Below are 57,671 nucleotides of genomic sequence, written 5' to 3'. Positions count from 1 at the left end.
ATTACCAATAATACTTTTGTCCTTTCCGCGGTCATGCCAGAAGCCGCGATGAATGACCCGCAGTTATTCTCTGCCAGTCTGGAAGAGTTTTATGAGCGCAGTCATCAGCTCATGACACTGCTAATTGCTTAAGCGATGAAAATTTTTGAAACCTGCGCGCATCCGTCGCGCATTCATGGTTGCCTCATTGAAGCCCCGCTGCAAGGGGTGTTTATCGGTGAGATATGTCTGATTGAGCGTGATTTACGCCAGCGCGAAGTCATTGCCAAAGCGCAAGTTGTCGGTTTTCGAGGCAATTTGACCCTATTAAGTTTGATTGGGCGGGCGCAAGGAATGACACGCGACGTGGTGATCCGCCCGACTGGTCAACCCTTTGTTTTTGAGATGGGTGATCACTTAGCAGGAAAGATTTTTAACGCCGTTGGAGAGGAAGTCGGTGTTCTGAGCGGTGAAGCGACGACAGTGAAACCCCCACACACGACTTTGCGTCGAGTTGATAGCCCGCCAGTTGGCGTTGAGCAGCGTCGTCCGGTTAATGAGCCTTTGGTGACAGGGGTTAGGGCGATCGACGGTTTGCTCACTTGCGGACGGGGGCAACGTATGGGGATTTTTGCGTCTGCAGGCAGTGGTAAAACGTCCTTAATGAGTATGATCATGAACCATGCGGTGGCGGACATTTGTGTTATCGCATTAATCGGTGAACGTGGTCGTGAAGTCACGGAGTTTATCCATGAGCTGCAAGCATCACCGCGCAGTGCACGAACCATTTTAGTGTATGCCACATCAGATAGCCCAGCAGTAGAGCGTTGTAATGCCGCTTTATTGGCGACAGCGATTGCAGAGTATTTTCGCGACCAAGGGCAAGATGTGCTGTTGTTTGTCGATTCAATGACTCGATATGCACGTGCCTTGCGTGATGTGGCACTGGCCGCTGGAGAACTTCCGGCACGACGTGGCTACCCGGCTTCAGTTTTCGAACAACTTCCACTCTTATTGGAACGCCCCGGTGCATTACAGCATGGCTCGATTACGGCGTTTTATACTGTTCTGTTGGAAAGTGAAGAAGAATCTGACCCGATAGGGGATGAGATTCGTTCGATTATTGATGGTCATATTTACCTCAACTCAAAACTGGCCGGACGGGGCCACTATCCCGCCATTGATGTTCTGCACAGTATCAGTCGCGTTTTCTCCAAAGTCAGTACTCCCCACCATCGTCAGGCGGCGGCCAAAACACGTGAAATGCTTGGGCGGCTGGATCAGATACAGCTTTATCTTGATCTCGGTGAGTACCAACGTGGGGAGAATGCAGACAACGATCATGCGTTGGATAAGCGGGACGCAATCGAAGGGTTCTTGCAACAGTCAATGGAGGATGCGGGCAATTTTGAAAGCACGCTAAGTCATATCCATGAGTTGGCAGGCTAATGGTCAAGAATTTGCTGAGTTTGACGGAGCGAAGGCTGGAGCGAGTGAAGCAAGAGCGGCAAACATTGCTGCGTGCGATACAGACTCTGAAGCAAGAACAGCAAGATATCCATATGCGTGTTCACGCTCTGGAAGCCCAGAGCACTCTTTATGAACAGTCCGCAGAGCTTACTCGTGACGCTTTTTTTGAGCGGCAACGTCATAAGGCGGCCTTATTGGCAGAGGTCGCCCGCCTGTTATACCAGCAGGAGAACTTAAAGTCGGAACAGAAAAAACTGGGGCTACAACAACCGTTGATACAACAACGGTTAAGAGAAGCGAATAACCGGTGTGAGAAATTCCAAAGTTATCTAAAGCGGGAACGTACCAGACTGCGGTTAAATTTAGCCCTTCAACAGCAATACGAAATTGAGGAATTATCCACATATGGTGGCGATAAAACAGGCACCTAATAGCACTGCATTTGATCTCAAGTGTGATGACGCCGCCCGAGTGTCCCCGTCAAAAGTTCGGCGTGGTGATAATGAACCGAAAGTGAGCTTTATACGGGGGGAAGCGGAAAAACAAGCAGCAGAGTTACTAGACAAAATTAAGCAGCGCAAAAAAAAGATGGAAGAGCAGCCCGCTCCGGCGATGCTTATTCCGGTAACGATCATGAACAATATGCCACTCAGCACACAACTGAAGTTGCAGACCGCGTTGTTGCCTGACGCAGAGCATTTTCAGGCCGGAGAATCTTTGTCATCCCTGCAAAGCGAAGTCGCAGTCCAGCCCCAAACGGGGGAGAAAACGCCGGCTAAACCCACTATGTCTGATGAGTTTGGCCGCGAAAAAGCACCGATACGTACTGTGGCTGCTAAAACAGACACCCAGCCATATGCTATCCAACAAGATAGTGATGTTATGCAACAAGATAGTGATGCTATGCCACGGGCTGACTTATCTTCAGAAAATCGAGATAAGCCGACAGCGACGAAAGTATTCGCCGCCTCGTTATCTGCTGAAGGGCAAAAACAGAATGAGCATAACACCTCAGTCAATGCTCGCCAGCCTGATGCAGCGCCCAAAGAGGTCATCATGACTTCATCGGCATTGGGGCGTGAATTGAGCTCTTCTGCTCCACTTGCGCAGAAAAAAGGGAGTGCTCAAGGTGATGAACAGCCACTTGAACTGTTCACCCAACAGCCGGCGGTACAGTCTTCTTCGTTCGCGGAACCAGTCGAAATTAAAGCGGCTAGTAGGACACTACCCGAGGCGTTTGTGACTGAAGGTGAGTCGAAAGCAGGGAACCGTACGCTGAGTTACACCTTCACTCAGTGGAAAAATAGCCCGGTAGTGACGTTCGAATTATCGGTGGCAGGCGAACTGACGGCCATGACGACTAGTGCCGAAGTTCAGCAAGCACTACAGGAAAACCGCCATCTACTGACGTCGGATAACCCACTGCGTTTTCGCGATGATGAGCAAAATAAAGAGCGGCGTGAGCAGCAACAAGCTGAGCAAGAGGACGAGGCATAACCATGCTTAATATTCGTCGACTCAGCACGCTTCATATTCAGGTGATGCGCTGGCAACAGCGCTATCAACCAGAAAAAAGTGCGATTACCCCCCGAACTGGGGAACTTTATTTTCGCGCTCAGCTAGGTAGCACCACTGAAAAAATCTCTGCGCTAATTCCTGTTGAGCAGTGGTGTTGTCATCGTTGGCCTGAGCTGAACACCTGCGCTTGGCAGGCATTGGATTCCCAGAGTCTTGTCAGTGTTTTCATGAACAAAAATGAAGGTTGTACTTTTTTCGCGAATGAATATCGCGTGGACAGTGTTGAGATTGTTGAAGGCGGCGTGATTAATCGGCCTTGGCTGACAGTGATGGAGCCTTTGCTAGGAACCGTATTGCTAGCGTCACCTATTCGCCAACTTGAGGCTGCACCTGCCCGAGTGAACATAGGGTCAAACGTGACTCAACAGCTTGATTGGGTACTGGGATACAGCTACATCAGCGCTGGCTTATTACAAACGCTAGCGCTGCGTGATGTGCTCTGTATTCAGCAACTGCAATTGCAATTAACCATAGCGGGCCGCGCGATAGCCCGTTTTCAGAAACAGCAAGAGGGAGTATTCGTGGTGGAAGAAAATATTGACTATGCCTCGGGGGAGGAAGATACCTTGCCAAGGTTGGATGACGTGCTGCCGGAGAACTCACCGCGCCCCTTCAATATGGGTGATGTCACCGTGAAATTAACCTTTGTGTTAGGCCAAAGTGAAATCCCATTAGCAGAATTGGCCCTTATTCAGCCAGGTTCAGTGTATGAGCTAGGCGCAGATAAAGATCGTGAAGTGAAAGTTTATGCCAATAAGCAACTGATCGCAGAAGGGGAGCTTATTTATATCGGCGACGATAATGAATTGGGTCTGGAGGTCACAAAGTTGGCGTGCCAAGGCCATGTAGGGTCATAAGTCTATGCCAACCATTCCCAGCGATATTCCCTTATTGGCGATTGTTGCACTCTCTACATTGCTGCCTTTTATTATCGCGGCGGGGACTTGCTACTTAAAGATCTCAGTCGTGTTAATCATGGTCCGTAATGCCATGGGTGTGCAACAAGTCCCTTCCACCATGGCACTCAATGGCATAGCACTGTTGCTTTCACTGTTTGTGATGATGCCCGTGATTCAGGATGTGCATCAATATATGCGCACCGAACAGGTTGATTTCAGCAATGTTGAGTCGATGGATAACTTTGTTGAAGGTGGGCTGGGTAGCTATAAAGCGTATCTGAAAAAATACTCAGACCCCGATCTGCTTAAGTTTTTCGAGTCAGTGCAGCAGGGGCGCAGTGAAGACCCATCGGTAGAAGAAGACATTGAACCGACTTTATTCTCATTGTTACCGGCGTACGCATTGAGTGAAATTAAGTCAGCATTCGAAATTGGCTTTTATATCTACCTACCGTTTGTGGTGATTGATCTGATTATCTCCAGCATTTTGCTCGCCCTTGGGATGATGATGATGAGTCCAGTCACGATTTCTGTTCCGGTAAAGCTAATTTTGTTCGTGGCAATCGACGGTTGGTCACTTATCTCTAAGGGGCTGATTATGCAATACATGGAACTGGCGCAGCATTAGTAAGGTAATAAACAGATGGACGAAATTATATATGCCAGTAACAAAGCCATGCTGCTCATCGTGCTGCTGTCGGCAATTCCGGTCTTTGTCGCGACGGTTGTCGGCTTATTAGTGGGCTTGATTCAAACTGTGACTCAGCTTCAAGAGCAAACGCTGCCCTTTGGCATCAAATTGTTAGCGGTGTTCGGATCGTTATTTATGATCTCGGGTTGGCTGTCCGATAAGGTGATGAATTATGCCACTGAGGTACTGGCGATCGCACTGGCACCTGCGGGGACCGGCTAATGAGTGCGGAGGCGCTGGGGTTTTACGTATCGTTCTATTCTGCTTTTCAGCTAGGGCTGTTGAAGTTGTTACTCGCTTGGGTACGGATTGCACCGGTGTTTTTTTTCTTGCCGTTTCTAAGTGCTAAGTTACTGAACAGCGGCATTATTAAGAATTGTGTTGCTGTCTTTCTGGCTCTAGGGCTGTGGCCTTTCTTCTCAGCACATGAAATCGATTGGGAAGAGACATTTTTAAGTGAACTCATCCTATATGAGCTGACGGTCGGTTTGATCCTGGCATTCATTCTTAGCTTGCCATTTTTTATCGCTAACATTATCGGTGAGCTTATCGATAACCAGCGGGGGGCGACGATTAGCGACACTATCGATCCAGCAAATGGTGTGGAGTCTTCCGAGATGTCGGTGCTGGTCAGCTATATCATCGTGATGATCTTTCTGGCGCAGGGCGGAATGTTGTTACTGGCGCAAACCTTTGCAGAAAGCTACCGACTAATGCCCTTTGCCGCAGGTTTTACGCATTTCGATAGCTTGCCGTTAGGGCGCTGGCTCAATCAATTAGTGGTACAGGGTATTATCCTTGCGGCCCCTATTTTGGTGACATTATTTATTACAGAGGTTGCGCTAGGGCTATATTCCCGTTTTTGTCCGCAGCTCAATGCATTTTCTTTATCATTAACCATTAAATCCGTCATTGCATTCATGGTGTTCCTATTGTATTTCCAGAATGAAGTCCCCTCTATTCTGGTGAATATGATCTCCCTGAGCCCACTGTACGATATTTTTGGTGTAGCGCAGCGATAATCGCGGAGGCATAACATGGCAGAAAAAACAGAAAAGCCTACCGATAAGAAAATTCGCGACTCGGCAAAAAAAGGACAAAGTTTTAAAAGTAAGGATATGGTTGCCGCTGTAGTATTAGTTGCTGGAGCGATGGCTATTTCCGGTTTCTCCAGCTTATATGGATTAGGGAGCTTACTGCAAAAGATTTTACTCTCCCCTTCTGAAATTGGTATCGAAGCATTATTGGATAAGCTATATAGCCTATTCTTATTGGCCGTGGTGCCTGTGCTACTGGCCTGTTTTTTACCCGGCGCGATTATTTCGCTATTACAAAGTCGTTTTCGTTTGGCGACAGAAGCGGTAAAAATTGATTTTTCTCGCTTAAATCCGATTTCTGGCATCAAAAAAATATTCTCCATGCGCTCATTAAAAGAGTTCGTGAAAGCTTTTTTCTATTTATTAGTATTTGGTACATCAGCGTTACTGTTTTTTGTTTTTTGGCGAAAAGAAATATTCATGCTTTACCGCACCACAATTAATGGAATGATTCATCAGTGGGCTCATCTGTGTATTGTTTTTATTGTTGTTTTTCTAGCTGTAGCATTATTGGTTTTGATTATCGATACACTTACCGAGTTTTTCCTCTTTATTAAAGAATTGAAAATGGAAAAACAAGAAGTGAAGAAGGAATACAAAGATAACGAGGGAGACCCTCATATTAAGAGTGCCCGTAGAGGTTTGCATCAGGAATTATTATCGGAAGAAGTGAAGTCGACTGTCCGTGACTCGACCTTTGTGATGGCAAACCCGACACATATCGCCATGGCAATCTATTTTAATGATGATGTCGCCCCGTTGCCATTCATCATGATGAAAACCAAAGGAATACAAGCAAAAGCGATAATAGCCTATGCCGAGCAACAAGGGGTGCCTGTCGTGAGGGATATTCCTTTAGCGCGACAGTTGTGGCGGAACTATCGTAAAGACAGTTTTATCGATGAACAAGGGCTAGATGATGTGATGAAAATTATTCATTGGCTGATACGTGTTGAGCTGGAAAACATGGGCATTGATATTGATGCCGTACTTGAGCAATTAGAGGCAAAAAATAACCCCGAGGATAATAAAGAGGAGGGAGACATCGACCGCCATACCGTCTAAATCGCTTTTTATAAGAACACCCACTTAAAATTTCCTATGATGCATACATTGGTACTGCATCATATTTCTTAAAATATAAACCAGGAGAGTATATGAACCAGAATAATGCTGCAGAGCAAAACCAAAATGAAGATATGGATGTTATTCTTGATGAAGTCTGTCAGGCATTAATGGATGGTGCCAGTTATAAAGATATTCACGGTATTCCACAAAGTACAATGGATGGACTTTATGCCTACGCTTATGAGTTTTATCAGCAAGGTAAATTAGACGAAGCCGAAACATTTTTCCGTTTTCTCAGTATATATGATTTTTATAATACTGATTATGTTATGGGGTTAGCGGCAGTTTACCAACTGACAAAACGTTATTCCAAAGCAGCAGAACTTTATTCTCTTGCTTTTGTTCTTGCTAAAGATGATTACCGTCCATTATTTCATGCAGGTCAATGTAACTTAATGATGAAAAAAAGTAGCGCGGCACTGCATTGTTTTGAAAGTACTTATAACGGGACATTGGATTCTGAATTACAGCAAAAATCTTCCGTTTATATCACCGCATTAAAGCGAAATCTGACTGAAAAAAAGCAGGTAGAAGAATCAACTTGATTTAACAAGGTAAATCATATGGTTAATGCAACACAAACGAGTAATGAACGTATTAATAATATTCGAACTTTTACCCAGGGTGTGAATATTAACCAAGTACGTAATGAGACGACTAAAAATCTGCTAGCACTCGAGGATGCTTGCCGAGAATTGGCCTCAAACGAGCAAGAACGTCGTCACCGCCAAGAAGGTAGCCCGTTACTCGCAGCACCAAAAATAAGTTTGTCGCAGGCCTACTTAATGGCGAATACACCCGAAAAACCTAAAGAAGGTGCGACCAATCGAACAGAAGGGAAAAACCAACAATCCTTTGAAACTAAAGGGTTTAATGCCTCTGCATCGTTGTTCGAATCTATTGCGACATTACGTCAGCTCTTGCACAGCAATAATTTGAGTGAACTACGGGGCCGTTTACAGCTAATTAACGCTGAATCCTCTGCACTGCGCGAGCAGGGGGATAAATTGTTATCAGCATTGGAACAGGGTCTTAACGACCTGCAAGCTGCCACGGATAAGGTTGAAATTTGTCATCAGGCCTGGCAGCAGGGCAAAGACACCGTACTCAGTCTTACGCAGCAGCAACAATTATTAGAAACACAACTCAGTAGCAGCAAATTGATATTGAGCAAAAGCAATGTATTGACGCCGGAAAGTGGCCAAAAGCTGGCGACTGACAGCCTCAATACACAGGCGACGAATACACAGGCGACGCAAAGTCAAAATAAGCTCATTCATGAGGGTAGTAATAAGCCAGTACCCGAGAATAGCCAAAAGTTGACGACAGAGCAGACGACGCAGCTTCAGGCAAAAATCACGATGCTAGAAAGCAAACTGACTGTTTTGGCAGCCAAGCTGACTGACGCTAATCTCAACGTCACAGTACTCGAAAGTAACCATAACTTGGCGTTAACCCAGGCGACGAGTATTGCGCAGCAAGCAAACAACAGCCGCATTGAAATTAATAATTTTATTGAGAGTGCCCCACGCCCGCCACAAGTAGAAGGTGAACGTTGGGAGAGCTCATTGGCCCTGCTGACCCTGTTAACTGCGCAACTAAAAAAGGCAATGAACGACGACAGCATTAGAAATATGCGTCAACAGCAAGAAGTGATGGAAACCATCAACGAAGCCTCACGTAGAGATTCTGAAAAAAAAGCAAAAGAAGCGGAGGAAGCTCAGCAAAAAGCGGATGAGGCGAATAAGGCTGCATCGTGCGCCAGTAAAGTTTTCGGTTACATCATGCTAGCCGTGTCCGTGATAGCAACGGTGGCCAGTTTAGGAACGGCGGGGCCACTGATGATCGCTGTCGCCGCCATTGGTCTTGCCATGACAATAGCCGATATTGTGCTGGAGGAGACAGGGAATAGCAGCTTGATGGGGATGCTAGCGGCGGAAATCTCGACGGTTGTCACCAATATGTTGATTGCATTCGGTGTTCCCGAAGATCAGGCCAAAGAGATTGGCAGTATTGTGGGCATGGTATTAGCCGCAGTGGCTTTTCTCGCCCTCTCGCTGGTCTCAATGTCTTCATTTGCCAAGAATGCCGGTCAGGTGGCTATCAATGCGAGTAAGCAAGTACTCACTAATGTGGTGAAAAGCGCAGTGAAAGCCTTGCCACGCCAGCTCACCAGTACGCTGAGTAAAGTGGGCGGTAAAGCAAGTAATTTGAGCCAACCTTTGGCGAAGTTTGCAGACAAAGCAGATGACGTGGCAAAAGTCGTCGATAAGGCGGAAGACGCCGGAAAAATCACTAATGTCGTCGCCCGCAAAGTTGAGCTTGGCCTCAATGGTACCAATATGGCACTGGGTGTAACCAACGCTGCCGTTAGTGGTGGATTGAATTTACATGCCAGCTCTCTTATTCGCGATATGAAAGAGCTGTTGGCAGAAATGCTGCGAAATAACACCGCCATTCAGGCTATTGATGAGCTGCTTAAAGCATTAATTAAGTCCATGGGTCAAGGATACGACCAAATTAATGAGATTTTTGAAGGCATGCTTACCGCGTTGAATGAATCTGGCCATACGAAAGCCAACATGATGAAAAGCAGTTTTGCTTAATTAATTCCAAGAGAGATTATTGATGACTACTATCCAACAAGCCCCCCACATCGCAAATGTCAGAATGAGCCCAAACCTTGCCCCGGTACCCACGTCAACGGGAAAAGAACAGGTCTCCGCTAACAAGCTGAATTTGCAGGATGTTAATTCAATGACGAGTGGCTTTAGCGCTGCGGGCGGGAAGCCACAGTTGACTGCGCCTTTGGTAGGTATTGACCATGGCCAAATGTTGACCCAACTCGGCGAATTGGACAATCCAGATAATGCTGCTCGTTTAGATGATTTACGCATTGCCATGTCAATCACCCCTGAGGGGCTAAAGCAGGCACTTACCCAAGTTTTACAACGCGAAATGGCGGCAACGGATGAGAGCGCTGGCAATCGCGTGTTGATTGATGCACTGATGACTGATGATGTTGAACAGCGTAATTTGACGGCCGCCGCGCAGACCATGTTATCGGGTTCGTTGTTAAAAGAGATGCAGGCTGCGCAATTGGATGAAAAGGGTCTAGACAACATTGCGGAGTCAAAAGATTCGGTGAAGGAGAGCCGTTTTATCGGCATTCAAACCAATGACATGATGCGATTTATGCTCAGTATGCTGCGTCAAGTCATGGCGGAGATCAATATCTCTGAGCGCCGAATTAACAGCATGTTCGCCACGCTCAGCGCCAATATGACGGAGAAGGCGGCGGAGTCAACTATCCGAGAAGGAAAGGAGATTTTTAAGGGCGCAATCATGGGATTTGCCACGTCAATCGCCATTGTTGGAGCCGGTGCTGCATTTCAGGGCCGAGGCTTAAGTAAGCAGAATCAGGCAGTGAATAAGCACTTGAAGCCAGCAAATCTTGACCGCGCTCAGGTGCAGACAATGACACGTAATCTACACAAGATTGATGCTCCAGCTCCGGCGAAAATCAATACCGGCGCGAAACCAGCCCCAACACCAGCACCAGCAGCTCCGGCAAAAGCCAATGATGCCAGCAATGTTGTGATGATCGACGGGATGCGAGTCAATACCGGTGCGAAACCAGCAGCAGTACCGTCACCAACAGCAGCTCCAGCAAAAGCCAATGATGCCAGCAATGTCGTGATGATCGACGGGATGCGAGTCAATATTGGTGCAAAACCGACTCCAATAGTGACAACAACGCCATCTCCAGTCGTAAAAACTACGTCAGCGCCAGATATGAAGGCAACATCAGCGCCAGATACGAAGCCAACGTCAGCCCCAGACACGGAGACAAAGTTATCTCAAGCTTCGACGCCAACGCCTGCTGAACAGGCTGTTAGCAAGCAGGCGAATCTGAAGACCATTCAAGACGTCAGTATCCGCGCTGAGCTCAATGGGCAGGCTTACGACCAGAAGACCAATAAATATCGCACTCAAAGCAGCGTTGCTGAGCAGATGACGCGTATGTCTGATAATGCTGGTCAGTTAGCAAATAACTCAAATCTGTCGGCAGTCAAAGAGACCGAAGCGGACAAGATGATCCAAAACAGCACTGCTGAGGTTGCGCGTGGTATTGCCAGCGACAAAGAGAAACAGATTGAGCGCAGCCAAGAGGCAGTGAAAGAAATGCGCCAACATATTAGCGCCATGCGTGATTCTACTGTACGTACCAACCAAAGTCTGGTGAAGGGGTAATCTTAATGGCAGAAGCAATAGTCACATCACGGCCCCAGCCTCTCCTCGTGGGGGGGCATGCGAGAAGTACGCCAATGACGCAGAGTGAGGGAAATCAATTGGCCGCGATGGCCTTGCAAGGAATGGATACGCTTATCTTGTCTCAAGATAAAAACGATCCCTATAGATCCGCAGCACTATTACTGGTCCAAAATCAGTCTCTGTTACCTTTATCAAATTCATATACAAATAGTATGAATTCTTCGCTGTCGACGAATGCGGATGATGTTCAAGGCCAATCACGTCAATTACATCGTGATTTACAGCGAAGTAGTGATAGCTATAACAAAATGGCTAAAGGTTTTCCGCCACCAGCGGCTATCAACGGTGTTGATGGAAATTTCCAGTTCACCAGAGCAAAGAGGTCAACGAATAACGGCGTAGCCGTGACAGCAATTGGTTCTGAGGGAACACCACCTCATATTGCGGCGTTGGAAGGTCTGATAAACACAATACATGGTGGTTATCAGAAAACTTATTCTGATATCAACCAAAAAACAGCTGAGTATATGAAAGATGTCAATACTGCGGTTGGGAAAATAAGTGATTTCATAAGTGCAGGAAATGATGGTCGCATCGTGCTCAATACTGGGGCTTTTTTAAAGCAAATGGATAATGCACTTTCAAAATATACAGGCCAGAAATCGGGAGAAGAAGCTCCGATTAAAAATTGGGCAGCCAGTAATTCGGAAGGTGAGTCCCTGCATACTTTTAGTGGTGATAAACACGCACTAGATTTTTGGAAGAAAAAGCTAGAGCCTGGTTTTATTGTTAAGCATGGGGGAAATAACCAAATAAGTATTCTTCCTAACTTAGAACCTGTCAGAAATATCTATAAAAGCTTAATAGCGAATAACGGTAGTAACAATAACATCTGGACAAATGCGAGTATGTTGTCACAAAGTTTTCAGAGTTTACAAACGGCTATCGATAGCCAAAAGAACTCGGTAAATAGTAACGTTTCGCAACTACTGGAAAGATTCCGTCAAGATAATAGCACCTTTGAAACGATGATCCAGTTACTAACCAAAATGACAGAAGACTTACACCGTTATAATGCCGGTTATATGCAGTAATTCAATGGCGGCAGGCGTTTTCTTGCCGCTCCATTAATTGGAGATTATTTTATGCCTTTTACTCAGATGTATTCAGGGCGAATAATACAACCTCAGGGTATAAGTATTAGCTCTTCTTTACCTGCTTCTAATCGGCCGATTGTATATTCCTCGCTTGCATTACCCATATTTATCGGTATTGGACACTTATCGCAAATTTCCTATGTTATTAATAGTGTCAGCAATATTTCGGAAGGTGGCTATTATCCGTTTTCTTACTTTACATCAATGTATTACAGTTTATGAAACTGAAAATTGACTGTCATCCAAATTTTTATTTCTTATTCACATAGCAGTTATGCCGTGTGAATTGATTTTTTTTCAAACTCGTAAGCGGTGTTGCATTGCGAGATTTATAAACCATTTTAAAACAGGATATTACGATGCCTACACCGACTGTTAATACAAGGACCCCTGTAGTACTACTAAAGGATACTGGTAAACAGCTTTCACACAATAGTGGAAATTCTTCTTTAGCTGATATTATTAGTGGTATTTCTTCTACAACTGAACAGGGTCCCTACACGAAGAGCTCTTTGCCGGACGGTAATACTTGTATTTCCTTCTCTACTAACTCTGCTCAAGGAAAAGCATTGAGTGATGTTGATGACACGAAACATATTAATAACTTCCACAAACTGATCAGTAAAGAATTGCCCAAGGCTAATGATTTACAACATTTCACTAAGGTGATGAGCCAAGGTAGTGACTGTTCTGTTATCACCTCTAATATGCTTCATTGCACAAAATCTGCTCTCGCACTCTTTAATCTCTTGCCTGAAGATAAAATGGGGAAAGTGAAAGGCGAAGCCGTGAAGTTCTATCAATCAATGCTTCAGTTGTCGAACGACGGCTCAAAAGAAAAGACCGCCAATAGTGCATTAGAGAAGTTTAATGCCGTTCTGTTTAAGCAATTGGGGTTAACCGAAAAAGGAATAGGTCAGCAAGATAATCTTGATAAAGTTTGCAATCAATATCTGCAAGAATCTGTTTATCCAGATATCATCGAGAAGCTATCAAATGTCTTACCTAAAGCGGAACTTCAGAGTCTAAGAGAAAACCCTGAAGAGGTTATACAGTCTCTTTATCCTGAACTGAATAAAACTATCGATGAACAAATTAATGAACTGAAGAAAGGTTTTATTAATCATAAAGAGGTGAATGATAAAGCTGCTCAAATGCATTCTTTGATGACGGCGTTAGAACATAAGACAGAAATTATCGCCCGATTACTTGGAAATAATGCAGGTCCAGATTCACTGCCGCAAGCTGAACAACATTCGCAAACTTTGCCGCCAGCCGAACCACCAGTTGATTATAATATGGGCTTGCCCGCATCGTCGCCCCATACTAAAGCATCTTTTCAACGCTCGCCCATGTCTGCACCTCTTATTGATTATAATATGGCATCACCGACTCTTCCGTCTGCCGGTAATTTTTCACCGGTATTCTCACCGGTGAACAATGTTGCTCCTACGATTACTGTTGCCCCTATCATTAATGTCAATCTTGGTGAATTGGCTCCATTGATCACCAAAATCAGTAACTTGGCAGATGCAGTAGCCGGAATGACTTTACCGAAAGACCCGGTATCGCAGGGCCGTACTCCGCCAACTCGCCGTGCAGATATTCCTGATGTCATCGTACCAGCAGCAAAGGGTCAACCTGAAAAGATTGCACCTGAAGAAATTAAGATAGAAAAACAATCGCAACCGGCTATCACTGTATCTAAAACCCACATATCATTGATTAAAAAAGAGAAATTTGTCGTTAATGATGAGATAGATGGTATTGAAAGCTTGGTGAAAACTCAGATCAATGATGCTTCACCGAAAGCGCCCGTGAAGAAAACCACATATCAACTTAACTCACAGGGGGGCTACTTTGGTACTCAAAGGAACGCTCTTCCGTCATACAGAGATGTGCCGGTCGTGGCGCTGACCAATGGTGCAACATTGGGTTCCAGCCAATCATCGAGCTACAGAAATAGTGACACGAGTTACCTTGCTCAAAAAAATGCATCGCTTACAGAATCTCAACGCGCTGATATCAAGAAGGCAAAGGAGACTGAGAGCACCCAAGCACCTAAATCCGTTAATGTGTTTGGTTCTGAATTTATGGGAATGAATGAAGCGCAGCGCTCTTCTGAACTTATTGATCTATTCCGGAAACATAACGATAAGGCTACGGATAAAACTCAACCAAAATCACCCCGACCAGTTAGCCCATCCCAGCGAAGCGTATCCTATGAACAACTTGCCCAGCAGGGAAAATATAAGGAAGTGCTAGGGTCTAATCTGAATGGGCAAGACAACGACAAACTAGTGTCAGTAGACCAACAAGACAAGGCATCAGGAGGTCGTGTATGACCATTGAACATTCACACTTTTGCTGGCTTTTGGATGAACTCACTCAGATCCGTAGCTATGCAGGGCAGGCACAATGTATTGATAGGCAATCGCGGCTGATTATCGATCTGCATCTGGATTCTTTAGAGATGCTGGAGTTGGTGTCATCCGTGGAGAAATACAGTCAACAGCCACTTGAGGACCGTATTTGGATGGAGTGGTATCGGGTTCAAGACGTGCTGGACTATCTTGTCGAGGCCAGCACAGTGCCAGAGATTGTATCTTAGTACCACGATAACGAAAGAAACGGTCACAGGTGGTTGTTTCTTTCTTTATTCGCTGAATCTTTCTGGTTACGAGCACTAATTATCTATCGGTGCGGCTCTATTAGTCGCCACCGCCAACGAAACACCTGCGGCTCTCAATCGCGTTAATATGCTGAAGAGCAACGCACTTTTGGTTGTACTGACCATGCGTGGGCTGGGGACCAAACCGGTCACACTGAGTACGATACCATCAGGGCTTAACTGGCTAAATTTCACCGATGGAGCGGGCGTGGCGAGTATCGACTCATGTTCCTCGTAAGCTTCTATCAGCAGTGCTTGCGCCAATTCAACATCTAAATCGAGGGGGAAGGTTAGCGCGATAGTCACCACCCCTTGAGCATTGGCCATGGTGGCATTGCGTACATTCTGAGAAATCAATTGGGAGTTCGGGACGATAACAGTCGAACGATCACTGAGCTGGATTTCAGTTGCACGGACATTAATACGGCGAATATCACCTTCCACTCCGCTGATACTGATCAAATCCCCGACTTTTACGGGCCGTTCGGTCAGCAAGATAATGCCGGAAATAAAGTTTTTCACGATCTCCTGTAAACCAAAACCGATACCCACCGACAGGGCGCTGACAATCCAGGCTAATTTATTCCATTGGATACCGAGTACAGATAACGTCAGTAAAATCACCAGCACGTAACCAATATTACTGAACAGGGTGACCGCCGAGGTTTTTATGCCGTTATCCATTTGGGTTTTGGGCAGGAATTCATTATTTAACCAACGGCATGCCGCTTTTAATACATATATCCCAACAATCAGGCAAATGACGGCATTCAATAAGTTGGTTGGGACAATATTGAGTTTTTCCAGTCCTTCGCCGCTGAGCAGCTCCATGGCCTTTTGCAGTAACGAAATCGGGGTCGTTGAGCCGAAGGTGCCATTAAGCAGAGCGATAATCGCGAGCAGTATCAGAACCACTTTGCTGGTGGCGGATAATAACGTTGCCGCTTGTGCTAAATGACGATCGTCAATATTCAGCGATTGTTTGATGGCTTTACCGGCACTGCTGGTGGGGGAAAAGAGACTTTCTGCTGTATCGACGAAGAGATGAATCAGTAAATAGAGACATGCCAGAACCAGGCAGCTCCATACCAGTTTGTAGCTTAAGAATTTTGCGAGCGCGATATAGCCGACCAACAGTGACAATAATATGGCAACGGCTGTAATGCCGATGGCGAAATGAATCAATCCCGCGAGCGTGGAATAGGCTTCAGGCTTTTCACCACTGATGATGAGTTTACGCCGCACCCGATTGGCGCGTAATGGAATAATGGCGGCGGTGAGTGCCATTAACAGCGCCGAGATGCCATTACCAAAAATGGCCGCTGAGACGCTGATATTGATCATATTGTTCATTTGATCAATCGCGCCAAAAATCAGGATACAACTGGCTAATAACGGTGGGAATTGTTTCAGCGAGATGGCGACTTCATCGGCAATCGCGGGTAAACGCCATGAAGGGCGCTGATTGGATAAAAATGCACGCCCTAAACCGGCGACTAGCGCAGAGAAGAACATGAGTTGAACAAACGCGAGCGAAAAATCCATCACTAGCTGTGATGTGTCCGGCGAGCGGGTAAAAGCTTGAGTGATGCATTGTGCCATCGTCACGGTAATGAGCACGGTCGATAACGTGGTAGCCGATGCCATAAAGCTACGACGTAATGGGCCTTGTGGAAGGCAGTTGGTGCAGAACCAAGCGGTCAGGATATCGAGGAACTTAAAGCCAAATGCGCCGATCAGCAGTGTCAGCAGCAGGTACATTGACGTACCCAAACGCCATTCAGGGTCCCAAGCGGTATTCCAAGCGTCGCCGAGTTCTTGCATAAAATTTTTTAATCGGCTGTCATCATCGGCATTCGGGTTGACGATCGGTGCCCAGAAATGTGCTCCCAGAATGCTCCCGGAATTTAAGGCGATTTGTGATTTCAGGGCGGTGCGCCGTAAGGCGGTGATCTGCGTGACCAAATTATCGGCATTGGTTCTAATGGACTGAGCTTGATCATTCTGACCATCGAGCTGAACTTTACGCGTGTTCAGCACCCGCCGTTGCTGCGCCACGACAGACGTTTCGGGTAAGGCTCCGGCGGCAGGTGGCGGGCCTAACACATCCAATTGCGCTTGCAATTGCTCGCGCTTGGGTTTCAAGTCGGCGAGTAATATATCGGCATCGCGAACCAAGGCTAAGGCGGTCTCATTGAGCACACTTAACTGGTTATCGGACGCACTGACAGAAATGTTCTGCTTCAGCTTATCGAGCTGTTTTTGCAGGCTAATCAGTTGCACAGATACCGCCGGCTTTGCCGGTTCTTCGCTGCTGTCAGACGTGGCGTCTGATGCGGTGGCGGCAAAAACAGTACCTGTTGCAGAGGTAAAAATAAGTGCTAGTAATAGGCATAGCAGCGAAAAATAGCGACGTGAAGCAACGAACCCAATCTTTTTCATAAAACCGGTTAGCCCGAAAGTGAGTGCCATAATTAACCCAATAACTGAGTGTAGGCGCATTACGTCATGTCGAAGCATCGTTGTCACCTATCTGGCGGCTATTGTGGCACATAGATTCAAATCCTGAATCATCTTACTCCTATAATTATCACTCGCATTTAATCGATTATTTCTGCAATTAGAAACTCCACAATTGTGGCTCTCGGTTTTTATCAAAAAGCGTTTTGCACTGGCTATCGTGGCCATGATTTTTGATAGAACAGGGCTGGATTCGGCATAGTATGTGCTGAATTCAGCCCGTTCAGCCGTATTCAAATGACCTTACATCAACGCCAAAATGGGCGGCTGTAGTCTCGCTTGATATCTTCCCGTGTTAAGCCAATATCCTTTAACTGAGCGGCATTCAAACGCGCCATGGTATTGGCCGTTTTGCGCAGCTCATTCCAGCGACAAGTATATCTGTATGCTTTAAGCCATAAGCGAATGAAAATATTGCGGCGGCTTTGTTTTGCTCGCATCGCTGACGAGCAGCATTCATCTATTTGATCTTCAATTATATTATTCATTATTGACTCCCCGTCAGTAGGTGAGTCACTAGCATGAAACTTTGGCGGAAAACATGACAGATGCAAAATAAGAGTATTATTTTAATACAGATGCGGGCTATATAATCTGAATGGTGTAAATTTAAGCTATCTGTACTGGTCCTTAATCAATTATCAGGTGAATTCCATGACGCGTTACCAACAACTGGCTGACATTCTGAGTCAGCGGATTAAAGAAGGGCTATATGCGGCAGGGGAGCGGCTCCCTTCGGTCAGAGTGCTAAGTGACGAACATGGAGTCAGTATCAGTACAGTGCAGCAGGCTTATCGGCAACTCGAAGAGTGCATGCTCATTGAAGCGCGTGCCAAGTCAGGCTACTTCGTGCGTTGCAGTTCGAATCTCCCTTCATTACCTGCGACATGCAGTCACGCACAGCGACCGGTAGAAATCTCTCAATGGGAAAATGTACTGGCATTTTTAACGCGTGGCGACCAAGAGAATGTCATTCATTTGGGTATTGGCTCGCCTGACCTTTCCGGACCGGGGTTAAAAATACTCACTCGCCTGTTGAGCCGAGTGAGCCTTCATCAGCGCGAAGAAATTCTGGAGTACGACAATATTTACGGTTCGCTGGTATTACGTGAGCAAATTGCTCGGCTGATGCTCGATAGCGGTAACCACCAATCGGCGGAAAACATTATCATCACCTCGGGGTGCCATGGTGCACTGTCGGTAGCATTAGGGGCCGTTTGTCAGCCAGGAGACATTGTTGCGGTTGATTCCCCCAGTTTTCATGGCGCGATGCAGACCCTAAAAGGGATGGGCATGAAGGTGATAGAGATCCCCACTGATCCAGTTATCGGTATTAGTCTGGAAGCCTTAGAAATGGCGCTAGATCAATGGCCGATTAAGGCAATTCAGCTCACACCAACCTGCAATAACCCGCTGGGCTACACCATGCCAGTTGAGCGTAAAAAAGCATTGCTGACGTTAGCGCAGCGCTATGATATCGCCATTATTGAAGATGATGTGTATGGCGCATTGGCTTATCAATATCCGCGCCCACCGACTATCGCCTCATTCGATGATGACGGGCGGGTATTGTTGTGTAGCTCCTTTTCGAAGACGGTGGCACCCGGTTTACGCATTGGCTGGATTTCACCGGGTCGCTATTTAGATAAAGCGCTTCACATGAAATATATCTCTGCTGGGCGGGTGGCCTCACTGCCGCAATTGGCGATGGCGGAATTCATCAAGCAGGGGCATTACATGCAGCACCTGCGCCGCATGCGCCGCCAATATCAACGTAACCGTGACATTATGACCGGTTGGGTGATGAAGTATTTTCCGCCCAACACCTGTCTGAGCAGGCCGGAGGGGAGCTTTATGTTGTGGGTTGAGTTACCACATGGTTTCGATAGTTTGCGCCTTAATCGATGTTTGTTGCCGCTGGGTGTGCAAGTCTCGGCAGGGTCGATCAGTTCTGCTTCAGGAAAATATCGTAACTGCCTTCGATTGAGTTACAGCAAGCCGATGACGGCAGAGATTGAGCGGGCAGTACAGAAAGTCGGCAAGACGATTTATGCATTAATGGCGGAAGATGAACCTAAAGTGGCTGAAATACAAAATCAGTCATAGTTCGATTCAGGCCGATGAAAACCTGATGACTCGATCGGAAACGGTGAGGACAGACGGAAGAGTAAAGCGTCCGCGCCAAGGATGGCGCGGCTCGAGCCATCAGGGATGATTTTACGGCGTCTTTACGATCTGTCTGTTCTCACCGCAACCAGCACTGTGTGGACGTTGCTAAAACCCACCAGAGGTGGGTTTTAAGTTGAAGCGAAAAGCAATCTATTGGATGCAGCCCAGTCTATTGGCGCAGATATATTTGCGGTAGGGCAGTCTCCGGATGTCGTGAAATCCCCAGATCTGCCTGATACCACTGAGTCAATGTTTCTGCGTTGAGCACTTCTTCCGGTGTACCACAGGCGACCAACTCACCCTTCGCCAACAGTAAAATGCGGTCTGCGTACAACGCCGCTAGGTTCAAATCATGGAGCACGCAACAAACGGCTAGCGGCTCTTGATTGGTCAACTGGCGTAGCAAGCGCAGCGTATGCTGCTGATGATATAAATCCAGTGCGGAGGTGGGTTCATCCAGAAACAACCAGCGCGGTGAAGGTTCTGGTTGCCACAGTTGGGCTAACACACGAGCTAACTGAACACGTTGTTGCTCGCCACCCGATAATGCTCGGTAGTCACGTTGAGCCAGCGCCAGACAATCCGTTTGCGCCATGACCTCTTGCAGCGCTTGATCATTCTGCGCCTTGCCATAAGGGGCGCGGCCCATCTGAATGACTTCACTGACACTGAAGGGGAACGCTAAATCACTGTATTGACGCATCACCGCTCGGGTTCGAGCCAATGCTTGTGGCTGCCAGTTGCTTAGATTTTTGCCCAGTAGCTGGCAATCGCCATCAGAGGGGGCAAGGTAGCCGGTTAGCAACCGCAATAGGGTGGATTTCCCTGCGCCATTGGGTCCGATAATGGCTACCATTTCACCGCTGGCGATTTGCAGCGAAACATCATGAATCAGCCGCTGCCCTTGAACATGATAGGAGAGATGATTTGCCGTCAATAACGGCGCAGGTGTTATCGACATATCAGCCCCAAACGCATTAGCTTTAGTCTCATTCACCCCAGCGACATTAGCCCCTGCTGCATCCAGCGTTGCCCCAACGATATCAACCACTGCGTTGCTCCCGCTGACGTAAAATCAGCCATAGAAAATAGGGGCCACCTAGCAGGCTGGTGATCAGCCCGACGGGCATTTCAGCCGGTGCGACTAGGGTTCGAGCCAATGTATCCGCCGTCAGTAACAAACAAGCCCCACCCAACGCGGAGCCGGGCAATAACCAACGATGATCAGCGCCGATACGCATACGGATAAGATGTGGCACCACTAAACCAATAAAGCCGATAACGCCACTGACAGCGACTGCGGCCCCAATCAGAATGGCACTGAGCAGCAACAGCCGTAGTTTGGCTTGCCGTACATTCACCCCAAGATAGTGAGCTTCTTCATCCCCTAGCTGCAATAGATTCAACTGACGCGCCTGCATTAATCCTAGTACACAGGCAGGCAGGATCAGCGAGGTTGCTACCATCAATGTTGACCACTGTGCTTGACCTAAACTGCCCATGCTCCAGAGGGAGAATTGGCGTAACTGCTGATCATCGCTGATGTAAGTCAGCACCCCGACGGCAGCACCACACAAGGCATTAATAGCAATACCCGCCAACAGCAGGCGGGATAAATTGCCATGCCCCCAACGGCTGAGGGTAAAGATGACGATAGAAATGGCCAGACTGCCGATAAAGGCTCCCACCATGTGGCTGTAAAGCGCCAGTAGGGGTGGCAAGCTGAAAGGCATGATGATGATGATACCGACACATAGCGCGGCACCGCTGCTGATCCCTAATAAACCGGGGTCGGCTAGCGGGTTACGAAATAGCCCCTGCATGATCGCGCCAGAGACCGCCAGCGCGCAGCCAACCACAACGGCGAGTAGCACGCGCGGTAAGCGAATATTCAACCAGATATGCCACATGGCATCATCGAGTGAGGCATGCCACAAGGTGCGAAATGAGAGCGTTAAGGCTCCCATATTCGCCGAACCGAGCGCTAGAATAATCAAAATCATCAGCAAGATGCTTAGCATCAAACGCGGATGGACACGGCAATTCATTGTGCTTGTTCCATGCCTTTGCGCAGTTGCGCCAATACTTGCGGCGTTTCCAGACCAAAGCCCAGTAGTGCCATATCATCAACAACTAACAAACGTTTGTTTTTACCGGCTGGCGTCAGTGCCATACCGGGTAATTTCCAGATACCTTCACTGCCCCCCAATGCTCTTACGCCATCGCTGGTGATCAGCAATAGATCTGGAGCACTGGCGATAACGCCTTCCTGAGACAATGGACGATAGCGGCTAAAACCTTGCATGGCATTGCTGCCACCGGCGGCGCGGATCATGGCATCCGCTGCAGTATTCTGGCCTGCTGCCATCGGTGTTAGGCCACCGTGACTCATGACAAACAGTACTTTAACGGGCAGTGGCGTGCTGTTAACAGCCGCCAAACGTTGCTGATAGTCCGTAATCAGTTTCTGCCCTTGCTCCGGCTGATTAAGCGCGGTGGCGACTGCGTTAATCTTCGCCGTGACACTTTCTGGCGTGGTTTGGCCCGGAATAGTGACCACATTCACACCGCTATCTGCAACCTGTTTCAGCACCAGAGAGGGCTGAGCCAGTTCGCTAACTAGCAGCATGGTTGGTTTCATTGCCAGAATCCCTTCGGCATTGAGCATGCGCATGTAACCCACATCAGGCAGCTTCTGCACTGCCTGAGGTTGTAGACTGGTACTGTCACGGGCCACAATCTCGTCACCGGCACCCAGTGCATAGGCGATTTCTGTTACATCACCACCAATGGTGACAATACGTTCTGCGGCCGATGGGTTTGCTGCTAAGGTTTTTAGCGGCAACAGACAGGCGCTCAGCGACAGAATGAAAGGGAGTGACAGTAACCTTAGTCTCATGCGGCGATATCCTTATTGATCAGGCGAGAAATTTGCTCACGCCATTGATTTTGTTCCGGTTGCCCTTCTGTACGCTGACCGTAAAGTTGAGCGAGTTGTGTACCGTCTTCGGCAAACAGCTCTAAGCTGGTGACAAAACCGTCTTTGGTGGGTTTGCGGGTGATCCAGCTTTCAGCAATGGCCGTTTCAATCAAGTGCAGCGTAAAGCGCTTGTTGAACACGTTAATCCACTCTTGATGTGGAGTGACTTTCTCGATCAAGCCGGTGAAGATTTGCACGCAACCACGGTTGCCGACGAAGATCATGATTTCGTTTTGATCTTGCAAGGCAATATTGAGTAGTTGTGTCAGTGAGCTGTTATCAACGCGATAGGCTAAATCGTCACCCACGGCGCGGAAGGCTTGCTGACGGGTCAGGTTATTGCGCTTGAGCAACTGGAAGAACTGATGCACATCAGTCATGGCGCGCCATTCGGCATCCACGGTGGCATCATCGGCAGTCGGTTCGGTCACTTCAGGTGCGCTTGCTGGCTCTAGTTGCAATGCTGGGTTTTCAGCGCTGACGAACTTCGCCAATAAGGCATCCCACGCTGACATATCAGTTTGGTCAGTGACATACACTTTATGTAATGCATCGCCCTGATGGTCAAAGAACTGGATGCTGTGGCGGACACCGTGACGTGTTTCTTCCGTCAGGGTGAAAGCAGTAGCCCATTGGTTGAGGAACAGGCGTAGATCCAAATCACGTGGATTGAGGATTAAACCAGCGTGGCCGTTCAGATGTTGATTCTCATAACGGCCTAATTGTTCGTGTACGGCATAGGTATTGCGGGTAATGGCTTTCACTTCACCGACAGTTTCCAGTGCGGCCAGCAAAGTGCGGGCATCTGCCTGTAAACGCTTTGCATCATGCCCAACGCGGCTATGGGTCAGTTCGGCTTCGGAAATACCCATTAATGTGGCTAAATCACGAGCATACTTGCCCGGATGATCAGATTTGGCTTGTAAGTATTGTTCATATATTGACTGGCTCATTGTAACTTCCTCTTTCTATTGATTTTTTATATGCAGGTGACAGCGTTAAATAATAACCCGACGTTATGACGTTTGGGTGCGTCGGGTTATTTTTCAGACTATTTTTTATCTCAATGAGTTACCACTGATAGCTCACGAAAAGTTTTGCATTGCGGCCATCTTGTGGCACGCCTTGTGGTGCGTAGTACTCTTTATCGAAGGCATTACCTAATACCACGGTAGTGGTCACACCTTTCAACTGCTCTTGGCCTTTATAGCTGACATAGAAGTCATTGATGCCATAACCCGCTTGGCTTTTACCGGTAGAGGTTAACGGCTTAGAACGTTGAGCAAAGGTACCAATCCAGCCCACCGCGAATCCACTGTTGGCAACAGGGACATCCAAGACACTGGTCACGGTGTCAGGGTTGATGGAGTCCAGCCATTTGTCGGTGCTTTGGTTTTTACCGCGAGTACGGTTATAGGCCAGATCCCAGTTAAAGAGTGCCGTTTTGTAGCTCATTGTGGCATCCCAACCCCAGATTTTTGCCCGATCGATATTCACAGAGGTGGTGGTCATGGCAGTCATGTTCACCTTCGTATCGATGTAATCTTTTGCGTTGGTATCGAAGTAGCTGGCTTTGAATTGCAGATCATCCTCAGCCATCAACAAGTCGTTAAAGCGCAGACCAAAACCGTATTCCTGTGTTTCGTTGGTTTCCGGTTTCAGATTAGGATTGGGTACCCAGAAGTTGGTGAGTGTCATTCCCGGGCGTATTGGGATCGAGAAATGTTTTGAGTCGTTATACATCTCACCCATGGTCGGTGCACGGAATGCCTGAGCATAGGAGCCGAACAGCATCAGCCAGTCGGTTGGCGTGATGCTGACTGCACCGCGTGATGACCATTTATCGGCATCAACATCGGCGTAGCCTTTGCTGCTGCCGCTATAGTTGTCATAGCGAGTCCCCGCCAAGATAGATACTGGTAAGTCACGCAGGGTGATTTCATCTTGCAACCAGCCGGAGCCAAAACGGATGTCCGCTTGTGGGAAGCTTTCGGTTGCGCCACCTGGGGTTTGCTCTTGTTTGTAAGCTTCGGTGCCGTAAGTCAGCAGGTGTGACGCAAAACTATCGGTGAACAGACGAGTGCGGTTTTCCAGCTTCGCACCTTCAGTGGTCTGTTTACGGCCTTCTTCCGCTGAGCCTTGTGGACGAGCATTGATTTCGACTTCGGAATAGTAAACGCGCGCGGTCGCATTCAGCCAATCTTGGTCAAGGGGCTTAATGTTATAGCTAAGCTGGGCATCACGCTGAATCGTTGAACGATTTGTCAGGACGTTACCGCTGGATACTGCACTGGTTTGCGGGTTTTTGGGTTCGATTGCGTTGTTGTTGTAATAGCGTAGATTGGCGCTCAATGACTGAGCTTGGTCAATACGCCAAGTGCCTTTCGCCAGCACATTACTGATAGTTTCATCATTCGGTGCATTAAAGCCGTCACTTTGACGGATGTTGCCAATATCACGCGTCCCGAAAGAGAGAACCCCGTCTACGTCATCAGTGCGGCCAAAGGCGCTCGCACCCAACCCGAAGCTATGGTCGCCGGTGGCGGCAGAACTGAAAACACGGTAACCGGAGTTTTGACCAGGGAATAGCAGATCGGCAGCATCAACAGTTTCATAAGCGATAACGCCACCCAATGCACCACTGCCGTACAGCAGCGCGGACGGGCCACGTACCACTTCAATACGTTTCACTAGCGCGGGATCGAGGAATGTTGAGTTCAAGTGACCCGTATCGGTGCCTTGACGAATGCCATCAACCAACGTTAATACGCCATTTTTACCATAACCACGCAGTGTCACATCCTGGCCATTAACGCGCCCGCTACCGGTCACAGTCAGTCCCGGAATGTTGCGCAGCATATCGGCGGCGCTGGTGGCCGTTTCGCTAGTCGGCGTGTTGGCTTCAACGACCGTGACCATCATCGGTGCTTCAAAGCTGCTACGCTCATTACCGGTTGCTGTCACCACCATGGTATCGGTGCTGTGCTTTTTGCTGCTGGTTGGTGAGGTGGTTTCAGTCGTGTTAACCGATGATGTCGTATTAACTGCTACGGTATCAGCAGCTTGTGCAGCGAAAGGCAATGTGCAAGCGATGGCCAAAGTGAGTGGGGACCAGCGGAAACGGTCGGACGTGGAACGAGGCATGTCGGCAATTCTCCATATTTTTATGCAAATATTCATATGCAAAACAAATAAATAGATAGATGCTGGCTGCCTTGACTCGAGAATCTGGGTGGCTTGCATGGCGCTTTGCGTGATTGTGTCCCTCAGCAGAATTTCTGCTGTAACATCAATGACGTTTGGCATTTTATGATTAAGTAAGCACTATTTAGTCAGTATCAATTTCCCAGATTTGGTTTGGCGTAATTGATAACTTTCACCCTGATGGATGATAAAAGCGACGCCGTGCTCTCCCAGTAGTTGCGCACTGGTGACAGACAGGGGTTTGCTTACCGTCGGTTGCTCGACAGCAGGTTCATCATTCAACATTGGCGCTTTAGTCAACTTCTTGTCCATATAATCAACAGGGTAATGATAATCTATATCGATATGATAACTATTATCAATTATCGAAGGATGTTACATCAAGAAATGTTTATTGTTAATTCATTTTTACTTCTCTCACTAACATCGGATCGACAAGGGCATAGATTTGGTGATATGTGACTGTATCTTCTATCATTTTACTCAAATTTCGTGCGACATCTTCACGGGTCACTAAGCCATGAGCCTCTGCTTGTAGGCAAACAGCATTGCCGGTAGCTGGTTGGTCTATTAGGCCACCGGGTCGGACCAAGGTATAAATCAGTCCACTGGTCTGCAACCAACTCTCTGCTAGTGATTTTTCGCGCACCGCCTGACCAAAAGCGGCTCGGGCAGCGGGGGATAGCGTCGGCCAGCTATCACCGCAGCCAATGGACGTCACCAAAAGCATGCGCTTAATCCCTGTTTTCTCGGCAGTATCAATGATCAATCGGTTGCCCTGATAATCGGCGCTACGGCTGCCTAGCGTTGAGATGATTGCGGCTTCTGGCCCCGCTAACTGACAGGCTTCGAGTACACTGGCCGGATCGCAGGCATCACCACATACCACCGTCAGACCTTGGCTGCGTAGCGTTTCTGCTTGTTGTGGATTGCGGATCAATAACGTGACTGCACGGGGATTCGATGCGGCAGTGGCATGCTGATTAGCCAAGGAAAGCAGGTGTGCGCCGACACCATGGCCTGCGCCAAAGATCAACCAAGGCTTCATGGCACTTCCTCAGCCGTTTCAGCCGTGAGCTGTTGAGCCAATTGATGGAAGGCGGCAAGACCATCTGCACGCAGTTGGCGATGCTCATCGCGGCCAACATACACTTTCAGCATCACATCACCTTGCTGGTTAAAAAATTGCACAGATGCAGTTGCCATCCCCATAAATGGGCGTTCCAAGAGCGCAATAGCTTGGCAGTTTTGCGCCCGTAGATGACCACTAAGCCCCTGTTTTTCGCGCAGATTAAAATAGCCATGACGATGGAAACCGCTAGGCAGGGGGCCTTTGTGCTCCAAAATAATATCGGCGGTATGGACTAAGGTGGTGACATCTCCCCATTCGGTCATGCTGTCCCATACGCGGTCAAATTGGTCGGCATCAACCAGTACCCGCTCAGGTAACGCACGCACCACTTCAAGCGGGCTGACCTGATAATCCTGCGCGATTTGCTCCAGCGTGCCATCCGGTTGAGTGGCGAGGAATTCCGCGAGAGGCAGAGATGATTTGCTCATGAGTGATTTTCCGTAGTGATAAGTGAAGGGATAAGTTGTTGCAATGCCTGCATCATATTACTGGCCCAAAAACGGCCGCTGTCCGTCAGTCGCAAGCAGAAGCTGTTGTCTTTTAGCAGGTTGTTTTGATGCCACTGTGCGACCAATGGCATTAGCGGATAAGGGTTAGCCACCAGTTCGCTCAGATCTAAACGACCAATTTCAATGCCACTTTGTAATTTGGCGCGCCACGGATGCTCACCGCTGGCCTGTGTCATCATCATCAATGGTTTTTGTCCGCTATCGATTAATCGATAGTAGTTATCCAGACTACGGTGCTGCATGTACGCGTGCCCTTGCAGAGAACCACCGGCACCGCTGCCAAGCGCAAGGCAATCAGCCCCTTGCTTGATCAACAGATTGTACAGATTACGCTCACGGGTAGTGCGCGCCCAATGGCTGTTGCTTAGTTGATGCCAACCCGCCTGCGCGAGGCTATCGGCACCGCTACAGTAAAAGTCACACTGCTGTGCCAGTGTCGGTAACTCAATGCGATTATTTTCCACCGATTTCGCCAATGGTGTGGTCGGTAGCAGATTCAGGGCATACAGATCGACACCATCGAGCGGCAATTGGCGCACGATAGCTAAATCTTCATGCCAAGTTTCGGGTGTTTGATGAGGAAGGCCAAACATCAGATCACACACCACGGCAGCGCGATCACGGTTTGCCAAATTAGTGAGAAAACGGATCGCCTGATCGCGATCAGCCTTACGGCCCATACGCTGGCGAATACGGGTATTGAAGGTTTGAATGCCCACAGAGAAACGGTTAGCACCGGCCTCTAAACAAGCATCGATCCGTTCATCATCAAAATTGAAAATACGGCCTTCGACGGTTATCTCGCAATCCGGTGCCAGTGGCAACGTTTTACGTAACTCACTGATGATGCGATGTAACTGTTGCGCGGAAAGCGCACTGGGTGTTCCTCCGCCGAAGTAGACGGCATGAATCGGCCCCCCTTGCAGCAGTGGACTATTTGCTTCCATGCTCAATTCACGTAGCAAGTAATCGGTATAGCGCGCGGTACTGTCGGATTGGAGAGGATTTTGGTAGAAGCCGCAGAAGGTGCAATGAGTGGCACAAAAGGGAATGTGTAAATATAGCAAACGCTTATTGGGAGGGAGTGCCTTCTGTAATAGCGTTTGCCAACTATCCTGAAGCGATTCAGGAGGCAGTGGCCGGCTGTCGCGCCAAGGCATTGTCGCCCAGCGTTTGGGAAACGGCAGTAACCCAGGTTGGGCGTGATAGGGGACCAGATCAATATTCATAGTAAGTCCGTTAATCTATAGATGCGAAATTAAATGATAATCATAATCACTCAATCAATAGCTAAAGTGATATATGTTGATCTAAGTCAGAAAAAAAGAGTGAAAAGTGTTCAGGTTGGGATCAGTGCGATAAAAAGCTAACGTCATTTGACCGACGTTAGCCTATGTTGCAGATTAAAAAGGGGATATTGGCTTACTGCTGTTTTGCTGCCCACCAAGAAAGTAAACGCAAGCAAGACGAGTAATAATCTTCTTCTGGCAGCAACGTGGTGGTCAATTGGCCCAGATCACCGAAGGTCAAATCGCGTATTGCCAGCATGCCAGGTGTGAGTGAGTATTCGGCCGTGGCACCCGTCACGACATTGACCCAAGCGGGTGTTTTCAACCGTGCAAACCCTTGCCAGTAGCGAGTAAAGGGTGATAACGCGCTTTGATTTTTAGCTCCCCAACTGAGATAGAGTGGGATACGCACAGCATCAAAACTGAAGCGAGCTGGCCAGCCATTTGCTGGGGCAAAGCTGCCGTCTGAGCGCAATGAAACCCAATCTGTCGGGAGTCCTACTTTCCCGAGCTTCATCGCCGATAGCTGTTTTATCGCGTCATTATTCAAGTCTTGCCATATTTTTAAATGGCTATATTGGAAGAATGCCTGCCAAGCTGGAAAGATATAATAAGATGGGTTAACAACCACATAACTCGTATGGTTAAAACTGTTCGCGCCTGGCAACATAACATGATAGCCGGCAAAGTTAATAACGGTATGCTTAAGAATGGCACTCTGGATTTTATTCGACTGATTAATGTAGTCGCTATTTTTCCATTTATCACCAGCAAGTAATAATGCCCAAGCAATAAGCACATCACCATCTGTCGCGTTATTTTTATCCGCGACTTTTACTTTGGCATTGGGTTCATATCGCCATGAGAATAGACCGTTTTCCTCATTGTAGAGCGTCTTATTTGTCCAACCCAATAATGAATCAAATGTCGGCTTATCATCATTAAATACGGCAAATAACATGCCAAAACCTTGCCCTTCGGTATGGCTAACATCATGGTTGCCGGTATCAACAATACGGCCATCAGGCTTAAGAAAACGACTTTTGAATTGCTCCCAACCCGGGTCTTGTGCCTGTACACCCGTTGAAAAAAGTAAACCGAATAACATACAGGCAGTAAAAACAAGACGCGTTGTTTTCTTGATTAGCATGATTTTCCTTAAATACCGCGTTTGTAGCGGAATACCAATGGACCCTCGATTTCATTATCGAGCCATCGGGCATTAACTTCAGGGTCACCTCCTTGTTGATTTAACCACGCGCCATAAATACCCGCTAAAAATGCGGCAAAGGCACTTTTCCATTGTTTTTGTTCGCCAGCGTTATCGGTATTTGGCCACGCACTGTGCGTTAATCTTATCTCTTGTTCATTGGCATCGATATGCACAAATCCCCAGTGATAGTTGGCCCATAAGCGGTTGATATTATCTTCAAGCTCTCCCACGGTGTGGCTCATGGGCAATGGCTGTTGCTGCGCCAGATTCGCGCCCATGCTGTGCAAGAAAGCGCGAGCATCGGCATTTTCAGCGTTGGCCTGAATGCCTAAGAATAGGACTTGTACCACATTTTGCCACCCTGATTGATGCTGGTGTTGGCGGTAATAATCCAGTTGTTGTGAAAGATCGTTATTCTCTTGCATGGTTATTTCCCATCCAACAAGTATCTGAAATAAATTAATGCAGTGGTTTCGGAGTAGTCACCAAAAGTATCGTAGCCAACTTGCCCCCCAATCTGCATATTTTTCTGTAAGTTATAACTGCCATCCGCTTTGAAGTTATACCCAATGCCATTCTTGCTTTGCGCAGCGTAACTGGATTCAGTGCTATAACCATCGCGCACATATTGCTCAAGTTGCGCTTGCAGTGCTGGATTATTGGGGAAGTATTTACTCTCATCTTGAGAATAGGATTGATACCCCACAGCACCGCCCAATTTATAATTCCAGTTACCATAATGCTGGCTATATTCCACTGGGAAAGAGACGCTGACATAATCTTGTGGGCTGAAATAGCCCCCCTGACCAAAGCTGAAGTAGCTGAGGTTTTTGGAGAAGTTCATGTAGCTGATGTTTACGCCCGTTTTTAATTCGCGATCGTCATAGCGATAAGGGCGAATATAAGCACCGACCGAGGACGTAATCGCGTTGTTGCTCTTAACATTGTCCCCGAGATAACTGTAATAATTGACGCCCGCGTAAAGACCCGCATCGCCATCATCATAGCTGAGGTTTAACCCGCCGCCATTTTTAGTGACAGCCCCCCATTTTTGGCCGCTAATTCGGTCTGTCGCTCCCACATAAGACAGCAAGCTGTCGATCACTGGGCGGCGTTCTGCCGTCATGGCTAGTTTGGCGTATTGCCCCAGTTTCGGTGCCCACTGTAAGCCACCAATCAGAGAGCTCATATCTTGCCCCAATGGGGTGGTGCCGATATCTGCTTTATAGTCTTCACCGGCCAGCGCCAGTGCTAATTCAACACCAGATTCCTGCTGCGATCCCGGCGAGTCAGCGGTAAAGTCATTTGGGCTAAAGGTCTGAGCGGTGATCCTATTACTCTCTGCCAGCTGCCTAGCGATATTTGCATTACTTTCTGCCAGTAGGGCTGCATCACAAGCCGCTCCCGCAGTTTGGCATGCAAGCTGCCTTGCGGCCTGTAAGGGGATTAAGGCTGCGGTAGCATCTGCCAAGACTTGGTCTGAAGCTGCAGCTGCCAGCGCCGATGTTTCAGTGGCATTTTTAACTTCCAACCCTTGTTGCAACGCCCCAGTACCAAAACGATTACTGCCCGTGCCGGAGGTTGAACCGGCATTGAGCGAAACAGGCGTCACGGTAAAACTTAAGCGCGAGGTATCAAACGGCACACCGGCAAAGGTTAACGGCGCTTTTGCCTCGGTCAATTCACTTAGCCCCGATTCACCATCGCGGCTACGAATACTGATATTGCCCTGCGCCCAACTGGCGGTTTTATCCTGCAAGCTGTCCAACATTTGATCAACTTGTTTCAGCGTGCCATTCTGCGCCACGCTGGCGGTCGCCGCGAGATTATTGACCCCACCGGCTACGACGCCATCACCTGCGGCATTTTGCCACGGTAATACGGCACCATAGAGAGAACCGGTGCGAGCTTGAGTACGCGTGGTTTGGTTAATAAACGGGTTATCGGCGAGCTGTAAGCCGGCAATATTGGCCCCACTGACGCTATCAGCACCTTCCAACCCAATCATTTTCCCTTTGGCTGAACGCAATAGGGCCAGTGCCTGTTCGTGATCGCCTTCAGCTTCCGCCACGCGAGCCGCCAGCAATAACCGTTCCGGTGTTCTCGGGCCACGCATGCCTAACATTAATTGGCGGGCGCTCTGCACATCGCCCTTCGCCAATGCCACGTTAACGGCACCGACGCGCGCGCCTTCATTTGTCGGGTCACGTTTTAATAGGTAAGCATACACTTTGCCCGCTTCATCATTCATTTTGCCGGATTGATAAAGACGGCCCATTGCCAGCATCAGATCAATATTTTGTGGATCGTTTTGCAGCGCCACGATCAACTTGTCATACGCCGCCGCATATTGGCCCTGTTCGCGTAGTGCATCTGCCTGATTGATGGTGGTTCCCATCCGTAACCGGCTGATTTCAATCGGTGAAGTGCTGCTTTGAATCGCGGGGTTACTCAGTAAGGCTTCCGCTTCTTGCGTCAAGCCCGATTGCGTCAGCACACTGATTTGTGCCGCGTAATCACCGGCTTTGCCATGAATACCGTTACTGATATTTTTACGCACCAAATTCACCGCCGTCGTGCTATCACCCGCGGCCATCAAATCTTTCGCCAAATTGCCGACATCAGAAGGGGCTGATGGGGGGTTTTGTGCCAGCCCACGCAGAATAATGGCAGCATTCGCTGAATCGCCATTGGCCAGATACGCATCTGCGGTCGCCATTTTTTGGTTGAACTCGATGCGATCACTGAGCGCGCGGATCTCTTTGGTTTGGCGGGCTGGTGGGATTTGGCTCAACAACGTATGGCTGGTGGACCAATCCTTATTTTCAGCCGCAAACAGCGCGGCGGCATATAAGTTATCTGCGGGTGCACCTGGCGTAGCCGCTTCTGCCATCAAACTTTGCGCCTGAGCGGCATTACCCTGCTGTTGCAGAATTCTTGCCATATCCAGACGAACCCAGATATTGGATGGCTGTTTTGCCAGCGCCTGTTGCAGCAGATTTAATGCGCCTTGAGGGTCATTGCGCTGTAGGGCCAATGCCGCTTCACGGCGAATAGGATCAACATTAATGCCCGCTGGCGCAGCGGCCGGTCGAAGGTTACTCGGCACGGTTTGCAAGACTTGCTGCGCTTGCGCATCTTGCTTTTGTTGCTGCAAGACATAATACAAACCCAGTTTTGCATCATTATTTTGCGGATTCTGCGCCAAAATATTGCGATACGCTTGCTCTGTGCCGCTTAAATCACCTTTGCGGCGTAATAAGTCAGCTCGGAACAGGGCCACGGCGGTGCCTTTATCGCCAGTGGCTTGCGCTAGTGGGGCGCTCAACGCTAATGCACTATCAATATTCCCGCTCGCCAGGGCTTTCTTGGCTTTATCCAACTCGCCATAGAAATGCGCATCTTGCGCTTGTGCGGCCAGTTGTGCGCTATTCGCACCACCCTGTTTTGCCGCCTGATTTAAGTAGTTTTCTGCACTGGCAAAATCCCCACTGCGTAATGCAATAAAACCTAAGCCCGCCAGTGCATCACCATCGTTAGGGTTGATCGCCAAAACAGATTCGAACTGGGTTTTTGCACTGGCTAAATCACCGCTATTCAGTTGGCTATAGCCTTGGCCTTTCGCTGCTCCACCAATGTTTTTCTTATAATAATCAGCCAAAACCTGATCATCAGGATGGCGCTGCTGATAAGCCTGATACAACCGCTCATCAGCAGGTTGCGGTGTTATCCAGAGCAATGCTTGGCGCAATGCGGCATCAGCCTCACGGTTACTTGCCGCCATGCTCTCGAGCATCGCGATACCATCACGGCGTGTTGCTTGCTGGTAGGTCAATGCCTTCCCCAACGCCACGCGCGCAGCAGTGTCATTAGGGAGTTGCGCCACCCGCTGCTGTAAGCCCGAAATAGCCATTGGCAAAGTGGCTGGATCGCCTGCCATGGTTAAATAGTATTCGACGGCCAAATTATCCAGCGGCTTATTACCGTTAAATACATTTTGATAGCTTTCAATGGCCTTGGGAATATTCCCCTGACTGGCAAACTGGCGTGCAGTCGCTAATTGGCTCGGCGAAATAGACTGCATGACTTTGGCATTGTCCAGCGACTGTAAGCGTGGGTCTTGCGGTGAGGCGGCTGTCAGTTTGTTACGCCATTCGAGCGCTTCATCTTTATTCCCGTTTTCAGAGGCATAAAGCGACATCAAATACAGTGCATCCACGTTGTTAGGATCCACCATCAAGATCTTCTGCAGCGCGCTCGTCGCCAGATCATTATGCGCTTTTTCATGCCAATAGGCGGCTTGGTCTAATAGTGCTTTTATCGCTGGTGTATTCTCCGCCGCTTGTACGAAAGCAGGAAGTGCAGCAAATCCGATGACCCCTGAGAGGTACAAGGCATTCATCATGGATGATTTCACTTTACTTGACTTCATATCGCCCCCGCTCGCAATAAAAAGGCCAGGCCATCAACAGTTTTATTATCATTTTTCAGGATCTTTACCTAAGCGTAATGCTGCTCGGCGTTTTAATAAGCCATACATACTCAAACCAATCATGGCTGAAACCAGTAGGGCGAGTAATGCCAGAATCACAATATGCTGGCTGGCATACCAAACAATCATTTGATACCAAGGTAATTCACCCCGCGGGAATTGTTCCCCGACACTAAAACTGCGCACGCCATTTTCATTGGTAATAATCGCCAAATCACCTCGAACGCCAGCGTTAACGGTTGATGACTTCAAATCGCCATGAATATTGACTAATTGGTCATCACCCGTTGCGGTTGCCATTACCACCACTTTTTGTGGATTCCAAGTGGAGCGGAAACTCAAGAAGCCACGCCAATTATCGGTAGAGGAGAGGTAGCGATCAGCCTCAACTTGCTGACGGAACCAAAATCCAGTGAGATAATCGACAACCTTTTCCACGGTTGATGGCGCTTTCACCGACAATATCCCGTTTTCTAAGTTGAATGACGTCCCAGTGAATAATGTTTGGATGAAATCTGCACGTTCTAACACCGACACCACTAAAATATCGTTGTCCGTAAAGAGTGAATCATCCCGAGCATTCGCCGGTATCCCCAGTTTGATTCTGACATTGATAATGGGTTTGCCCGTTGAATTACCGGCGCGAGCCGCTAAATCCAGTAAGGTGCGGACTTCGGTTTTATTGGGCTTTTCCGGCAAGATAATCAAGGTTTGCGAGAAATCAGCTAAACGGGTGAAGGGGAAAGATGCGCCAACAAAATAAGACAGATTCGGTAGCAAGGTAAAGTGATAAGTATGGCTAAGGTCAATATAAGAATCCGGTTCAATGCGGCTCTTAATATTGTTGTTATTTAATACATTACACGGCGTTCCCGCTTTGGGGTTGATCGCGAAATAGAACTCTAATTGGTTATCGCCATAAATCAAATAAGGGGCTAAACGGAGTGAGTAGCTTTCTTGGCGGGTATCGCCGCCCATCTTCCGCCACAGGGTTTCAACCAGCCCTTTTTTATTGACCGGCAAGTTATATAAGAACGTATCGTTAATTGATACGTTGAGCTGGGAGGTATTTTCATCAATCCAGTTCTCAATAGGGAACCGGTAGCCAATATGGATTGGAATGGTTTCGCCATCCCACATAAATAAATCAGGCGCCGCTCGGAATCCCACACGAATACCGTCATGGTAAATACCATTAGCGGTTAGCGCATCCAAGTTCGGCACTAATGACTTCAGCAGCACCGGATGTTCGGTATTAATCCAACGTGGGGCGTCATACGGCAAACTTTTAGGAATAGATTGCGGTTTAACCTCTAGGCTACTGACATCTTGTGGTAAGTCTTCTGATGTTAAACGCCAAACTGCTTGGCGTAGCTCTCCATCATTACGGCCAATCACCAATAATAACTTAGCCACTGGATTGATCGGGTTATCAATTAATTGCAGGCTAGGGCCATTACTCTCTGGCAGGATCAAGTCCCCGATATGTTCACCGGGCTTGCCAAATAGGATCCCATTCCCTTCAGGCAATGAATCAAACTGTACCGGGAAGTCGATATCACGGTAATTGGCTTGATAACCAAACCAAGAAGCAACACCAGCGGCGGCGGCAATGATATCTGCACGAATATTAGCTGGGAATGCCATGGCGACTTTCGTTTCTTTCATTTGCATGATGTCAAAGAATGGTCGTGGCAATATGCCTAGATTCCTACCGAGATTCAGTTGTTGTCCTTCTAAATGAATACTCGAGGTCGGTAAAATACTCACCCAGAATTTATTTAATTGGTCGGTTTCACACTGCAATGCATTGTTGTCACCGGTAATGCTCATACTCAGATTATTGGTCGCAACGATCATCGCTGCGGGAACATCCACTTGATATACCGCACTTTTATCGCTGGATTGATTTAGGGGTATCGCACCCAGCGGTTGTCCATTCAGCATTAACTGCAAATTGTAATTTTTGCTCGCTAACTCTGGCGATATTTTTAGTGCCAACGATAGCTTGGCGTTGGTGATGACCAAGTCATTAGGCAATGTGAAGACGATACCGGATTGTAATTGGCCCCCACTTAATAACAGGCCGTTGGGTTGCCCCATGTCTTTCACTGTAATATTGGTATTGACGAGCGCATTGTATGACGCTGGACGTGTTACCAAGGTGGACGTCCCTGTGTTAGGGGCCGCTATCGCCGCGTCTGGCGGTAAGCTATTTTCCGGCGCACTGACGGGCGCAGGATAGCTCTCTGATGGGAGTGCTGTCTCACCAGAGCCCATGCCACCTGCCGCGGAGCTCTCTCCCTGCGGCCGAGGCAATAATGGGAAGTCGCCCTCAGTCACGGCATCAGTCGTTTGTTGTCCTGCGCTTGAAACTGTATCGGCTGCAAATCCACTGACCGGCATGAACATCAAAGAGCCAGAGACCATCACAGCGGCAAACCAAACTGACGGCAATAGTTTGCTCAATATCACCTTCATGCCTCATTTCCTTTTTTCAGCAGAACAAGGTCTTTCTTTCTGGCACGACGCTCTTTCAACGGCAGATAGAAGAGTTCAAACGCACAGCGAATAATACTGGCCAGTGAATGTAATGGTCGATCTTGAGGGTGCGGCTCTGTAATCCATGCATCCGCCCTCGCGAGGACAATTCGGACCAATTCACGGCGTTTATTCAGGGGGATTTCACCAAACATTAACCGGATTGCATCAGGCTCCACATTAATCAGGCTAACCGGAAGGCTGACCACACCGCGGTGCAATGATAATTCCACCTCTTCGATTCCTTCAGTGGGGTAATTGCCCTCGTTGATGGCGAGACGAACGCCGCCCATCGACAGGTCAATGGTGTGCGTGCGCAGTGAGACGCCATTGCTATAGTGAATAATGGCTGGCACTTGTACATCAATACGGATCGTTTTACGTGTCTGTTTCGATTCTCGCGCAACAGAAATCGCGGCGAGTAACAGGATCACGCTGAAACTTGCCCACGCGACGTTGAGCGCAATAACGTTCGGATTCACGCCAAAATATTCTGGCAATGCCAGTCTGACTAAGCCCCATGCAATACCTAGGAACATCAGAATGACGGCGATAATATGAGGGCGAACGATATTAAAATCGAAGAAACTCTTATTAAGCAGATCGCCTTTATCCGTCACGTTAAATTTGCCACGTTTAGGTGAAATCATCGTAATAATGGTTGGGATCACCAAATGGAATGCCATCACTGTCTCATAAACCTCACCCCAGAATGAGTAGCGGAAACGTCCGTTACTGCGGGAGTTGATAGCAAGTGACATAATTAAGTGGGGCAGTACGTAGGCGAAAATTAACTCCGCCGAAGAGGCAATAATACTTTGGTTAAACAGCAGGTAACCTAATGGTGCGAGTAAGAATATGACGCGCGGTAAACCAAACTGGTAGTAGATCATGGCGTTGAGGTAACACAATCTTTGAGGCAGCGTGAGTCCACGGCCCAGCAGCGGATTATCCACTCGGAAGATCTGTGTCATGCCACGCGCCCAGCGCGTTCGCTGGATGATATGTAAGGCTAAACGCTCCGTCGCTAAACCTGCCGCTAATGGAATAGCAATAAAGGCAGAGTTCCAGCCTAAACGTTGTAGTTTCAAGGCAGTATGTGAATCTTCGGTCACTGTTTCAACGGCAAAACCACCAATTTCATCCAAGGCACTGCGGCGAATGACCGCACACGAGCCACAGAAAAATGCGGCGTTCCAGTTATCGTTGCCTTGCTGAATGGGGCCATAAAATAGTTCACCTTCATTGGGCACATTACGACCAGTCGAAAGATTACGCTCAAAGGGGTCAGGAGAATAAAAGTAATGGGGAGTTTGTAGCAACGCTAAGCGTTTATCCGTCAGGAAACCGCCAACGGTGGCTTGTAAAAAGCCTCGTGTGGTCACGTGGTCGCAGTCAAACACGCAAATGAGTTCACCATGGGTGATTTTCATCGCATGGTTAAGGTTACCGGCTTTGGCATGGCGGTTATCGTTACGCGTGATATAGCCCACCCCCGCATCGGCAGCAAATACCGCAAACTCCGTTCTTTTACCGTCATCCAAAACATATATTTTTAGTTTTTCTTTTGGATAATCAAGACACTGAGCTGCAAGTATCGTGTCTTTTACAACATCAAGACTTTCATTGTAGGTCGGGATGTAAACATCCACGGTTGGCCATAAATCGGTGTTATCGGGCAGTGGTTCAATGGGTCTTTTCAGCGGCCAAATAGTCTGGAAATAGCTTAGCGACAGGATCACCCAGATATAGAGTTCTGCTGTATACAGCAGAATACCTAAGATGGTTTCGGTTACTGAGCCAAAGTGCAGTGTTTCCGTGGTTCGCCAATAGATATATCGAGATGACATCAAAAACGACAATACCGTCATTACAATCGTGACTTTTCTACTTTTGCTAAAACCAAGTAGGAAGAAGACAACAATGCTGAATATCCCAAAAATATACTGCTTATTACTGTCCATCGGTGTCACGATGACCAAGATAATAATGGGTAATAACAGCAACAGCAGAAGATAAAATTGAATTTTCTTCATATCGAATTCAGCCACTAATTATATATGTCATGTTTAGGCGTTGAGTAAACTTCACCCCCACCGATTTTTATTCCCAAAATGGCGGCAACCTTTTTACTGATGAGCTCAATATCAAAGGCGGCGGCTGATACGGGACTGAAATCAATAATAGAGCGCTGCGATGCGTTGGCTTCTGGGACGCACTCATCCCGATGAATCATCCCGAGCAATTTATCGCCTAAGCGTTGTTCAAAGAATTGCGAAACATCATGGTTAATTTGGCGACGATTATCCGTTTGATTCACCACGAAATAAGTGCCTTCTTTATTTTCAAACGGGGCACCGATGAGCTTACCTTTCTCGACTTGCGGCAATAATGATAAGGAGGCAGTATCCGCCAGCATGACCACCAAATGCATATCGGCAAGCCCTTGCATGGCTTTGAGTGCTGGACTTGGCCCTGGGGGGAAATCAGCAATCACCACTAATCCGGGATAATTCAGCACTGAGTGCAATCCGCGTTGTAAAAAGTGGGGGTCAACAACAAGTTCGTGTTCAAAAGCCAGCCGCTTATCTTCGTCGACATCACCATAAGGTAGGACAAAGGTATTCGTGCCTGCTTTAAGAATGAATTGGCTCCAATCAGAGGCATGATCTGATTCAGAGACATAGCCACGCTCGTCTGATAGCGGCACGCCGAAGTGTAAACGCAGGGCGTTTTGCACATCGAAATCAATGACTAAAACCTTGCTACCACTACGTGCCAGTGAATGCGCCAAATTGGCTGCAAAAGTTGTTTTACCCACTCCACCTTTCGGTGAACAAATACAAACTAACGACATAAGGCGATGCTCTCTAGCAGAGATTGTAAAGGAATATCCCGTGAGGACTCGGCAAAATCAGCCTGACGCGTTTGAGGCTCTTTGGGTGAAAAAATATGTTTAAACTCAGTCTTATGACCTGAACCAAACTTATCAAATGGGGAGGATGAAATAGGTGGAGCAGGTTCGACTTTAGCAACAGGTTGAGTGGCTGTTGGTTGTTCGGTAATCGATCTGGATGCCGTGACTTGCGCAGTAGGTGGCGCAGGAAATAGCGATTGCATTATCGCAGGCCGTGTTGTTGTTTTGGGATGTTGTAAAACATCGATTTTAGCTGGCTGCGTTTCACTCATCATCTTGAGTGAATTAGGTTCGGCAAACTCAGAGGCAGAAACAGGTTGAGGTGTCGGCTGCGTCGTCCGACCATTCTCCAACAGTGAATTGTTCTCTTGCGAAGACATCTGCTTGATTAGCGCCCACGCAGATCCGCCGTTGTTGGATTCACCTTCAGATATTTCTTTATAGTTAATGCCTTGCATGTCAATTTTATCTTTAAACTGCTTAATATCATCATATTTATTCATCAGTTCGCACCAGTTTGATACAAGACGTTTAAAATAAATCAGGCATTAGCCTATTTTTCGAATTACCCTCATAAAAATCTCACATTAGCAAAAATAGTTCTATAGCTTGATGATTATAATCGGCTTAATTCAAGGTAATAACATAAATATAGGGCGCTATCTCAAATTGTGTATAGCGAAACGTCAGGTCATTTCGAATGTTGTTGTGCTGGTCGTCTGATTGTGTAGCGTTTTGTTTACGCTATTGGCTACTTGTGGGCGTCATTGCATTGCGGCAGGGCATACGTTATGGCGCTCTTTTGGCAAAACACCCCTGGTTTTTCAGTGGCTCATTTTGTGGCTATGGCGGTCTTGTTTAACCAATGACATGCTATGGGCAGAATCGGATGTTTCTCGAGTAAGCTGAAGCCTAAAGCTCATCTATTGATGTCAGCATGTAGCTTAATCGCTCCTAGCGAGGAGTTTCGTTCTTTGCTAAGAAAGATAATAAAGAGATGTTTATGGGAAGATATAGCAGCAGAGCATCTTTATACCCTTCCCAGTCGCCCTGAGTTTAGGATTCATTATATCTATCAAGATCCGCTCGATTATTATTTACCCTCTGATTCTTTCGCCTCTATGCTTATATTTTTTTGTTCTTTTATTGTTTTTATTTTGTTGTGTTTTATGGCTTTTGTCCTATCTGTGTGTGATTGAAATCCAAACTTAGAAATTAAACTCGTCATTTTTTGTTCAATTTCCTGAGGGTATATCTGCTGGTTTTACAAAGATATTCTTATACATAATACCAATAATGATAATTGCTGCGACCCATATATCTGTTGATGTCAATGATTGTGGTTTTATATTCTTTTTATTTGTATTTTTTAGGTGTTTAGATCCGATAATTTACTATTTGACAGGATAATTAATCGTAATGTATCTTCTGCATAGTTTGATTTTTGTTATATGCCAATAAGCGGATCCTGTTGATTTAATCGCTATTGTTTTTGGTTTTGATAAAGGAGGCTGGGCCTGAGGGATTAATTGGATACGATTTAAGGGAGGGGTGTGTCGGGGCTATAAATATTATCTTCTTTGAGAAAATAATATGATAACGTCAGGGCGTTATTTTAGAATTCACTGTCCATTATTGGCCGGTTAGCCTTTTTATCGTTAATGTTAAGTCAAAGAAATAAAACTAATGTGATGGCAATGTATTTATTGTCAGGGATGAACACGCCTCATTTTTAGAAAGCCTGTTTAATTATTATTGAGGTTTTCCCTCGGTTGGTATTAAACGCTCGGTTGGTATTAAGAAAATAACACACGCCAATTAATTGCACCTCTATTAGAAATAGAAGGTGGTGGGTATTTCCTCCAGTTTGACGTCATGTAAAAAAATTATTAATGGGTCTCCGTGGCTTTAGGTGGGTATTGCCCTTCTTATGTGGCTTGAGAGGTCGTGCTCGCTCGATTAATCAAAGGAATTGAGTCAATGATAAAACCTTTCCGTCTTTCTGTTATTGCCTCATTACTTGCAGGAGGCGGCCTTTTTGCCTTGGGATTCCTCCCGACTGTCGGTCATGCTGACGCGACAGCAACCCGCATTTACACCGTGGAAAGTCGTACAAGCCTCTACCAACTCGCCCTACAAAGTGGTTTGCAGTTATCTGAACTGCGCCGTCTCAACCAGGGTAGCCTTGATCGGCGTGACACGCTGGAAGTCGGGGAGAGCCTGTTGCTTCCTACCGATTCCCCTGTGTTTCCCGTGGTGACATCTAACATTCTAGCCAGTGATCTACCTGAACTGGGGATGGGAAATGAACCGGTGTCACTGGCGGATACGGAGGCCATGAAAGTGGCCGGTGCTCTTAAGAGCGTGGGGGGACAGGATTGGAATAGTATGACCGGTGATCAGGCTAAGAACCAAGCGGGGGGATGGGCAAAAAATCAGTTGATTGCACCCTTGCAACAGCAGGCTCAGGACCTGCTAGGGAAATTTGGCCAGGCGCAGATTAGCATTGCGGTGGATGATCGAGGCGATTTTAGCAAAAGTACCTTCTCCTTGTTCACGCCTTGGTATGAGAACGATGCCATGGTGGCTTTCTCTCAAATCGGTGTTCATGACCAAGATAACCGGACCATTGGTAATTTCGGTGCGGGTCTGCGCTGGGATCAGGGCGACTGGCTTTATGGTTATAACGTCTTCCTTGATCAAGACTTCAGCCGCAGCCATAGCCGTCTGGGTCTTGGTGCGGAGTTGTGGAGCCAGTCTCTCAGACTGGGCACCAACTATTATCATCCGCTCACCGGCTGGAAAGATTCCAAAGATTTTGACGACTATCTGGAACGTCCGGCGAAGGGATTTGATATCCGGCTACAAGGCTATCTGCCTGCCTATCCGCATCTGGGCGCTTCAGTCGTGTACGAGCAGTACTACGGTGATGAAGTGGCGCTGTTCGGCAAAGAGAACCTGCAAAAAGATCCGCGTGCGGTCACATTGGGGCTGGATTATACCCCGTTCCCGCTGACCACACTGAAGGTCAGTCACAAAGAGGGTCAGCAGGGAAAGAGCGAAGCTCAGATTGACCTACAGATGAACTACCAGATTGGCACTCCGCTGAGCAAACAACTTGACCCAGACAATGTGGCCGCCATGCGGACGCTGCTGGGTAGCCGCTATGATCGAGTTGATCGTAACTACGATATTGTCTTGGAGTACAAGGAAAAATCGGGCCTGTTGATGCTGGATCTGGCGGCTGTTCCGGCCACCCTACTCGAGGGTGATGTCCACCTGATGCAACCGCTGGTCAACAATAAGTATCGGATTACTGGGGTGACCTGGCATGGAGACACGGTTCCTTTGTCTCTGCTAGCCACTGCCGGTGCTGATAATCCGCAGGGCTGGCAAATTACGCTGCCCGCATGGGATCCAACGCCAACGGCAGCAAACCGTTATCAACTCTCTCTCACCGTCATGGATGAGAAGGGCCGTCAGGCCACCTCGAATCCAGTTGATATTCTGGTCGGGCAACAACGGCAGGGGCGGTTGGTGCTGGAAAGTGCTGACAGCGTCCCCGCCTCCGGTCTGCCTGCCGATGCCATTATGCTGGCCGCTCATCTAGCAAACCATCAGGGACACCCCATCAATGACCCGCAACTTCAACCCGTGTGGCTGATAACCGACACCAACGGGAATTCGGTTCCTTGGGTTAACTCGGATGCCTCCTGTCCAGTGGATGCCCTCAATCTACCGCAGCCTTGTCTTCAGATGGCACGGACACAAACCGCAGTCCGCAGTGAGATCGATCACTTTGAAGCTGAACTGATCAGTACCCAACCGGGTACTTTCATGGTGCAAGCGGATCTGGGGGCGTATGGGGTGACGACAGCCCAGACCATCACCTTTACCCACAGTGCAACACAGGTAACACGCGCAGAAATCCACGATCCACACGGCTTGGATATCTTGACCAGTGGCGACAGCCCGAGGGTTGGGGTGACCTACACCGTGAAGCTGTTTGACGCAACCAATACGGATATCACAGCCAGCATTCCGGCAGCCGATGTGTATTGGGCGTTGGACGGAGCCAACACAGCAGGCTGCGCCATCACGTTGAACAACCATAACACGGGGGTCACAGGGTATCAGTTTACACCACGAATCAACGCCAACAGTAACAGTGGTGTGGCCTGCGGCGACCAAGGGTTTGCTTTGAAAGTGAATTGGTAATGCATAAGTCCCTCGATATGAGTCATGCCACATCAGGGTCGCCACTCAAGCATTTATCCTGGCCCGGTGCCAGACAGTGCAGCACAACAAACAGAGAAAAGGATAGCAATGAACAGGCACTTTACATCGAAAAAGCTCGCACTGGCGCTGGCCATCGCGGGATGTTCAATCAATTCGGTCTGGGCAGCCAGTACTCCGTCAACCGCATCAGTTCAGGGGAGTGCGCCGGAACTGAGAGCCCCCTCTAACAATACGCCCCAAGCTGTTGACCTGAGCAGCAGCTCGACAGACCCGATGACCACGGGGGACATCATTACGCTGACGTATAGCTACAGCGATGCCGACGGGGATGCGGATGCGTCAACTGCTCACGTGAGTTGGTACTACGTCAATGGAACGACAGAAACCCAGATTACGACCGGCATCGTGAATACACCGGCAACGGGGGGCTCGTTGGGGACCAGCGCCATGACCATCCCTGCCGCCGCTATTGGTGCCAGCAGGATAAAGGTGGTGATTCAGGAATACTCTGCGACAGGCGATCCCCTGAGTGGCAGCACCATTACGGTAGACGATACCAGCGTCGATGGTGGCGGCACGTTGACACCGCCGGGACCGATAGCGCCGGGAACTGATGTCGCGGGCGGTATCTTCTTAGCTTCTGATAATCCAACCGCGGGCAGTGGTGCGACGGACTATGCCCGTATCACCTCAGCCCATCCGCAAGTTGGGGCAACCTATGTGTTCCGCGCTTGGGATGACAGTAATGGTAATGGCGAGTGGGATGCGGGTGAAGCCAATTTGACGGCAACGCTAGGCAGCATTCAGTGGCAGTTAGACGGCAGCAATACGACAGCCAATGGCAGCAGTGCTGTCACAACATTAAATAATCACGTTATCCCAGGGGCCACTAGCGACACCTATACGGTACCGCTCAACAGCGCCTCCAGCTCTGGGGCCATCCCCGGCGATCAGGGCTTCACCTTGAAAGTAGATTTTAACTAAGGTCGCACGATTTTCAGGCCACCAAACCGACAAGGTGCCGAATACCGGCATCCTTACAGATGACTCACCAAGGAAGTAGACACGATGCACAGAACAAAGACGTTTACATTGAAAAAACTGGCGCTGGCGCTGGCGATAGCCGGTTACACCATGGGCAGTGCTTATGCGGTATTAACGGCCCCGACCGGCACTATCCAGGGGCGTGCGCCAGTTCTGAGTGCGATAACAAACAGCGCCGAGCATGCGGTAGATTTCGCCTACTCAGGAGGTCTAAAACTGATGGTCGGCGAGACGATTTTAATGACCTATATCTACCAGGATCAGGATGGTGATCTGGATGCCACCGGATCGTCAACGCATATCACGTGGTTCTCGACACCCGATGGTGGTACGACGCGTAATACCATCAGCACTGGGGTGACTCATAACTCGGCGACTTCTGTGGGGGGGGCCGGTGGTTCCAGTTTGGTGATCCCAGTATCGGCTGTGGGTGAAGTGATCGGGGTAGAGATTGTGGAATATTCCGCGTCAGGTGATCCCATCAGCGGGGAAACGATAACCGTGCTGGATACTAGCGTGGGCGGCGGGGGTACCGGTGTCACACCACCAGGACCGGTCCTGCCAAACCTGACCAGTGTGGTTCCTGGTATTTATGCAGCCAGTGATACTAGCTTTGCCACCAACTTGATTGGAACAGCCACCACGCTGAACGTGGGCGACAGCTACGTGTTTAAACTGTGGTTGGATGCAGATGGCGATGGTCAGCCGGATGGTACTGCCCCAGTTGATGATCATACTGGGGACTTTACCTACAACTGGCGTCTGGTTGGTACCAGTGCGACTGATAACGTCACTGCGCCGGCGGGGGGTATTGATACCACCGTCACTGATGCCAACTTCACCGTACCGACAAATACGACAGGTAAGCTGCTGACAACCTCTGACGATGGTGTACAGGGCTTCAACCTCGCGGTGGATTACAACTAATTTAGTGAACAGACCCCAACAATACGGGCAGGTTTGTCTACCCGTGTTGTTGGGGGGTAACGGTCAGCCATGACCGGGCCTGCCTAAGCACCTGTAGAGTCGGATGTTCAGGCAGGGCATGTTGATTGTTCAAAGAAATCCGGTTACCGAACATTAAGAATCAGGCTGCAGAAGAAAGACAGATGAAGGACACAGAGTGATGAGAGAGAGACAAATCCAACAGGGCCGTTGGCTGAAAGGAGCGGTACTGGCGCTGTCATTGGGACTGGTGATAAGCCCGACACTGGCAGTACTGAGTGATAATACCGGTCAGATACAGGGTCGGGCGCCTACCGCTTCGGGAGAGCTGCAGGTGCAATATCCGGACGGAACAGCATTGGGGAGGGGACTGATGAGACAGGGACAGATCCCCAACCAATTGACTGTTTTATCAACAACCACGAGTCTGACATTACAGGATGCAGATGGTGACTCCGGCCTGAGTGCACAAATTGACGACCAAGCCAGCATGCTGACGTGGACAAAGGGTGGGGCACCTCTCGCACCGATCCAATTAACAGTGCCGTTTGAGAATAATAATAATTTGTCGGGCAAGGTACTGGGCCTGGAAGCAAGTGCGCCGATGACGATCAGCAGTGTTACTGGGATTCCTCTCACTGCGGGTGCGCAATCTTACACCAGTAGATTCTCCGTTCTGATTCCTGCCTTCACGGATAAAGCAACAATAAGCAAAGAGCAAGTGTTTGCCGATGGTCAGGATTACGCTGAGGTGATTTATCGACTCGTTGATGGCAATGGACTCCCTGTGGCGGGGGTACAATTATCTTGGACTAAAAGAGGTAGTTGCACCTTACAACCATCAGGATTAACAACGGACGCTAACGGCGAGGCTCGTGTGCGGGTGACGAATCCAGTCGCTGGGAGTTGTACTTTTTCTTACAAATACTATGGCTCGGCGTTCGGTCAATATGAGTATTCGGATATCATCGGCTCTGAATTCATAGTCGTTTTTGTAAACGCGCCATGATGGGTCAAGTATTCAAAGTGGCCGGTATCCGTGATTCTGTACGGGCGTTAATGACCTGTAATAGCCTAATTTACACATTGAATACGAGACCTAAAAGCGCAGCTATCCAATGAAATAGCTGCGCTTTATATTTTCTTACTTTGAAAATAAAACCCTGTTATGAATTAAGTGAATGTCTTGGATTAAACGAATGTCCTGAATTAAATTAATGTTCTGCATTAAATGAATATTCTGCATTAAATGAATGTTATAAGTCCAATGACCGTTTCCACAGCAAGAAATCATACTGTTCCAATCTATCTGATTTCACCACGTAATCGCGGCTTGCTGTCTCAATAACCCGCTCAAACAGCGCTTGGCTAACTTCTGATAGTGGTGAACCGTCAATCACTGGCCCACAATCAAAATCGATAATATCTTTCAGCCGATTGGCAATTTCAGTATTGGTGGAAATTTTAAGCACAGGGACAATAGGGTTGCCGGTCGGTGTCCCGAGTCCCGTTGAGAAGATAACGACATTGCAGCCAGCGGCGACTAAACCGGTCACGGCAACGACATCATTACCCGGTGTACAGACAAGAGATAGGCCGGTGTCTGGCATGGGTTCAGCATAATCGCAAACGGCACTAATCGGGGCTCGGCCGCCTTTTTTAGCCGCGCCGGTCGATTTTATCGCATCGGTTATCAAGCCATCAGCAATATTGCCTGGGCTGGGGTTATCCGCTATCGAAGTATTAAAAAAGTTAGCCGTTTTCTCGTAACCGGCCATCAGGTTCAAGAATTTACGTTTATCTTCAGGATGGCGACAGCGCTTAACCATGTCGCCTTCTGCCCCACATAATTCAGGGAACTCAGCCAAGCCTGATGCACCGCCTAATGTGACGACCCAATCAGAAACCAACCCCATTGCGGGGTTACCTGAAATCCCTGAAAAACCATCGGATGCACCACACTTAACCCCGAGCTTGAGGTGTGATAACGGGACATCGACACGTGGAGTGGGTTGAACTTGATTCATGCACACAAAGGTTTCTTTTAATGCTGATTGCATCATCTGTTCTTCGTTTTCCCACTCTTGTTGCTTGAAATAGAGTGTGGGTTTATTGAACTGCGGATTACGTTTTTTGAGGGCATCTTTGAAATCGATAACTTGGGCTTTCTCGCAACCCAAACTAAATACCGTGATCCCAATGACATTCGGGTGGTCAGCATAAGCAGCCAAGACTTCACACATCGTCATACTGTCTGACGCTGCCCCGCCACAACCACTGCTCACTGTAATGCTGCGAACCCCCTCGATATGCGGTAACAATTTCTCTTTGACGTGCGGCGCATGCCCGCCGGCTAGACTCATGGCAAATTGCGTCAATGAATGGTTTGAGTAACCAAGGGCATCATTCAAAGCATCGGTCAATTTCGTCACATTGCGGTTTTCACAAAAGACCAGTGGGAACACCAGCCAATAATTCGCGGTACCGACGCGGCCATCATCGCGCAGATAACCTTTAAATGTGCGGCCAACATAGTCAGAAATATCAGGTTCTTGCCAGTGATATTGTTCATCGTTGAGTTGCACTGGCGCGGCGTAGTGCTTGATATTTTCAACCGTCACTGCCTCGCCTTTGGCAATCGGCTTCGTTGCTTTGCCGACTGGGGTGCCGTACATCGAGACAATGCCATCAATGGCGATGTCTTCAATCGAAAACTTATGCTTGGCTTTCACATCTGTCACTAGCGTGAAATGGTCATCACCCCAGTCAACCGTCTCACCTTTTTGCAGATTTTTCAGGGCCACAATCAAGTTATCACTTTCATCTATCTTCAGAATTTTTGACATGTGCTGCTTCCTTCTTCTTATGAGTGGAATTGCAGGTATTTCATTATTATTTTGCGTCACTCGCTGCGGTGGAATGATTGTTTTTCAGCATGGCAATCAGAATCGCACTGATAACCGTAATGAGCGCGAGGGCTACTAAGCCTGCGGTGGTGCTATTCATCAATTGATCTACTTCAACACGAATCATCGGTGCTAGGAATGAGCAGAATGCGCCCATCGTGGTACAGAAACCGATACCCGCCGCTAAAGCCGAGCCTGACAAAATTTGAGAGGGGAAAGTCCAGAAAATGGGTTGAACGGATAAGAAGCCAATTGCCGATAAACACAGTGCTGCAATGGCGAATATTGGGCCAGCATAGGCGGATACGACCAATCCGAGAGCCGCAGCGAGCATGCACATCACTGAGATTGGCACGCGATATTGTGGATTGCGGTCGGCAATACGTGGAATGTAATAAACGCCGAAGGCAGAGCATGCCCATGGGATTGCGGCGACCAAAGATTCTTTGAAGCCGAGGGTAGACCCCATTAATGCTGCCACTTGAGAGGGCAAGAAGAACATCAAGCCATACACTGAAATTTGGATCGTGCCGTAGATAAGAGCAAGGTGCCAAACTTTGATACTTTTCAGTGCCGTTCGCACTGAACTGGTCTCGGTTTTCTGGCGTTCGCTTTCAAGCTGAGCATTCAGTGCCTCTTTCTCTTCTTGCGTCAGAAAGCGTGCTTTAGTTGGGTTATCATCCAAATAGAAGAAGGCAAATATCCCTAAGAATATGGCGGGTAGCCCTTCAATGACGAACATCCAGAACCAACCAGGGCGACCCAACCAGCCATTGAGTTCCAGTAATGCACCTGACAAAGGGGATCCTAACGTTAGAGCCATTGGCACACCGAGCACAAAAATACCAATCACTGAGCCGCGAACTTTATTCGGGAAGTAAATGGAAGCGAGTAGCAAGATGCCGGGATAGAAGCCCGCCTCACCTAAACCTAACAAAAAGCGTAGGACAATAAATTGCGTTTCATTCGTCACAAAGCCGGTCAGTGATGACAATACACCCCATATGACGGTGGTGATACTGAGCCACTTCTGTGCGCCAATTTTGTTTAAAATGAGGTTGGCAGGAATACCAAACAATGCGTAAGCGGCAAAGAAAATACCGGCACCGAAGGCAAACGCGGAGTCAGACAGTGAAATATCAAGCTGCATGGCGCTTTTAGCAAAGCCCACATTAACCCGGTCAATAAATGCAATAAAGTAAAGCATGAACATTAAAGGTACGAGGCGTTTCCATGATTTACTGATTGCGGAATTGAGTATTTCATTATTATAAGTTGTTATCTTCATTAAACCCTCCTTTCCTATTACGGGTATACCCGTTATCTTGAAATCTATTGGGTATATATTGTATTTGTTATTTTTTGATTTGAATGTTTGCTGCTTCTAATAAGGAAATGATTATGTCTTTTTTATCCGAGCTGACTGGGGTAAATGGTGGGTATAGGAAATCGGAAGTGATCACCCCACGTAGTTGAAGCGTTTTTTTAAGCGTGGAGATAAACGGGTCATGTATATTATAGATGGCCATCAGTTTATCTACAGTTTGTTGATGTTGGGCGATACTTAAGAGATTGTTATCTGTAAAGGCATCTCGCCATGATTTAAAGAATTCTGGGACGATGTTTGATAAACCACCGATACAACCATTTCCACCAGAAAGAATATTGTGTGCGAAGTTATTATCATATCCGGCATAGACTTCAAAATAGGGTAGTTCTTTTTTAACTCGATTAATGATCTCGCAAGTATGTGTGGTATCGGGGATGGTATCTTTAAAGCCGATAATATTTGGGAAATTTGTTGCTAATTTAAGACATATTTCTGGTGAGATGCTGTAGCCCGTTTTTTCTGGGAAGTTATAGATGAAAATCTTGGCCTGAGTGTTTTTCGCTATTTGGCTATAATAATCATAGATACTCTCGTCAGTTAACTTAAAATAATACGGACTGATGATCATGACGCCATCTAGCCCACATTCATCGGCATAGTTAGCCAATGCGATGGACTCATTGACATCCATTCGACTCGCACCGGCATACACTTTCATGCTGCCTTTTGGGAAGTCTGCGGCGAGTTTTATCAGTTGTTTGGATGCTTCAAAGCTTAATGAAAAGAACTCACCTGTGCTCCCCATGACGACAAAGCCAGATACATAATCTTTAATGTACTCATATACCTGTGTGTTTTGTTCCTGATCTAATCGCCCCCTTTCATCAAAAATAGTCACGGTGGGTGTGATGTAAGTACTTTGCATAATCGCCTCTTTCGTATATATGAACAATGTTTTTATTTATGAACAAGGCGAGTAAATCATAGGCTCAAAAAAGAGTCAAAGTAAGTAGATTTTTTTTCTAAATGATTAGAGCTACGTCACAGTAGCTCTGGGGAGAGAATTAGGAATTGCTACTAGTTAATTTAATATCCTGTAAATTATCGAGAGCATTTTGAATCCGTTGCTTTGCATCGATAAGGATATCTATAACTTGTTTGACCTTTTCTTCGTTGGCACGAAAGTATGGTATGGAAACGCTGATTGCAGCGATGATTTTTCCACGCTGTCTTAACGAGACAGCATAACAAATGGTTTCTTCATTAATTTCACGGTTATCTAAAGCATAACCTTTCTTGATTATTTGGTTAAACTGCTCTCTAAGCTTTTTAATATCACTAACGCTGTTCGGTGTCAGTGATATAAATCCATTTGGGTATAATTCTTCTATCTGTTCATCCGTTAAATCACACAACATTGCTTTACCTAACGCAGATAACGTGGCAGGTAATCGTGTCCCAATATTGGAAACTAACTGTACCGCTTGATCTGATTGTATTTTATCAATATATAATACCTCACCACGGTCAAGAATACCCATTTGGCAAACTTCATTGCAAGAGTTTACAATACGTTGCATCTCTTGATTGATCATTTTAATCCAGAATGTCTTCTCAAAAAATGAACGTGATAAGGTTGAGCAAGAAATACCTAAATAATAGAGATTATTGGACTTGTCAAAGTTAATATAGTTGTGCTCAACTAACGTTTTCAATATGGGATGAATCGTCCCTTTATTAATGCCTGTTTTTAATGAAAGTTGAGTTAAGTTAATTCCGTCATCTGAGGATGAAATAATTTCAATGATGTTTAAAACTCGGACTGTCGGCATATGTGTATTTTTCATTATAAAATCGCATTTCTCAGAATCAATGTGAATTAATACCGATTATGCTGCCGAGTCCCTCGCAAAATGTCTAGGGGTTTCGTTTCTGGTGGCGGAGTTTTGGGCTTTATTACCGTTGAGATCAATTAAGGCGGGTAACCCTGTTGCTCGTACCGAATGGGGCGTAACGTCGTAAGCTGCCGGAGTATTTACTGGTACTGTAAACCCGCGCAGCGGTGTTGAACGTCGCTTGCGACGGCCCCGAAGGGGTGAGTCCTGCTTGCAGGGCGAATAATCGAACCAAGGACACGGGGATTTTCAAAACTCGTGTCGTTCTGGTCATGAGTCATATAGTTTAAGTTATACGTCTAGTGGCGTTTTGTATACGAGTTTCCAGATCTGCTTTGTTTTCATTGACATTGGCTTTACTAAGATATGGAACAATTTTTGAAAATGCTTTATGTGTCTCCCGTCTGGACCATCGCTCTGAACTGTTTTGAGCAGCATAAACAGTAATCTCGGCGCTTGCAAAACCTTGTCTGATGGAACGATTTGAGTAAAGTAGCACTGGATTAATTTCGGCCGTTGCTGCCTCTCTATTTTCAATGCTCCTGAGGAGAATCTGAAGCGGTGCACTCAATAAATGTGCTATATCAGGGACTATGCGAATAACAAACTTTCTTGCACTTGTACTATGCTTCAGGTCACGTTTTTTCAAAGATAACTCAGTTTGGATATCCTTAAGAGTAGCGCCATTCATCCATTTAACTAATGCCGCTTGGATCCGCGGGAGAGCATAATTGGCTCGTTGCTTATCATCTTTCAGTTCTTTGAAATCAGTTCCGAAAAGATACTCAATATTTTCAATCTTCAATAGCCGGAGCATATAGGTAGGATTTCTCTGTAACCAATTAAACATCCAATTCAGCAATTCAATAACACTATTAAATGAATTGAATCCTATTTTAATGAGAGCATTGGTGAGATCTAGTAGAATATCTTCTGGGATACCTAATATTGAAGTTAAGTCACGCAAAGGCTGCGATTCAATAGTATTTTTGTCATTATTGTTCATAATCTCAAGAGCTGCTGTTGTTCGGCTCCTGATCCACTCTTCCTCGCCTGCCTGCTGTTTACGAAAGGCTGCAAAGCTGCGAGCAAGTCCATGACGAACTTCTTGTTGTTCGCTATCGTCCTGTTTCGTATCAGCTAAACGAGCGACAACATATCTCTCTAGATCTCCAATTTCATCAGTCTGAGAATGTATACGATCCATTAACGCAGTAAGTGGATCGTCAATGATAAGACATTGATCGGACTGACCAAAGATGTCACGTAGACTGGTCCAGCGATTGCCTATTTTATTTTCTGCATCATTAACTCCTACGACCTTTCCCGGAATAACAAGCACAATACCCGTTGCGCTTTCTCCTGCACGACCTGCGCGGCCTGCAGCATTTAAAAGCTCTTCAGGCTTAAGAATATCCCTGCGACCAGAGTTAGTGTTGAATTGGCTGTCCTCTGCAATTATTACGAAATCTGCGGGTAAATTCATCCCTTGTCCAAGTGTTGGAGTTGCAGCTAGTATTGATAGTGCTCCGTCTCTTTTATATAAGGATTCAGCAAGGTGTCGTTCTTCAGGCAATAGTTGTCCATGATGGCATGTTGCTCGAACGGATAACTTCTCATTTTTTATAGTTATGTAGAGTTGCTCTGCCCCGCCCATTTCATCGACGGCTATATTGTAAAGTCGCTTCTCAGACTCCGTCAAAATAACGTCGCAGACATCAAGTTTTTTTGCTGCTTTTTCAGCAATTGATACTGCATTTGGAATTGATTGGGAGAATATTAATGTTCTAAGTCCTGCTTTAACAGCGGATGCCGCTATAGAGGATGCTACAACTCCGGAGTTTGGTGTCAATCCCCATCTCGGATTCGTTGCTAGCAATAATGCCTCTCTTGAAAATGGCACCAAAGCATAATCTCGCCGAACCTTTGATGCCCAAGTTTGTTTTACACTGAAGAAAGCTGCTGGGTGCGCACTTAATTTTCGGCTCACTTCCGCAGGTATGCCACCTGTGGGCTTCTTGATTCTTTCTTTCCTGAGTTTGCTCTCAAGAGTTCTCAAACGTTCAATATCATAAACAATGCATCCGCGCAATTGACGGGTAGGTTTCCATGCGTTATCCAATGAAAGTGCTTTTCGTTGGGTCAAATTAGCGAGCCATTTGCTTATTTCTTCGGAATTTTTCATCATTGCTGATAAGAGTACAATATCAGCTTTCGGAGCAACTCGAACAAAACCAACAATACAAAGCATTGCATCAATAGCGCGGCGATCCCCATAAGTTTTGGGATGCATCAAATGGCATTCATCAAAGATTAATAAACCTACATTGCTAAATTGGTCAGGTTCCATATGGGTCAAGAGTAAACAAGCTTCTGGTGTCATGACCATGATATCAGGTAGATGTTCTTTTCCTTCTAAAAAAAGAAATTCATCAGCACGTTCACCTTGCACACTTGAGCTCGGAAATGCCTTACGTAAATCTCGAGTAGTTTGATCCACGAGAGCATGAGTTGGGGCTAAAAAGACAGCTTTATGGCCGGATAGTAAGGTTGAATGAATTTTTAGTTGAGCTGTTGTTGATTTTCCTGCTCCAGTTGGGAAGGCGATCGCTGAAGATATTCCATTATTAAGATAACCTTGGTTCACTGCATCTTTGTGATTACGCCAAAGGTAAGGACGCGTTTCTGCCACAGACTTCATGGCATTACGCCACGGTGCCTCGGCCACTCCAGTTGGGGGGGCAAGACTTATGACAGCTCCATCAAGCAGCGCAGTACCTGTGGCTACAAGTAGGCTAGCTAGTTGATATGGCCCCGGAAAAACAACAAGTGATTCATGATGAAAATCGGCGAAGTTTTCTTCAGTTCCTGGCGAAGCTAAAGTTTTTACTTCAGAGAAAACGGATATAGGATCAGTAAAGCCAGAAATAGAGCGCCCTTGTAAAGCAAATGCAAGCGCGCGCACACCGCGTAAAATTCGATAATATAAAGCCGCATTTGCTCGCTCAAAGCCACTACCCAGTACCATTTTTTTTTGTGATGGGCGTTTACGTTTTACTATATTTCCAACTTGGCCCTTGGCTAGCAGAATTAAATGATCAATTAATTCAATCTGAAGTGGTTCGTTTTTTGGTAGCTGAATTGATTGTGCAACTTCTGAAGCATCGGCGGTTGAGTCTGCTATTAGGAAAAGCAACATTGCTGATATTTCGGAGCTTATGCCTTCTGGGCCAATAAATGCCTTAATTTTCTCATTTTCATGTAGGTTATTTATCTGATGAACTAGTTGATATGCAGTGGCAGCAACGAAACTGGCTGCGATTCTATCTTCCCGCTCTGGTTCAATTGAAACCAAGGTTTCGTTAGTTCTAGCAAGCCGCCTAGCAAAGTCTAGGATCTTGAGGATTTCTTTAGGTTTCTCAGCACTATCTCTTAGTAAGACCCTTGCTGAGACGATTTCAGCGAATGACCGAGATAGTTTTTCAGGAAGTTTATCGCGCTCTAATCCCGGGAGTTCTGGAGTAGACTGAATGAGTGAAGATGTGATTGGATCATACATTGCTTTCTGCCTCCGCCGCATCAATAGCGACTATAGCTTTATCCGAAATTGAAGCAATCCAACTCCTCACGTCTGCTAAGTACAAAGTGTCGGCACGCCGCCTAACAATATCGCCTTGGACCTTTTCATCATAGTGCTCAAACAAACGTTTTCGCCCTGCTGCGGTTGAGTGTGTTTTGCCGACTGTAATTGCAACCCTATAAGCACGTTTGTCTTGCCAAAGTATACTGGCTACTATGCTATCAGGATCCTGAAAATTCGACCGCTCAAGTAATGATGTGACAGAAGCTATGAGTTCATTATCTCTTGCCCCAGTTTCAAAATCCTCAAATTCTGGCCAAACTGCGGACTGAATCTTTTGACGAGGATTTTCGGTCGCTTTATCTTCACATATTACTACTTGAGCAAGTTTGTTATCATTAAGCTCAATGAGTAGACCATCTAAACCTTTGTCTGCTTTTATCATTTGAGGTGCGCGGATCTTTGCATCTTTATATGATAAATGTGCGACAATCCATGAGATGACCTGAAACACCCATCCGTCACGATGATATGTATCATTTCCTGGCTTAACAGAAAGTAAATCTCTGGCCCCCTTAAAACCTCCTTTTGGAAAACCAATAGGTAGAGTATCAATTTCGCCCAAAACACGTTCTACAATCCGTGACTGTCCAATTGCAACCCGAGCTATCAAGTTAGCCAGTTCATCTTCATTGTCAATTGTCCAGGTTGCTCCAAACCAAGAGCCTTTTTCTACAACGTCTGAAAGTAAAATTGGCATAATTTTTTATCGTCTAAGTGTTTACTATAATTGCGAGCGTACCCGTTTTAGTTCCACACATTTTTGAAAATCCTGATGTTCATACATCAGTCAGTGCTCCTCCAGATTACTTGAGAGGCGCATTCCCAGATCTGAATAGTGCTTCGCGCACAGCAACAAAACCGCTTAACGCCCCTTTTCCTATTGTGCTCTTGGTGGTTCACCTATGCTCTTCAACAGCGCATTGTATTGATGCGGATCGGCTGCATAAATCTTGTCCAATACGTAGTTAGCCACCTTGGAAATTTCTGGAATCTCCACAGGTCTGAATCCACGATCAGGGATCGATTCGAGATGTGAAAACTCGTTGTTAAGTCTATTCACAAGAGCTATCGCAGTCGGATCCTCATCGCCAAAGAATTTCTTGATCCGTTCAAAGGCATCGTTCTTGTCATCTTGGTGGGGGAACTTAAAGAATAAAAATGCCTCAAGGAACTTACGGAGGTTGTTACCAAATCCATAAAATGGTTCATGAGTTTCATTCGCTCCACCTTGAATACGGCACTTGTAGATCTGATGAAACAGGTAGTTGAATTCTGTGATGTAGTCTCGCAGATACGAAGGCATCAGGGAAATCTGACTTGCCCCTCCGTTTCTCTCCACGATGAAATGTTGGCATCCGCCGTGATTCTTCTCATTCGGAAGTGATATTTTCTTTAGATACTTCAAGAAATCTAGGTTGTGGGTGGATATAAAAAGCTGTTTGTAGCGATAGCTGTTTGTTCCATCTGCATTCTTGATGGGTTTAGCAATCAGGCTTTCAATCAAGCTGAACATGAAGAAGATGTGATTCCCGTCCAGGCTGGAAATTGGGTCATCTATATAAATGATCAGATCCTTACTTTTGCTGTCTGGCTCTTCCAGCTTGGCTATGAAGTAGCAGAAAGCAATCAGACTGCATTCGCCTTCGCTCAAGTTGTAGGCTGATTCACCATCTCTTGTAACTTCAAACTTAACCGACGTCTGCTCAACATTGCCTTTGGCTTCAAGTTTGATGCCATCGTGACCAAAGAAGTGACTGA

At 47.2% G+C, this 57,671-nt stretch carries 45 protein-coding genes (2 of these 45 only partly in view); 20 read left to right on the top strand and 25 right to left on the bottom strand.

What is annotated here, in order from left to right:
- The 15 genes from BN68_RS12145 to BN68_RS12075 all read left to right on the top strand — a co-directional run.
- On the top strand, nt 1-132 hold the 3' portion of the coding sequence (locus BN68_RS12145) for an InvB/SpaK family type III secretion system chaperone (protein ID WP_019211432.1). It extends 276 nt beyond the left edge of the window; the window shows 132 of its 408 coding nt (coding positions 277-408); its start codon lies off the left edge, out of view; its stop codon occupies nt 130-132.
- 3 nt (nt 133-135) lie between these two features.
- On the top strand, nt 136-1,428 hold the full coding sequence (gene sctN, locus BN68_RS12140; protein WP_019211431.1) for a type III secretion system ATPase SctN: 1,293 nt from the start codon (nt 136-138) through the stop codon (nt 1,426-1,428).
- Nucleotides 1,428-1,880: a hypothetical protein gene (locus tag BN68_RS12135; protein ID WP_019211430.1), complete on the top strand. Its 453-nt coding sequence runs from the start codon at nt 1,428-1,430 to the stop codon at nt 1,878-1,880. The genes sctN and BN68_RS12135 overlap by 1 nt, the downstream gene beginning before the upstream one ends.
- Nucleotides 1,855-2,946 (top strand): SpaN/EivJ family type III secretion system needle length determinant, encoded by a 1,092-nt coding sequence (locus BN68_RS12130; RefSeq protein ID WP_019211429.1) that lies wholly within the window; start codon nt 1,855-1,857, stop codon nt 2,944-2,946. Before BN68_RS12135 ends, BN68_RS12130 begins: the two co-directional genes overlap by 26 nt.
- A 2-nt stretch (nt 2,947-2,948) precedes the next feature.
- Nucleotides 2,949-3,884 carry a FliM/FliN family flagellar motor switch protein gene (locus BN68_RS12125; protein WP_019211428.1) on the top strand — a complete coding sequence of 312 codons (936 nt, stop codon included), beginning with the start codon at nt 2,949-2,951 and terminating at the stop codon, nt 3,882-3,884.
- A gap of 13 nt (nt 3,885-3,897) precedes the next feature.
- On the top strand, nt 3,898-4,554 hold the full coding sequence (locus BN68_RS12120; protein ID WP_186375636.1) for an EscR/YscR/HrcR family type III secretion system export apparatus protein: 657 nt from the start codon (nt 3,898-3,900) through the stop codon (nt 4,552-4,554).
- A 15-nt stretch (nt 4,555-4,569) separates the two neighbouring features.
- A complete protein-coding gene (gene sctS, locus BN68_RS12115) occupies nt 4,570-4,839 on the top strand; it encodes a type III secretion system export apparatus subunit SctS (protein ID WP_019211426.1) in 270 nt (89 codons plus the stop codon).
- Nucleotides 4,839-5,639 (top strand): type III secretion system export apparatus subunit SctT, encoded by an 801-nt coding sequence (sctT, locus tag BN68_RS12110; protein WP_019211425.1) that lies wholly within the window; start codon nt 4,839-4,841, stop codon nt 5,637-5,639. Before sctS ends, sctT begins: the two co-directional genes overlap by 1 nt.
- Before the next feature lie 15 nt (nt 5,640-5,654).
- Complete coding sequence (locus BN68_RS12105; protein ID WP_019211424.1) at nt 5,655-6,779, top strand: EscU/YscU/HrcU family type III secretion system export apparatus switch protein; 1,125 nt, start codon at nt 5,655-5,657, stop codon at nt 6,777-6,779.
- 92 nt (nt 6,780-6,871) lie between these two features.
- Complete coding sequence (gene sicA, locus BN68_RS12100; RefSeq protein ID WP_019211423.1) at nt 6,872-7,387, top strand: type III secretion system translocator chaperone SicA; 516 nt, start codon at nt 6,872-6,874, stop codon at nt 7,385-7,387.
- 18 nt (nt 7,388-7,405) lie between these two features.
- Nucleotides 7,406-9,448 carry a type III secretion system translocon subunit SctE gene (gene sctE / locus BN68_RS12095; protein WP_019211422.1) on the top strand — a complete coding sequence of 681 codons (2,043 nt, stop codon included), beginning with the start codon at nt 7,406-7,408 and terminating at the stop codon, nt 9,446-9,448.
- Nucleotides 9,449-9,470: 22 nt separating this feature from the next.
- The gene (locus tag BN68_RS22945) at nt 9,471-11,096 is read left to right on the top strand and encodes an IpaC/SipC family type III secretion system effector (RefSeq protein WP_145579316.1); all 1,626 of its coding nucleotides are present in this window, start codon (nt 9,471-9,473) and stop codon (nt 11,094-11,096) included.
- 5 nt (nt 11,097-11,101) lie between these two features.
- On the top strand, nt 11,102-12,211 hold the full coding sequence (locus tag BN68_RS22940; RefSeq protein WP_145579315.1) for an IpaD/SipD/SspD family type III secretion system needle tip protein: 1,110 nt from the start codon (nt 11,102-11,104) through the stop codon (nt 12,209-12,211).
- A 422-nt stretch (nt 12,212-12,633) separates the two neighbouring features.
- Nucleotides 12,634-14,619: a hypothetical protein gene (locus tag BN68_RS12080; RefSeq protein ID WP_145579314.1), complete on the top strand. Its 1,986-nt coding sequence runs from the start codon at nt 12,634-12,636 to the stop codon at nt 14,617-14,619.
- Nucleotides 14,616-14,885: a hypothetical protein gene (locus BN68_RS12075; protein WP_019211418.1), complete on the top strand. Its 270-nt coding sequence runs from the start codon at nt 14,616-14,618 to the stop codon at nt 14,883-14,885. Before BN68_RS12080 ends, BN68_RS12075 begins: the two co-directional genes overlap by 4 nt.
- A 75-nt stretch (nt 14,886-14,960) precedes the next feature.
- Here the strand turns inward: BN68_RS12075 and BN68_RS12070 are convergent, their stop codons facing one another.
- Both BN68_RS12070 and BN68_RS12065 read right to left on the bottom strand, forming a co-directional pair.
- On the bottom strand, nt 14,961-17,417 hold the full coding sequence (locus tag BN68_RS12070) for a DUF3772 domain-containing protein (protein WP_042806726.1): 2,457 nt from the start codon (nt 17,415-17,417) through the stop codon (nt 14,961-14,963).
- Between the two features lie 296 nt (nt 17,418-17,713).
- On the bottom strand, nt 17,714-17,953 hold the full coding sequence (locus BN68_RS12065; protein WP_019211416.1) for a DUF1127 domain-containing protein: 240 nt from the start codon (nt 17,951-17,953) through the stop codon (nt 17,714-17,716).
- 166 nt (nt 17,954-18,119) lie between these two features.
- Here BN68_RS12065 and BN68_RS12060 point away from each other — a divergent pair, with 166 nt between their 5' ends.
- Nucleotides 18,120-19,571, top strand: coding sequence for an aminotransferase-like domain-containing protein (locus BN68_RS12060; protein ID WP_019211415.1), 1,452 nt, complete (start codon nt 18,120-18,122; stop codon nt 19,569-19,571).
- A gap of 232 nt (nt 19,572-19,803) precedes the next feature.
- On the opposite strand, the gene BN68_RS12055 is transcribed toward BN68_RS12060, so the two are convergent.
- The 16 genes from BN68_RS12055 to BN68_RS11980 form a co-directional block, all read right to left on the bottom strand.
- Nucleotides 19,804-20,595 (bottom strand): heme ABC transporter ATP-binding protein, encoded by a 792-nt coding sequence (locus BN68_RS12055; protein WP_042806725.1) that lies wholly within the window; start codon nt 20,593-20,595, stop codon nt 19,804-19,806.
- An 82-nt stretch (nt 20,596-20,677) separates the two neighbouring features.
- The gene (locus tag BN68_RS12050) at nt 20,678-21,682 is read right to left on the bottom strand and encodes a FecCD family ABC transporter permease (protein WP_019211413.1); all 1,005 of its coding nucleotides are present in this window, start codon (nt 21,680-21,682) and stop codon (nt 20,678-20,680) included.
- Nucleotides 21,679-22,533, bottom strand: a complete 855-nt coding sequence (locus tag BN68_RS12045) for a heme/hemin ABC transporter substrate-binding protein (protein WP_019211412.1) — start codon at nt 22,531-22,533, stop codon at nt 21,679-21,681. Before BN68_RS12045 ends, BN68_RS12050 begins: the two co-directional genes overlap by 4 nt.
- Nucleotides 22,530-23,567: a hemin-degrading factor gene (locus tag BN68_RS12040; protein WP_019211411.1), complete on the bottom strand. Its 1,038-nt coding sequence runs from the start codon at nt 23,565-23,567 to the stop codon at nt 22,530-22,532. Before BN68_RS12040 ends, BN68_RS12045 begins: the two co-directional genes overlap by 4 nt.
- 118 nt (nt 23,568-23,685) lie before the next feature.
- Complete coding sequence (locus tag BN68_RS12035) at nt 23,686-25,758, bottom strand: TonB-dependent hemoglobin/transferrin/lactoferrin family receptor (protein WP_019211410.1); 2,073 nt, start codon at nt 25,756-25,758, stop codon at nt 23,686-23,688.
- 180 nt (nt 25,759-25,938) lie between these two features.
- Complete coding sequence (gene hemP, locus BN68_RS12030) at nt 25,939-26,130, bottom strand: hemin uptake protein HemP (protein WP_019211409.1); 192 nt, start codon at nt 26,128-26,130, stop codon at nt 25,939-25,941.
- An 85-nt stretch (nt 26,131-26,215) separates the two neighbouring features.
- Entirely contained in the window at nt 26,216-26,866 is a 651-nt protein-coding gene (locus BN68_RS12025) for an SDR family oxidoreductase (protein ID WP_019211408.1), read from the bottom strand.
- A complete protein-coding gene (gene hutX / locus BN68_RS12020) occupies nt 26,863-27,378 on the bottom strand; it encodes a heme utilization cystosolic carrier protein HutX (RefSeq protein ID WP_019211407.1) in 516 nt (171 codons plus the stop codon). The genes BN68_RS12025 and hutX overlap by 4 nt, the downstream gene beginning before the upstream one ends.
- Nucleotides 27,375-28,688: a heme anaerobic degradation radical SAM methyltransferase ChuW/HutW gene (hutW, locus tag BN68_RS12015; protein WP_019211406.1), complete on the bottom strand. Its 1,314-nt coding sequence runs from the start codon at nt 28,686-28,688 to the stop codon at nt 27,375-27,377. The genes hutX and hutW overlap by 4 nt, the downstream gene beginning before the upstream one ends.
- Before the next feature lie 193 nt (nt 28,689-28,881).
- A complete protein-coding gene (locus BN68_RS12010; protein ID WP_019211405.1) occupies nt 28,882-29,898 on the bottom strand; it encodes a glycosyl hydrolase family 8 in 1,017 nt (338 codons plus the stop codon).
- 8 nt (nt 29,899-29,906) lie between these two features.
- Nucleotides 29,907-30,386: a cellulose biosynthesis protein BcsD gene (gene bcsD / locus BN68_RS12005; protein ID WP_019211404.1), complete on the bottom strand. Its 480-nt coding sequence runs from the start codon at nt 30,384-30,386 to the stop codon at nt 29,907-29,909.
- A gap of 2 nt (nt 30,387-30,388) precedes the next feature.
- Nucleotides 30,389-34,393, bottom strand: a complete 4,005-nt coding sequence (locus tag BN68_RS12000) for a cellulose biosynthesis protein BcsC (protein ID WP_019211403.1) — start codon at nt 34,391-34,393, stop codon at nt 30,389-30,391.
- A gap of 48 nt (nt 34,394-34,441) precedes the next feature.
- Entirely contained in the window at nt 34,442-36,934 is a 2,493-nt protein-coding gene (bcsB, locus tag BN68_RS11995) for a cellulose biosynthesis cyclic di-GMP-binding regulatory protein BcsB (protein ID WP_019211402.1), read from the bottom strand.
- On the bottom strand, nt 36,931-39,030 hold the full coding sequence (gene bcsA / locus BN68_RS11990) for a UDP-forming cellulose synthase catalytic subunit (protein ID WP_072102600.1): 2,100 nt from the start codon (nt 39,028-39,030) through the stop codon (nt 36,931-36,933). The genes bcsB and bcsA overlap by 4 nt, the downstream gene beginning before the upstream one ends.
- A 14-nt stretch (nt 39,031-39,044) precedes the next feature.
- Nucleotides 39,045-39,851: a cellulose biosynthesis protein BcsQ gene (bcsQ, locus tag BN68_RS11985; RefSeq protein ID WP_019211400.1), complete on the bottom strand. Its 807-nt coding sequence runs from the start codon at nt 39,849-39,851 to the stop codon at nt 39,045-39,047.
- Nucleotides 39,842-40,414, bottom strand: coding sequence for a cellulose biosynthesis protein BcsO (locus BN68_RS11980; protein WP_019211399.1), 573 nt, complete (start codon nt 40,412-40,414; stop codon nt 39,842-39,844). The genes bcsQ and BN68_RS11980 overlap by 10 nt, the downstream gene beginning before the upstream one ends.
- A gap of 1,477 nt (nt 40,415-41,891) precedes the next feature.
- Between BN68_RS11980 and BN68_RS11975 the strand changes: the two genes are divergently transcribed.
- The 4 genes from BN68_RS11975 (at nt 41,892) to BN68_RS22935 (ending at nt 47,148) form a co-directional block, all read left to right on the top strand.
- The gene (locus tag BN68_RS11975) at nt 41,892-44,129 is read left to right on the top strand and encodes an inverse autotransporter beta domain-containing protein (protein WP_019211397.1); all 2,238 of its coding nucleotides are present in this window, start codon (nt 41,892-41,894) and stop codon (nt 44,127-44,129) included.
- 102 nt (nt 44,130-44,231) lie between these two features.
- Nucleotides 44,232-45,134 (top strand): SinI family autotransporter-associated protein, encoded by a 903-nt coding sequence (locus BN68_RS11970; RefSeq protein ID WP_391592561.1) that lies wholly within the window; start codon nt 44,232-44,234, stop codon nt 45,132-45,134.
- Nucleotides 45,135-45,218: 84 nt separating this feature from the next.
- Nucleotides 45,219-46,121 (top strand): SinI family autotransporter-associated protein, encoded by a 903-nt coding sequence (locus BN68_RS11965; protein ID WP_019211395.1) that lies wholly within the window; start codon nt 45,219-45,221, stop codon nt 46,119-46,121.
- A 199-nt stretch (nt 46,122-46,320) separates the two neighbouring features.
- On the top strand, nt 46,321-47,148 hold the full coding sequence (locus BN68_RS22935) for an Ig-like domain-containing protein (protein WP_019211394.1): 828 nt from the start codon (nt 46,321-46,323) through the stop codon (nt 47,146-47,148).
- A gap of 247 nt (nt 47,149-47,395) precedes the next feature.
- Here BN68_RS22935 and BN68_RS11955 read toward each other — a convergent pair whose 3' ends face one another.
- From BN68_RS11955 to BN68_RS11925, 7 genes are all read right to left on the bottom strand, one after another.
- Entirely contained in the window at nt 47,396-48,985 is a 1,590-nt protein-coding gene (locus BN68_RS11955) for a UxaA family hydrolase (RefSeq protein ID WP_019211393.1), read from the bottom strand.
- Between the two features lie 46 nt (nt 48,986-49,031).
- Nucleotides 49,032-50,333 carry an MFS transporter gene (locus tag BN68_RS11950; protein ID WP_019211392.1) on the bottom strand — a complete coding sequence of 434 codons (1,302 nt, stop codon included), beginning with the start codon at nt 50,331-50,333 and terminating at the stop codon, nt 49,032-49,034.
- Between the two features lie 67 nt (nt 50,334-50,400).
- Nucleotides 50,401-51,300, bottom strand: coding sequence for a dihydrodipicolinate synthase family protein (locus BN68_RS11945; RefSeq protein WP_019211391.1), 900 nt, complete (start codon nt 51,298-51,300; stop codon nt 50,401-50,403).
- Between the two features lie 139 nt (nt 51,301-51,439).
- A complete protein-coding gene (locus BN68_RS11940; protein ID WP_019211390.1) occupies nt 51,440-52,222 on the bottom strand; it encodes an IclR family transcriptional regulator in 783 nt (260 codons plus the stop codon).
- Nucleotides 52,223-52,556: 334 nt separating this feature from the next.
- Nucleotides 52,557-55,829 (bottom strand): DEAD/DEAH box helicase, encoded by a 3,273-nt coding sequence (locus BN68_RS11935; RefSeq protein WP_019211389.1) that lies wholly within the window; start codon nt 55,827-55,829, stop codon nt 52,557-52,559.
- Complete coding sequence (locus BN68_RS11930; RefSeq protein ID WP_019211388.1) at nt 55,822-56,610, bottom strand: hypothetical protein; 789 nt, start codon at nt 56,608-56,610, stop codon at nt 55,822-55,824. Before BN68_RS11930 ends, BN68_RS11935 begins: the two co-directional genes overlap by 8 nt.
- Nucleotides 56,611-56,790: 180 nt before the next feature.
- Nucleotides 56,791-57,671, bottom strand: the 3' portion of a protein-coding gene (locus BN68_RS11925) for an AAA family ATPase (RefSeq protein WP_019211387.1). Its footprint extends 1,516 nt past the window's final position; the window shows 881 of its 2,397 coding nt (coding positions 1,517-2,397); the start codon falls outside the window, past its right edge; its stop codon occupies nt 56,791-56,793.

This window comes from Yersinia massiliensis CCUG 53443 (genome assembly GCF_000312485.1).
In the GTDB taxonomy this organism is placed as follows: Bacteria; Pseudomonadota; Gammaproteobacteria; order Enterobacterales; family Enterobacteriaceae; genus Yersinia; species Yersinia massiliensis.
The sequence above is the reverse complement of the archived record's forward strand: the minus strand, read 5'-3'. Positions and strand labels throughout refer to the sequence as shown.

Coding starts and splice junctions, on each gene's coding strand:
- sctN (WP_019211431.1), top strand. CDS start 136: ATGAAAATTTTTGAAACCTGCGCGCATCCGTCGCGCATTCATGGTTGC.
- BN68_RS12135 (WP_019211430.1), top strand. CDS start 1,428: ATGGTCAAGAATTTGCTGAGTTTGACGGAGCGAAGGCTGGAGCGAGTG.
- BN68_RS12130 (WP_019211429.1), top strand. CDS start 1,855: ATGGTGGCGATAAAACAGGCACCTAATAGCACTGCATTTGATCTCAAG.
- BN68_RS12125 (WP_019211428.1), top strand. CDS start 2,949: ATGCTTAATATTCGTCGACTCAGCACGCTTCATATTCAGGTGATGCGC.
- sctS (WP_019211426.1), top strand. CDS start 4,570: ATGGACGAAATTATATATGCCAGTAACAAAGCCATGCTGCTCATCGTG.
- sctT (WP_019211425.1), top strand. CDS start 4,839: ATGAGTGCGGAGGCGCTGGGGTTTTACGTATCGTTCTATTCTGCTTTT.
- BN68_RS12105 (WP_019211424.1), top strand. CDS start 5,655: ATGGCAGAAAAAACAGAAAAGCCTACCGATAAGAAAATTCGCGACTCG.
- sicA (WP_019211423.1), top strand. CDS start 6,872: ATGAACCAGAATAATGCTGCAGAGCAAAACCAAAATGAAGATATGGAT.
- sctE (WP_019211422.1), top strand. CDS start 7,406: ATGGTTAATGCAACACAAACGAGTAATGAACGTATTAATAATATTCGA.
- BN68_RS22945 (WP_145579316.1), top strand. CDS start 9,471: ATGACTACTATCCAACAAGCCCCCCACATCGCAAATGTCAGAATGAGC.
- BN68_RS22940 (WP_145579315.1), top strand. CDS start 11,102: ATGGCAGAAGCAATAGTCACATCACGGCCCCAGCCTCTCCTCGTGGGG.
- BN68_RS12080 (WP_145579314.1), top strand. CDS start 12,634: ATGCCTACACCGACTGTTAATACAAGGACCCCTGTAGTACTACTAAAG.
- BN68_RS12075 (WP_019211418.1), top strand. CDS start 14,616: ATGACCATTGAACATTCACACTTTTGCTGGCTTTTGGATGAACTCACT.
- BN68_RS12070 (WP_042806726.1), bottom strand. CDS start 17,417: ATGGCACTCACTTTCGGGCTAACCGGTTTTATGAAAAAGATTGGGTTC.
- BN68_RS12065 (WP_019211416.1), bottom strand. CDS start 17,953: ATGAATAATATAATTGAAGATCAAATAGATGAATGCTGCTCGTCAGCG.
- BN68_RS12060 (WP_019211415.1), top strand. CDS start 18,120: ATGACGCGTTACCAACAACTGGCTGACATTCTGAGTCAGCGGATTAAA.
- BN68_RS12055 (WP_042806725.1), bottom strand. CDS start 20,595: ATGTCGATAACACCTGCGCCGTTATTGACGGCAAATCATCTCTCCTAT.
- BN68_RS12050 (WP_019211413.1), bottom strand. CDS start 21,682: ATGAATTGCCGTGTCCATCCGCGTTTGATGCTAAGCATCTTGCTGATG.
- BN68_RS12045 (WP_019211412.1), bottom strand. CDS start 22,533: ATGAGACTAAGGTTACTGTCACTCCCTTTCATTCTGTCGCTGAGCGCC.
- BN68_RS12040 (WP_019211411.1), bottom strand. CDS start 23,567: ATGAGCCAGTCAATATATGAACAATACTTACAAGCCAAATCTGATCAT.
- BN68_RS12035 (WP_019211410.1), bottom strand. CDS start 25,758: ATGCCTCGTTCCACGTCCGACCGTTTCCGCTGGTCCCCACTCACTTTG.
- hemP (WP_019211409.1), bottom strand. CDS start 26,130: ATGGACAAGAAGTTGACTAAAGCGCCAATGTTGAATGATGAACCTGCT.
- BN68_RS12025 (WP_019211408.1), bottom strand. CDS start 26,866: ATGAAGCCTTGGTTGATCTTTGGCGCAGGCCATGGTGTCGGCGCACAC.
- hutX (WP_019211407.1), bottom strand. CDS start 27,378: ATGAGCAAATCATCTCTGCCTCTCGCGGAATTCCTCGCCACTCAACCG.
- hutW (WP_019211406.1), bottom strand. CDS start 28,688: ATGAATATTGATCTGGTCCCCTATCACGCCCAACCTGGGTTACTGCCG.
- BN68_RS12010 (WP_019211405.1), bottom strand. CDS start 29,898: ATGCTAATCAAGAAAACAACGCGTCTTGTTTTTACTGCCTGTATGTTA.
- bcsD (WP_019211404.1), bottom strand. CDS start 30,386: ATGCAAGAGAATAACGATCTTTCACAACAACTGGATTATTACCGCCAA.
- BN68_RS12000 (WP_019211403.1), bottom strand. CDS start 34,393: ATGAAGTCAAGTAAAGTGAAATCATCCATGATGAATGCCTTGTACCTC.
- bcsB (WP_019211402.1), bottom strand. CDS start 36,934: ATGAAGGTGATATTGAGCAAACTATTGCCGTCAGTTTGGTTTGCCGCT.
- bcsA (WP_072102600.1), bottom strand. CDS start 39,030: ATGAAGAAAATTCAATTTTATCTTCTGCTGTTGCTGTTATTACCCATT.
- bcsQ (WP_019211400.1), bottom strand. CDS start 39,851: ATGTCGTTAGTTTGTATTTGTTCACCGAAAGGTGGAGTGGGTAAAACA.
- BN68_RS11980 (WP_019211399.1), bottom strand. CDS start 40,414: ATGAATAAATATGATGATATTAAGCAGTTTAAAGATAAAATTGACATG.
- BN68_RS11975 (WP_019211397.1), top strand. CDS start 41,892: ATGATAAAACCTTTCCGTCTTTCTGTTATTGCCTCATTACTTGCAGGA.
- BN68_RS11965 (WP_019211395.1), top strand. CDS start 45,219: ATGCACAGAACAAAGACGTTTACATTGAAAAAACTGGCGCTGGCGCTG.
- BN68_RS22935 (WP_019211394.1), top strand. CDS start 46,321: ATGAGAGAGAGACAAATCCAACAGGGCCGTTGGCTGAAAGGAGCGGTA.
- BN68_RS11955 (WP_019211393.1), bottom strand. CDS start 48,985: ATGTCAAAAATTCTGAAGATAGATGAAAGTGATAACTTGATTGTGGCC.
- BN68_RS11950 (WP_019211392.1), bottom strand. CDS start 50,333: ATGAAGATAACAACTTATAATAATGAAATACTCAATTCCGCAATCAGT.
- BN68_RS11945 (WP_019211391.1), bottom strand. CDS start 51,300: ATGCAAAGTACTTACATCACACCCACCGTGACTATTTTTGATGAAAGG.
- BN68_RS11940 (WP_019211390.1), bottom strand. CDS start 52,222: ATGAAAAATACACATATGCCGACAGTCCGAGTTTTAAACATCATTGAA.
- BN68_RS11935 (WP_019211389.1), bottom strand. CDS start 55,829: ATGTATGATCCAATCACATCTTCACTCATTCAGTCTACTCCAGAACTC.
- BN68_RS11930 (WP_019211388.1), bottom strand. CDS start 56,610: ATGCCAATTTTACTTTCAGACGTTGTAGAAAAAGGCTCTTGGTTTGGA.